Origin of the sequence: Thermogemmatispora tikiterensis (assembly GCF_003268475.1) — a bacterium.
Lineage (GTDB): Bacteria > Chloroflexota > Ktedonobacteria > Ktedonobacterales > Ktedonobacteraceae > Thermogemmatispora > Thermogemmatispora tikiterensis.
Genome location: NZ_MCIF01000002.1, coordinates 3,860,371 through 3,918,041, shown reverse-complemented (window position 1 = coordinate 3,918,041; position 57,671 = coordinate 3,860,371). Strand labels below are relative to the sequence as shown.

Genomic DNA, 57,671 nt, shown 5'->3' with positions numbered 1-57,671 from the left:
TGCAGCCAGTGAAGATGAGCGGCGTAAAGATCAGGGCGAACATCAGACCGATTTGCTCAGGCTTCACCAGCGTGCCGATGGTCAGTCCAAGGGTAGCCCCAGCCAGAGCCGTCAGCACCATAATGCCGATGATGACCCCGATGGCATCGGTGCGCACACTATAATTGCTGCCCAGTACCCAATAGGCTAAGGGGAAGATGATGGCCCCGGCGATCAGCCCGCGCAGGGCCGCAAACAGGATCTTTTCGAGCGCCACCAGGCTCACCGGCAGCGGCGCCAACAGGCGATCATCGATCTCACGTCCAAAGCCCAGATCCAGGACCAGGGGCAGGGTCACACCCTGCAGGGCCGTCGTGACTACTGTGAGGCCGACGATGCCGGGCAGCAGGAGCGAGGCATAGCTCTGCTGGGCGGCACCAATCGAGGGCAGCACCTTGCCAAAGATGAAGAGAAAGAAGAGAGGCTGAAGCAGCACCTGGATCAGGAAGGGGATGAACTCCCGTCCCGTCACCACCAGGTCGCGGCGTAAGATGGCAAGAAAAGCCACCAGGATCATCGCCAGCCGGTTGCGAGGTCGTCTCTCTCTCGCTCCTTTTTCAATAAAAATTGCATCTATCGATGTTTCAACGCTCATGAACGGAGATTCCTTCCTGTCAGAAAAATGAAGACATCTTCGAGGCTGGGGCGAGCCACATGGAGATCGCGCAGCTCGGCACCGCTGGCGCTCACAACGCGCATGGCTTCGACTGCCAGTTCGCCCGCTTCTTCGCCATAGAGGCGGAAGGAGCGGGTGCCATGATTCTCCTGCCCGTCATCGGCGGGCAACTCTTCGACGCGCGGGCGCCCCGGTAACTGCTCTAGCAGAGCGCGCAGGTCACCGGATGAGGCGGCCCCGTCTCCTCTGGAGGCCTCAACCTTCTGAGGAAGACGCAGACGCAGCTCCAGGCGCGTCCCGCCAGGCACCAGCTTCTTCAGGTTATCGGGCGTATCAAGCACCAGGATACGGCCATGATCCATAATAGCAATGCGCTCGCAGAGCTGTTCGGCCTCCTCCATATCGTGCGTTGTCAGGAGAATGGTCACGCCGCGTTCGTGCATGGCGCGAATACGGTCCCACAAGAAGAGCCGAGACTGCGGATCAAGGCTGTTCGTCGGCTCATCGAGGAAGAGCACATCGGGTGAATGCATGAGGGCACGCGCCAGCATCAACCGCTGCGCCATACCGCCCGAGTAGCGTCTGATCTTTTCGTGGCCACGTCCCTCCAGGCCCAGCTCTTTGAGCAGGGCCTCGGCCCGTGCCTCGCGCTCGGCGCGTGGTACGCCATGATAGGCGGCGTGAAAGGTCAGAATCTCGCGCGCACGCAGGCTCTGGTCGAGGTTGCTGCGTTGGGGCACTACCGAGATGTGCTGCTTGACCCCGATCGGGTCGCCTACCACATCAACCCCCATGATCCGCACCGTGCCGCTGGTGGGCAAGACGCTAGTTGTAAGGATGCCGATTGTCGTGGTCTTACCCGCCCCATTGGGGCCGAGCAGGCCAAAAATCTCGCCGCGTCGCACGCTGAAGGAAATGCCATCAACGGCGTTGACCTTGCTCCGCGGATAACGCTTGACCAGATCGCGCACCTCAATGGCCAGCTCTTCCGTCGTCTCTGTCTGCATCGATGTTCTTCTCTCCAGGTCTGTTTGAGTCATCTTCTACTCTCTTTGCTCACTTTCTACAGCTTCAGCAGCTGTGATAGACCTGCAAGCAGACGCAGCCCGGTAACAGTGAGACCGCCGCTCAAGCTGGCGTGTTCACCTGGACTGGAGACCGCCCCACTCCCATCCACAGCATCTGGTTACCCACACCGTTGCCGATCATGAGCAGGTCTACTCATGACTAATCTCCCCCGGTCCTGACAGCGCACCAGCGATCCTTGCAGCGAGGCTCTCACGCTCACGGGCTACTTCCGTAAGGAAGTCAGCGCAGCCAGCAGCATGCTGGTGGCGCTGACTGTCCCTGCGGTGCGTCTCGGCTTAGCATAATTCTACATCAAGGTAGCTATTTATGCCATAGTCTTTGTCATTTTATCACAAGACTGTCAAAAAATCAACATCTCCTGATTCTGAATACCATGACAGTGGAGAGATACGCTACTGCCCTGCCATGCTGCCTGCTAGATATCCAGAAACTCCACGCCGTCTTCCTGCTGGTCGGCTTTCATGACCTGACAGACTGCCTCATAGAGTTCCACTGGTAGATGAGCGCGCAGCTCCTCCAGAGAATCGTAGATCTCCAGCCGATAGTCGTAGTCCTGGGGCCAGCAGGCCCACTCACGACGCCGCCAGGTCTGTTGTGACCAATACCGCCAGTCGCTCCAATCCGGCCCTTCCCGAAGGTGGACAGCAAACTTGCCTTTAGGCGTCTGATAGATGCGGTAGAGTATTTCGCGGCCCTCCTCTCGCTGGCGACTCAGACCGCGGGCCAGCAGGCGCCCTAAAAAGCGCTTATAGACGTGGGCTATCCTGCCTACCCTGACCGTCACTTCCTCAAAACCTGCGCGTCGTGCCTCCTCTCGCTCCACAAAACGGCGGAGGGCCGCCGCAATGGTAGCCGAAAGGTTGCCGCCTGCTAGTTGCTGAGCCTTCTCAAAGATTGGCAGATCAGCCTCTGCTACATAGATGGTGCGATTTGGCAAAGTCGGTACCTCCTGTACACGCTTCGCTGCGCTTTGCCCTTCAGCCAGGCGCAAAGAGCGCTCCGCTTCAGCCTTGTCACACAGTCCCGCCTCGCCCCCCTGCCTGGTTTCGGCGAGACAGGCTATCCGTCTATGTCTACGTATATGTAGCCCAGATATGGGCAAGGGTAATATATGTATACGTATATTGTCAAGGGAGAGAAAAAGAGGCAGCTATCGCAGCACTAGAGCGCTTCGCCGTGGCAGTGGAGTGACGGCCTGCCACGGCGCCAAGTCAAAGCCAGCTAGGAGCAACCCCAGAGCACATCGACGTAGTTCGCCGGTCCACTGAAGCGCAGGAGGTAGCTGCTGGGGCAACCTGTTCCCTGAGAGAAATCCCGCACGATCACGCGCACCTGCTGTACTCCCTGGGGGTGAATCTGCCCGCTTGCCGGGAGTAGATAGATATCGCTGCGGCCACCTTCGCCTGCAGGGACCGGCCAGAGGCTGCTATTGCCGCCAGGGCCGGCGATGCTCGTGGACCAGGAGAGGTTTTGCTGAGCTGCGCCCCGGCTGCTCAGGGTCAGGTTGCAGGACCAGCCCGGGTAGCCGCTGTTATCAACCGCCGGCAATGTGTAGACGCAGTCGCTGCTGCTGGCGCCGGGGTGAGCCTGCAGGCTGGTTTTATCGGCCAACAGCAGAGGCTGAGCTGCCTGGGCTGTGGCGGTAGCAGCGAGCTGAGCCTGAACCTGGGCTTGAGCAGCGGCAGTAGCCTGAAGCTGGGCACGTTGCTGTGCCTGGACGGTAGCGGTGACCTCTTGTTGAGCGCGTGCCGTGGCGGTGGCTTCTTGTAGAGCGCTTGTCGGCGCCGCGCTGACCCGTGTCTCGGCCCGGCTCTCTCCGTCGGGCCCCTGTGGCGCCCTGGCTGTGGTCACACTCTGCGCGGGGCTCTCATTCTGGCTTCCTCCTCGTAGGGCAGCAGGCTGACTGGTGATCAGGAAGTAGGCCAGGAGGCCGCTGCTGACAAAGAGCAGGGCCAGGACCAGGAGCACGGTCACAATCTGAGCGGCGCTGCGTCGCGGCGGGCGGACCAGCCGGCGCAGTTCGGTCGTGCTCTGGCTCCTCGGAGGAGGCGCCGCCATCGGACTCGATGCTGCCGGCGTTGGTACGGCTTCAAAGGTGGCCCGGCACTCGCCCGTTGCCCCCGAGCGGCCTGATAGAGGATGAGGCTGTGTGACACTGAAAGCTGGCGTCGGAGCTGGGGAAGTCATCGCGGGGAAGGTCCCGCTCAGGGTCGTTCCCTGTCCCTGTCCCAGCTCGCTTCGGCCCGGCCAGTCCACCCAAGGCTCACCCTGGAGCAGCGGTGAGGGCGGGGGAAAGGGTAACTGCGGTACCTCGAAGGCGCCAGACGACAGCGGAGTGCTTGCTGCTACTGTGACAGGCATAGCCGCCCCAGAGCCGCCACCCTCCACCGCGCCGGTCAGCAGCTCGTCGGGCACCACATCAAGCTTGAGCAAGAGGTCCGGCAAGGCTTCCTCCGCCGACATTGACCAGTCTGCCCCGTGACGGCGCCAGCCGGCGACCCGCAGTGTCTGCCCATCGACCACGCCCGGCCCGATCTCTACCTCGACTTCTTCGCCCGCCACGTTCAAACGCCGGCGCGTTCCGTGCCGCGCTTCGCTCCGGCTAATGGCCAGTCGCACCTCAATCAGTCCATCCTCTCCCGGCCAGCCAGATTCCTGCTCCGCCTGTTCAGAGTCTGGCAGCAGGGCATTGCCGGTCACAGCCTGCTCCAGGGCTTTGGCAAAAGCGGCCACTGAGCCAAAACGCTCCTCGGGACGTTTGGCGAGAGCCTGCAGCAGCACCTGATCAATGGCCGGCGAGAGAGCCGGATTCTGGCCGCTGGGTGGCGGCGGCGCCTTTTGCAGATGCTGGAACATCAGCGGCCCCGGTCCACCTTGAAAGGGAGGCTGGCCGACAAGCATTTCATAGGCCATGATTGCCAGGGCGTACTGGTCAGTGGCGCAGGTCGGCTGGCCTTCCCATTGCTCGGGCGCCATGTAGATCGGTGTCCCACGAATAATCTGACCCGTGGTCAGGCTGGCCTCGGCAATACGAGCAATGCTGAAGTCGCCCAGCAAGAGATGCAGGCGCCGCGGTTGCCGCGGATGGAGCTGTATCAGCAGGTTGGAGGGTTTGACATTGCGATGAATGATCTGATGATCATGAGCATGCTGCAGAGCATCCGCGGCCTGACTGACGAGATCACAGACCTCTTGGGGACTTAACGGCCCGAACTGCGAGCGCAGACGTAGCCAGCCCGCCAGCGAGCCTTCGGGCCGATAGGGCATGACCATGTAGAGGAGCAGCAAGCGCTGCCAGGACTCCTCACCGTAGTCGTACAGGTCCAGAATGTGAGGATGATCTAGCCGGGCAATGGCCTTCAGCTCACGCTCAATATATCGTCTCGCCTGCGAGGCGGCGCTGGCTTCAACGCAGGTCGTAGCTTCGGCGGTGATGATTTTGATGGCTACCCGGCGCCGCATATGGAGATCATCGGCCAGGTAGACCTCGCCCAGGCTTCCGCTGCCTAGTGAGCGCACTAGACGATAGCGACCCTGAGCTAGCTGTGTACCCTCACGTAGCATTACCTTCCCCGCTTTCTCCAGCCCAGTATTTCTTCTGCTATTGCAAATATATATGGACATACACTACAAAAATGTACTATGTCGGCTATGCTTAACTATAGCATATTCTTGCAGCAAGAAGAAACAGCTGGGATATTGCTCCCGGGGGAATAGGGGAGAAGAAGATCAGCAATGAGCGTTCCACTCTGTCCCCTACTCAGGTCAGGGGGAAGAAGAGAATGGAATCTTCCTGGTTTGGCGACTGAACCGGGACAGCCACTAGCCTGGCAAGTAAGAAAGAGACACCCGTTAGGCCGCCGCTGCTTCAAGGCAACTGGAGAGAACCGCGCTCGCGGCGCGGTGGAGAGTGAGCGCGGAAGCAGACGCAGCACGGGCGCTCTGCATGTAGAAACGCCACGCCTTTCGACTTCTAGCGCATCTTTTTGCTGTCCTGCTTGCAGAGAGGGGCTGGGCCGCCTCTCTCCAGCCTCAGCGCTGCCTGCCGGCTCGCAGAGTTGTGCGGCAGGAGCGTCTTTCATACTGACGATCGCCTCAGTGTCGCTAGAATATGCTATGATAGCAATAGTCAACCAGAGAGGCCAGGTCGGCCCGCCCAGCTTTTTACCTGTGCCATTGAGCGCATGGATAAGTGGGCAAGGGATGCCTGGCCTGACCTCGACCCTGGTTCACTTGCTTTACAGAGTAGCTCGGCTATTCATGTTTCATCTAATCTATGGCAAGGCCCCCCTGGAGGCCACCAGGCTGAGATTGACCATCAAACCGCCCGGTCGCTACAATAGGGCTGGACGCCAGGAGCAGGTAGACCGGAGCGCTTTCTTGCCAAGAATCAAGGAGGGTTAATGCGTATTCGCAAAGCCGTATTGCCAGTGGCGGGACTGGGCACGCGCATCCTGCCCGCAACGAAAGTTATCCCGAAAGAGATGTTGCCGCTGGTCGACAAGCCAACCTTGCAATATATCGTCGAAGAGGCCGTGGCCTGCGGCATCGAGGAGATCATTTTCGTCACCAGCAGGAGCAAGCGCAGCATTGAGGATCATTTCGATGCCTTTCCCGAGCTGGAGCAGCTGTTGGAGCAGCGTGGCAAGTTGCAGGAATTGGAGGAGCTGCGGCGTGTGCAGCAGATGGCGCATTACAGCGCTGTGCGTCAGCCCGAGCCACTGGGGCTAGGGCATGCCATTCTCTGTGCACGGACCCTGGTAGGCGATGAGCCGTTTGTGGTCATGCTAGGCGATGTGCTGGTCGCTGAGGAAACGCCTTGTTTACCCCAACTGATGGCGATCCATGAGCGCTACGGTGGCTCGGTGGTCGCGCTTGCCCCCGTGCCAGATGAACTGATTCCTAGCTACGGCATTGCTGCGGTGGAGGAGCTAGGAGAGCAAGCGTTGCGGATCACCCACCTGGTGGAGAAACCGCCACGGGAGCAAGCGCCCTCCAATCTGGCGGTTATGGGGCGCTATCTGTTGACTCCCGATATCTTTCCGCTGCTGGAAGAGACACCGCCTGGCTCCGGTGGAGAAATCCAGGTGACCGATGCTCTTGAGCACCAGGCACGTGAGGGGCGCTGCTACGGTCTGCGTTTCACTGGCACCTACTATGATACTGGTACGCGTTTGGGTCTGCTGACCACAACGATCACCTATGCGCTCAAGCGCCCCGACCTGGCGCCTGATCTGCGCGTCTTTCTGCGGCAGGCCCTTCAGGAAGCGGAGGGCTAGCCTCGCCTCGCTCGCAGCGGTCGCCCTCCAGCCAGCCAGCCGGCCAGCAAGAGAGGCAGAGAGCCGGGAATGAGGAAGAGCACCACAGGTCATCCAACACTGTGTTTGCCTCTCTCCTCTCCCCGGCTCCTTGTTGATCACATCGCTGCCTTGTGCCAGAAGAGCAGCTTTATAATGAGATGAATTATTCCTGTGCCTCCGCTTTCTTCCGACGCCGGGCTGCCCCTCCCAACTTACCGATCCGGCTGTAAAAGTCAGGGTCTTGTCGCGCCTTGGTCGCATTGCCACCCTTCTTCCCCATCTCAGAAAAGTGGGCCGGACCATACTTCGTGACGTTGGCCTGGCCACCTTTCTGGGCAATCTGGCGGTAGTACTCGCTCCCGCGCTTCTCTTTGAGAGCTGTACCCCCCTTCTTGCCTATCTGGCGATAATACTCCCCACCATATTTGTCGCGGACAACACTCCCCCCTTTACGACCGGCCTCGACCGTTGACATCGGCGCCGGCTTCTCCTCTTCTCTGGTAGCCATCACCATTCCCTTTGCTCGGGCAAGCTCCCAAGCCAAAACAAAATATACAGGCTCCTCGCCTGTGGCGAAGAGTATACTGAAATCCCCCATTCTTGTCAATGAAACGGGCATCCTTAGTCATTTCGGTACCGGGCCGGTACGATCCCCCACTCCTCCGCCTTTCATACCCATTCCTGATGATCCTGGCTTGCTGGCAGCCTGGCCGCTCCCGGCCTCAAGCTGGCTAACCCAAGGTGTTCACAGCGCCTGCCATTCCCTGGACAAATCCTTTTCCAGACACTATACTCTTCCTCAGAGTCTCTTAGTCTGGTTACGAGTCTCCCTGGTACCTACCTGTAAATATCGCAGTGCTTTGGTCTTGTCCATTTTGCCACATGCCTGCTGGAGGGACACGTCAAGGAGCTACAGACCGCATGGAAGAGCGAAGGTTTGAGAAGCGCCCGCGATCTTTGATACTGGCTCCGGTTTTTGTCCGCGTAGATGAGCGGTGCCGTGTGCCATCCCCTCTCTCTCGTCCGAGCTGGCAGGAGCTTGTTGTTGGCTGGTTACGCTACCAGGCGACTCAGCTCCGCTGGGACATCGAGCGTAGCCTTGCTCGTCTGTTCCACCGCTCCTGGATCGATCTGCGACGAGAGCAAGGGGAGCGCCGTGGGGGCGAGAGTAATCGCTAGGAAGGTAGCGATGGACGTCTGAGACGCAAGGCTCGTCGAGCCTGCTCCCGCAGCTGACGCGCTAACGCAAACTCTGAGGCCAGACGTTGATAGAGCGCTTCCCATTGGCCAAGGACGCGCTCACGGTCGTGTTGTGCAATAATCTCCAGGCTCTTGTTCCCCATCTGCCTGCGCAGCTCAGGACGCTCCAGCAGATAGTCGATGGTCTGCGCCAATTCTGTGCTATTCCCCGGCTCAAATAGCAGGCCATTCTCGCCATGATGGACCAGCTCGGGAAGGGCATAGGCATTGGCCGCCACAACGGGTAAGCCACAGGCCATCGCCTCCATTGTGGCCAGGCTCTGCAGATCCGCCTCCGACGGGATGACAAAAAGGTCGGCCATGCGACGAATCGCCAGGAGATCGCGATCGGCCACGAATCCAAGAAAAGCCACGCGCTCCTCAATCTGCAGACGTGTGGCCTGCGCTCGCAGCTCAGCCTCCGCCGGCCCTGTTCCCGCTAGCACAATGTAAGCCTGACTCCTGAGTTGGGCCACGGCATCTAAGAGGACATTGACTCGCTTTTCCTCGCTGAGGCGATTGACGTGCAACACCAGCGGGCGATCAGTCGGCAGATGATAGCGCTGACGCACTTCCTCATCGGCAGGCCCCGGCCTGAATTTCTTGAGATCCACCCCATTGGAGATGACCCCCGCTGGCGCGCGCAGCCCATGCTCATAAAGGAGGCGCAGAGCTGTATGGGTCGGGGTTGTCACATATTCACAGCGGTTGTAGAAGTGGATCAGATAGCTATAGCTGAGCGTATCGAAATGTCTGCTGAAGCGCTGATCACTGGCCAGGGTGCGGCTAATGTTGATCGGCAGATAGTGGTTAGTGGCAATGACCGGTTTGCGCAGCCCTCCGGCCAGCAGCTGGGCAATGTTCCCCAAGACGATCGGCGAGTGGATATGGATAATGTCAGGATTGCCTTGCTTCAGCAGGCGCCGAATAGGCAGGATGGGCAGGAAGGGAATGCGCATGTCACGATAAGTGGGCCACTCGAAGGATGTAAAGCGATAGACATGTACTCCTTCTTCGATACGGTGGACGTCGCGCGCACCCTGGCAAGGAGCGACCACCCAGACCTGATGGCCACGGGCAGCCAGGCCGACGGCCAGATCGTGGGTGACAACAGGCACGCCCCCTACCATCGGCGGATACTGGTCAGTCACAATCATAATACGCATGTCTATCGCTCGCTTCTTGGCATAGTATTTGTGCAGGCGGCCAGGTACAGGAGATAGCGACCGGCCGGCCCCGATGCCGGGGCAGCAAGCCGCCACCACGCGGCCAGCGCGTGCGCGATCTGCCGATCTGCCTTCCTGGACAGGCAGACAGGCAGGAGTAGCGGGGCTCTCTGAGCGAGCCTTACCCCTGCCTGCGCTATCAGCACGCAGCTTAGCCTTCTCTTGCAGCACTCTCGCCAGCTTGCGACTGGGCAGACGCAGCAGCAGAAGCAGGTTGAGCCACGGGAGCGGCCTCTTCGGCCTCCTCGGCCTCGACGGCGGGCAGCTCCACCTTCACCACCGGCTCGTGTGGATCGGTCAGAAGGCGCACATTGGGCGGTAGCTTGATCTCGCCGGCATGGAGAATCTGGTCTACCTCAACCAGCGGCGAGACGTCGACCTCGATCATTTCGGGGATCTCGGTGGCACGGCAGGCCACTTCAAGCGCATCGAGGAGACGCAGCAAGGTGCCACCGCTCTCCTTCACCGCCGGCGACTCGCCGACCAGATGCAGCGGCACCTTCACCTCGACCTCCTCCTCCTGACTCACGCGGTAGAAATCCACATGGAGAATCTTACCGGTGCAGGGATCGCGCTGAATGCTGTGGACCAGGGCCGTCTCCGTTAATGAGTCTCCCGGAATACGCAGGGTGACCAGGCTGGCGGCCTTATGCTGGCGGCGAAAGCGCTCGAAAGCCGCGGCCTCCAGCTGGATGGCCAGAGAGGGTTCCTTGTGGCCGAAGATATTGGCGGGGATGATCCCCTGGCGGCGTAGCCGCCGGGTCGCTTTGCCCAGGACCTGGCGGCGCTGAACCTCCAGTTCTGCCATTGGTGCCATAGCAGGATACCTCCTTTAGCGTGATGCTTTCCTGCGTTGCAAGAGGGCTACCAGCTCCTCCAACGGGCGCGTGTTAAGCACATCGGCGGCGGCGAGCCAGCCCTTGCGGGCTATGCCGACGCCATAGTGCATGTCAGCGAGGCCCGCAATGGAGTGAGCATCGGGATCGATCGGGATCAGAATGCCTCGATCGCGCGCCTTGCGCACATAGCGCCAGTCGAGATCAAGGCGCTGCGGGCTGGCGTTGATCTCAATAAAGACGCCATGCCGCGCAGCGGCCTCGATCACCGCCTCTATATCCAGAGTATAGCCCGGGCGTTCAAGCAAGAGACGCCCTGTCGGATGCCCGATGATGGTGACATACGGGTTGGCAATGGCGCGCAGCATACGCTCGGTCTGCTCCTGTGGAGAGAGCGTAAAATGGCTGTGAATGGAGGCTATGACAAAGTCGAAGCGCGCCAGGACCTCATCGGGATAGTCGAGCGAGCCATCTTTGAGAATGTCGCACTCGGTCCCCTTTAAGATGACGAGGCGACCAGCGAACTCGGCATTGAGGCGGTCGATCTCTTCCCACTGGCGCTGCAGGTTCTCAACGCTGAGGCCGTTGGCGTAGCCGACACTCTGGCTGTGATCGGTAATGCCCAGATAGCTGAGGCCACGCTCACAGCAAGCCTCGGCCAGCTCACGAATGGTATTTTTTCCATCGCTCCAGGTAGAATGGACGTGCAGGACCCCACGCAGGTCACGCTCTTCGACCAGGGTTGGCAGCTCACCACGCTCCGCAGCCTCGATCTCGCCCATGTCTTCGCGCAGCTCAGGCTCGATATAGGCCAGGCCCAGGGCGGCGTAGAACTCAACCTCGTCTTTACAGGGCACCAGCTCTAGATCAGGCTCTTTTCCCCGGAAGAGACCATACTCGTTGATGGTCATGTTCATACTCAGAGCCCGCCGCCGTAGGGGAATATGGTGCTCTTTGGCCCCAGTGAAGTGATGAAGGGCATAGGGGAACTGGCGATCGGTCACGAGGCGCAGGTCCATCTGGATGCCGCTCGCTAGAATGATGCTGGAGCGTGTTTCACCTTTGCTGATGATCTGCCGGACGCCCGGCTGACCGGTGAAGAAGTTCATGACGCGCTGACGAGTGGCGCTGTCAGCGTTGTCGGCAACGCTGGCCACAATATCGATGTCTTTGACGGTCTCGCGCCGCCGACGCAGACTACCCGCTACCTGGACGCGCACAATTTCGGGCAGGGAGGCCAGTGCATCGCGCATGCGCAGCCCTTCAGCCTCCGCAACGGGGTAGAGGTAGCGGTGACCGTGCTCGGCCAGAAAGGCCAGCCCCTGCAAGATTTTCTCCTGTGTCTTCTTGCCAAAGCCGGGCAGGGCGGCAACGCGATCTTCTTTGCAGGCCCGTTCCAGGTCTTCGAGGCTGGCGATGTGCAGCTGGTCCACAATGGCATTGATACGCCGCGGGCCGAGACCTTGAATACGCAGCAGCTCTAGCTTGATGGAGGGTGTGGCCGCGCGCAGCTCCTCTAAGAAGGAGAGGCGCCCGGTGGTCACCAGCTCCTCGATGCGCCGCGTAATGGTCGGCCCAAGGCCAGGAATGCCTTTGAGCCGTCCCTCCTTGACCAGCCGCTCAATGTCGTCATCGAGCGCGCTGATGGTGCGCGCGGCATTCTCGTAGGCCCGCACCTCAAACGGGCTGGCATCTTTCTTGAGCTGCAGTAAGGTGGCAACTTCTTCCAGGGCCTGAGCCACTTGATTCTTATCCATCGGCGCTGCCTCCCCTCTACTGACCTTCGCTCTCCGTCAGGCGGAGGTCGAACATTTCCGGCTCGCGTAATTCGACTTCGAAGGGGTTGCGCCCCTTGAGGTCGCGCCCCAGATAGCGCTTACAGTCGAAGTGGACCACAAGCCAGCAGTGCCAATCAGCACTAACGAAAACGGCATCCCAGGGATGGCCTGACGTGTTGTCCAGCACTTTGTTACAGACGAAACAGCGCGCGCGCCCGGCAGCCACGGCCCCCTCGAACCAGCGCAGAATAAACCAGTGAAAATCGTCCAGCGTCATGAGTTCCAGACATGACTCTGGATAGCCAAAGGCGACCGGATCAGGGCATTCGCGAAAGTCTTCGCGCCCATGCCCCAGGGCGACAATGGGCGCACGCACGATGACTTTGACTTCGTCGTGTTCAGGATCTTCTGAACCAGTTGTAATATTTTGCAACAGTAGCCCTTCTTGTGCAAACCAGGCGAGTAATTCCTGTCTCATGATGCCTGCCGGCAGCACTGCATCGTCTCACGCGTCGGGCACAGCGTCAGTCTGCTCTTTGGCACGGCGCCAGAGGGCGCGCAGCTCCTCCCGGCTGCGCTCCTCTAGAGGTCGCCCTTCGCTGCGCGCGAGTTCTTCCATACGGCGGAAGCGGCGGCGGAACTTGCGGTTAGCCTGCCGTAGGGCGGCCTCAGCATCGATGTTGAGTTCACTGGCGGCTCGCACAACCATAAAGAGCAGATCACCCAGTTCTTCGCGACGCTCTTCGTCGCTGCGGGCCTGAGCCAGCTCGCGCAGCTCTTCAGCCAATTTATCAAGCACACCGTTCATATCGGCGTAGGTGAAGCCTACCCTGGCGGCTCGCCTCTGATACTCCTGGGCCACGGTGAGGGCCGGCGAGGCCAGCGGCACGCGATCAAGGACGCTTTCTTCGTGCACCGGCTGACCCGCCGCCTGGCGCTCGGCTCGCTTGATAGCCTCCCAGTTCTGGACAACCTGCCCCGCGCCGCTCACTTTGACGTCACCAAAGACATGGGGATGACGCCGGATGAGCTTGGCGTTGATCTGCTCAAAGACGTCGCCAAGGGCAAAATGCCCCTCTTGACGGGCAATCTCAGCATGCAGATAGACCTGGAGGAGGAGATCACCCAGTTCTTCGGCCAGCTTAGCCATGTCGTTCTCCTCCAGGGCCTCCACTACTTCGTACGTTTCTTCCAGGACAAAAGGGACGAGCGTCTGATGAGTCTGCTGGCGATCCCAGGGGCAGCCATCGGGATCGCGCCGCAGGCGTTTGGTAATATAGCGAAGGGTGTCAGGATGGCGCAGGGCGGTCAGGGCTTCTACCGGCGGTACGTAGAGGGTCGTCAGATGGTCCACCAGCGACTGGCGGTCCAGCTCGTAGAGGGCCAGGCGCTGCAACCGGGCCGCTTCCTGGGCCTGATCGCTGAGGCGAACCAGCGTTACCTGCCATTCGTCGGGATAGCATTCGCCAAGGGCCAGTTTAACGGCACTGGCCAGACGACGGTTATAGAGATGAGGCACCAGCAGGGGCGTGGTCGGTACGACTCTTCCGGCCACTTCGTCGCCGGGTAAGGCCGCCAGGGAAACGGCATCGATGATCTGGAGACCAGCCTCTAGCGGATCTAGCCCCAGAGCCGTGCAGATCGGCTCGATGAAGGAGAGGCCAGCGACGAGGCGCAGCTCCAGGCCGCGCTCCCTGGCCAGGTGGAGCAGCAGCTGCACGCTGGTGTCTCCGACCAGAGGATGACCCGGCACGGCGTAGAGTACAGGACCGCCCCCAGCAGTGGCAGCCGCACAGATGGTCTCCGCCATGCGCTGATAGAGGGTCTCCCAGTCCTGGGCAGCATCATAGAGCGCGTCAAACGATTGCAGCGCCAGACCAGGAAAAGCCTGACGCAGGGGTTCTACAATGGGATGAATCAGGGTACGGAAGTAGATCGGCTGCCCGCGCTCCACTGCCTTAGCCAGCACCTCGTAGGCTTCGCGCGTCAGCAGCTCCCACGGTCCTGGCCCCAACCCCAGGATCGTAATTTGCGGCTCCGACATACTCTTTCTATCCTCTCTGCGGCGCTTTCGCTGTTCTTGGAACAGTGTAGCGCCTGACAGAAGCGCTGTCAAAGGGGGAGCAAGGGACCCCGAGGCCAGGCTGGGCCGGCTGGCTTGTTTGCCTGTTGCTCCACAGCAGGGATTGTCGCCGAGGACTGGAAAATGTTATGCTTTTCTGTAGTACTATTCAGGCTAGCTCTTCAGAGAATCGAGCGCTATCCAACAATGAGGAGGTTATAGACTCACAATGGCGTCCGATCAATCCCGGCAGCAGCAGGGACAGACCGCGAAACCGCTCTGCCCACGCTGCCATAAGGAAGATCTGGTCAAGACCTCGCTGGAGGCTTACCGCAGCGGCATTAGCCGATTGGCGCCTCCCCCAATGCCTGGTCGGCAGACTCGCATGATTAATCTGGTGGGGCCTGCCGTGGTCCTGGTTGGACTGGCAATCTTCTTTATCTTTGTGGTGCTCGGAGAGGGCGTCTCCGGCTTGGGCGGCCCGGGCCTGGTTGCTCAGGTGATTATTACGTTGCTCATCATTGTCGCAGCCCTGGTCGTTTCCTTTATTGCTTTCCAACGCGTGGTCAAAAGCGATGCGGAGGCGACACTGCGTTACCCCGCCTGGGACCGCGCCCTGGAGAATTGGCGCCACCTGTATTATTGCGCGCGCGATGACTTGATCTTCGATGGCCAACAGGGCAAGGTGGTTTCGGAGGAGGCCCTCAAGGCCCTTCTGCGCGTCGAGGCTGAGCCTCCGCAGGTCGCCCAGCAGTCGCGCTCGGCGGCCGCCCCTTCCCACTCGTAAGCGAGCCAACGCGTGAGCGATGGCGAGGTCCGGCCTCCACCGTCCCGGAGTCAGCAAGTTGATCTGCGGCACGGCACGATCCGCCTGCGACGCGCGCGGGGATGTATTCTGTGCATCAGCCCTCTCCGCCTTGCCTGCCAGCCGCTGCCACATGTCGATCAGCGCCTGATTCCGTTTTGCTCTTCTTCACTATTTTTCGGTTCGTGCGCTTTCTTTGTTGGCCAGAAGGGACATCGGGTGCTCTTCAGGGTGAGCGGCGAGAGCGGTGAGCCAGCTTGAGGGGCCTCGCCACCCTCTTGCCTGCCCTGATTCCTGCCCTCCCTGAGAAGAGCACCTGTCTGCCTCCCCTCGTTATCCCTCTCGATCTATTTTTGTTTCCTAATCCTTATTTTCGTATTGTCATTCTTTGTCTATTGTACCTCCTATTGGGCGCTCACCCATAATCCTCTTGCGACTGGGAAAGATTGCCGTTATCATAGGGCAAGAAGGTAGTGGACCAACCAATTAACCTGGCTAGCAGGGATCTGTCCGATTCCGCTCTTCCGGCGCGGCCTCAGTTGCCTCGCGCAGGGTCAGCCTATTCTACCCCTACCATGCGGCTGGTTCAGGCGTTCCAACCAGGCGCCAGTCAGGAGGAGAGAGTGAGCGGTGGCAGTTCCTTGCGAGCGCAAGGAGAAGGAAGGGCAATGGGAAGTATCTGGCCCACGGTCGTGGCCGATCTGATCAATTGGGGCTGGCTGCGCATTGGTCCGCCCTATATCTATATCAATATCGATCCGGTCATTGTGCACCTTGGCCCGCTGGCGCTCCACTGGTATGGCCTGATGTATGTAGTGGCCATCGTGGTGGCTCTCTGGGGTATCCAGGGCTACATCCGGCGCAAGGGCCTCAACGAGGAGATCGTCTATCGCCTGCTCTGGTGGTGTATTATCGCCGGCTTAATCGGTGGCCGATTGTACTTTGTGATTCAGCAGCCGGATCTGGTCCAGGACTACTTGCTCCAGCCCTGGCGCATTCTGGCGACCTGGGAGGGCGGAATGGCCTTCTACGGGGCGATCTTCCTGGTGGTGCCAGTGCTCTTTTGGCGCTCGCGTGTCGAGGGGATCAATCCCTTCGTAGCCCTCGATGGCGGGGTGCTCTTCGCCTCGATCGGCCAGATCTTTGGCCGCATCGGCAATCTGATCAATGGCGATATTATCGGCTACCCCAGCACTTTACCTTGGTCGACGGTCTACCAGCATCCCGCCAGCTTCGCCTGCCTGCAGGGGTATTGCAACGTACCAGTGCAGCCCGCCGCGGCCTACGAGATGCTCTGCAACCTCGTGCTGCTGGCAGTGCTCTACCTCCTGTCACGGCGTCTGCGCCGCCCTGGTGTGCTGACACTTGTTTATCTCTACGGCTACGCGATTACGCAGTTTGTTGTCTTCTTCTGGCGTGCCAATGTCGTGGTCAGCTTTCTGGGCCTGAACTGGGGCTTGAAGCAGGCACAGTGGACCTCGCTGGTGGTGCTGATTCTGCTACTGCCCGTGACCTACCTGGTACTGCGCTCGCGCTATGCGCGCCCGGTACCGCCCGGGGAGGCAGCGGCTTTCTATGGTATGCCACCGCGTCCAGGAAGCCAGGCCACCGTGGCTGCCACGAATCCTTCGGAGGAGACATCTGCGGAGCAGGAGGAGCAGGCAGTCGCCGCCTCTACACCACCTGCCAATGCTGAGCGACGGGTAGATGAGGAGCCAGCTGCCAGCCGCCGTGAGCCTCCTGCAGAGGGCCAGTCAGAATCGTCCTGAGAACGCTCGCTCCCACTCAGCAGAGGAAGGCTCTACCTGGCTGCCCGCTATTGCCGGATAGTACTAATGATCAGGTCAGGACGGCGCAACCGGCAGGACGGTGCGGTGGCCCAGAGTAGTCTCTCTCTGGTACCTATGGGAACCTATGGGCAGCCGCAGCGGGCCCAAGGTGCGCTCAGGAGAGGGAGATTCTGCCCTCTGCCGGGGCTTTATCTCAGCCAGGCCAGTCAGCCGCCCCAGGTCTGGCAATGTGCTATAATAAAGCAAATCTTTCCCCGCACTGTGGTGGAAACGAAGCGAAGTTCTTTGCTGGACGTGGGAGCCTCCCTGTTATGAGTGAACGAGCTGACGCCAGGCCACTGGTTGCAACGGTCGTCGTCGGATTCCTCGAAGAGAATTGCTATCTCTATGCCTGCCCGCAGACCCGCGAGGCAGTGATTATCGATCCTGGCGATGAGCCGGAGCGCATTCTGAAGCGCATCGAAGAGCTGGCGCTGATCCCTCGCTATATCATCAATACGCACGGCCATTTCGACCACATCTGCGCCATCGATGCGGTTAGCGCCGTCTATCCTGTGCCGCTGGCGATTCACCCCGCCGATCTTCCTTACTATACCGACGCCAGCGCAGCCCGCGCCGCTGGACGCGAGCCACCCCTGGTGCGGCGCAAGCCCGATATCTTGCTCCAGGATGGACAGGTGATCACCTTCGGTACGCTGTCGCTGGAGGTACGGCATACGCCCGGACATACGCCCGGCGGCGTTTGCCTGGTGAGCCGTCCATACTGCGTCTTCAGCGGCGATACGCTCTTTCAGCGCGGCATTGGACGTACTGACCTGCCCGGCGGCAATTATGAGCAGCTGGTGCGCTCGATTCGCGAGAAGCTCTATACCCTGGAGGATGATCTGGCCGTCTTTCCCGGGCACGGCGCGCCCACAACCATCGGCGAAGAAAAATATGAAAATCCCTTCGTGAGCCTGGCCTGAGCAGAGCCAGCCAGCAGCAGCAGCAGCAAGAAGAAGAGACGTGTAGAGGAGCAGGAAAGAGCAATGTCGAAGATCTGCGTTATCGGCACGGGCTATGTCGGGCTGGTAACCGGCACCTGTTTCGCCGATATGGGGAACGATGTTACCTGCGTGGATATCGTCGAGGAGAAAATCGCCCGGCTGAAGCGTGGCGAGGTTCCGATTTATGAGCCGGGCCTGGCGGAAATGATCGCGCGCAACGTCCGCGCTGGACGTCTCCATTTCACAACCAGCTACCGTGAGGGCCTCGCTGACAGCGAGTTTATTTTCATTGCGGTCAATACTCCCACCGGCAGCACTCAGGGCAGCGCCGATATGCGCTATGTTGAGATGGCGGCGCGCATGATCGCTGAGGAGCTGGACCACTACGCCGTCATTATCAATAAGAGCACCGTGCCCGTCGGCAGCGGCGATGTGGTGACGCGCATCATTCGCACCCACCTGGCGCGTCCCGATGTTTCTTTCGCGGTGGTCTCGAACCCCGAGTTTCTGCGCGAAGGGGCCGCGATCCAGGACTTCTTGAACCCCGATCGCGTCGTACTCGGCTCGTCCGATATGGAGGCGGCCCACCGTGTGGCTGCTCTCTATCTGCCGCTGCGCGCCCCCATCATTATGACCGATATCTATACGGCGGAAATGATTAAGTACGCTTCTAACGCCTTCCTGGCAACGAAGATCTCTTTCATTAATGAGATCGCCCAGATCTGCGAGCGCCTGGGGGCCGATGTGAAAGAGGTGGCTGTCGGGATGGGCTACGATAAACGGATCGGGCGCGCCTTCCTCGATGCTGGCCTCGGCTACGGCGGTTCCTGCTTCCCCAAGGATGTGCGCGCCCTGGCCCACATGGCCGACGAGGCCGGACTGCATCCGCAGCTGCTGCATGCGGTCATGGAGATCAATCAGGACCAGCGGCGTCTGGTGGTGGATAAGCTGGTTTCAATTCTAGGCTCGCTGCGCAATGCCACTATTGGTATCCTGGGCCTGGCTTTCAAGGCCAATACCGATGATATGCGCGAGGCCCCCTCTCTCGACATCATTCGCTGGGTCACCGGTCAGGGAGCACTGGTCCGCGCCTATGACCCGGTCGCCCGCGAGACAGCGCGCCAGGCAATGGAGCGCGAAGGCATCCGACTCGACCTGGTAACCTTCTGCTCCAACGCCTATGAAGCGGCCGAGCAGGCCGATGCCATCATTATTGTCACCGATTGGAATGAGTTTAAGTCGCTTGATATGGTCCAGATTCGCAATTTGATGCGCCGTCCCGTGCTGATCGATGGACGCAATATTTACGAACCGCGCGAGATGGTGAGCCTGGGCTTCACCTACCGCGGCATTGGACGGGGCACAGGGCCAGCTGCGACGGTCTTGCCGGCCAGCGATAGTACAACGCCGCCGCCAGCCCCAACCCGCGAGCGGACCTTGATTGGTGAGGGCGATGAGTATCGCTGACGATGAGGCCAAGAGAGGTTTGCCCTCCGCCTCCTCCGACTCGCCTGTGGATGGGGCGGAGGCGCCCCCGCTGCTGTTCACGCCCCTGGTGAGTCGACCAGATACACAGCCACCCGCCTGGCTCTTTGGTCCGGGGGGCCTTGGCGCACTTCCGGCTCCGCTCCTGCCAATCCAAGGGGTCAATGTGGCGGTGGGCATCGATATCATTGAGGTGGCGCGTGTGGCTCATGCCTATGCCCGCTATGGCGAGCGCTTCCTGCAGCGTGTCTTTACAGAGGCAGAGGTGCTGCAGTGCCGTGGTCGGCGCGCGCTCAGCGGCGTATCGCCTCTGCCAGAGCCAAAACCGGCCCGTTTGGCGGGGCGCTTCGCCGCCAAGGAAGCGATCAGTAAAGCTCTGGGTACGGGTCTGCGCGGCGTGGCCTGGCGTGAGATGGAAATTGTTCAGCTGCGCAGTGGCCGCCCTTCGGTGCGCCTGTACGGTCGCGCCCGCCGGCGAGCTGAGGAGCTGGGTCTCAGTGCCCTTGACGTCAGCATCGCCGATCTGCAGGGTTTCGCCATCGCTGTGGCCGTCGCAGTCCAAACAACCGGCCAGAGCGAGAATTCCCTCCAGAACCGCTGAGGGCCTGATCCGCTATTGCTACACCAGAGGGCTTTGCCCGGCTCCGCTCGTCTGCCCAGACCGGAGTGGCTGGCCGGTCGGCTGACCGGCTGGCCGGCTCTTTACCAGTCGTCAGTCATGCGGCTACAACGATCGTCCGCTAGCCAGATGGCCCGAGGCCGAAATCGGGAGAGAGTCGGCTGGCAGGACTATCCGCTGCGATGGTGGAGGAAGGTGCCGTCTGTCTGTCGTGATGTTGTCTTGCTCCTTGCTTGCAGCCCCGGCGGGCTAGAAAGGCTTTTCCCTCATGGAGACTGCTAACCCTGATCGTCTCTGCCCCATCTGTGGCAGGCACCTCGGGCCTTATGAGCTTTTCTGCAGCAATTGCGGCACATATGTGGCTTCTGCCCCTGTATCAGCAGCTTCGCTGCTCTCTCCCAGACCAGAGAGCAGCGGGGTCCCCACGGCTGCTTCTGTCTCTGAGCAGCCTGACCAGCAGCCTGTCTGGCCCGCCAGCTCCTGGTCAGCAGCGACCCTGTCCTCGCCCCCTCCCTGGACAACCTCCTCCAGTGACGTTGGCGAAAGGGCAGGCCCTTTCCCCCCTTCTCCCCCGCCCTGGACCGCTGCGGCCCCGCCGACCAGGCAGCCAGCTGCGCCGGGACAGCGACTTCCCATGCTCGTGGTGGTCATCGGTAGCATACTCGCGCTGGTGCTGGTCGGCAGCGTGCTGGTTCTCATCCTCAGCCTCTACAGTCAGCCTGCCACCAGTCGCAGCCATGTGGCGGCCAGCGCCAGTCCCAGCCCTTCGCCCGACGTGCTGATACAGGCACACCCCGCAGTGACACCGCTATTCAGCGATAATTTTGCCAACAATAGCAAGGGCTGGGATACCACTGGTGGCCCCGGCTTCAGTAAGACGATCGCTAACCATGCTCTGACAATGACCGATCGCAATCACCGTATTCTGGTGGCTCCTCTACCCGTACGACAAACGTTCAGCGATTTCCAGATTACGGTAGATATGACCCTGGAGAGCGGCGATAGCAACGACAGTATGGGCATTTACATGCGCGGCGATGATCAGCTGGCCAACGATTATCGCGTGGACATCTTCGGCGACGCCACGTACGCAATCTCCAAGGAGGTGACTGGCCTCGACGGCAATACCCAGGTACGTATCCTGTCGGGGATACTTGCGAATAAGGCCATTAAGCCCCTGGGACAGCAGAACGAGGTGACAGTAATTATTAAGGGCGACCACATTGTTTTGGGAGTGAACGGCCACCTGATTGCGAGCGTGACCGATAGCTCCTATACCAGCGGCATGATCGCGCTCTTTGTGAGCAATGGCACCTCGTCACCCGCGGCCACAGCGGCTATCACCAGCGTGACAGTTTATCCAGCCCCCTCCCAACTCCCTTAAGTAAGTAAGAGAGAAAAACCATCGGCAGAAGACAAAAAAGTGCGCAAGGCAGAGAGAAGGAAAACTTCAGGAGGCTTATGAGAGCACTACTGCAACGTGTCAGCTACGCCCGGGTTCGGGTAGCGCATGAAATAGTAGCGGAAATCGGGCCTGGCCTGCTGGTCTTGTTGGGAGTGACTCAGGGAGACGGCGAGGCCGAGGTCAAAACGCTGGTTGAGAAGATTGTCCACTTACGGATCTTTGAGGATGAGGCCGGTAAGATGAACCGCTCATTGCTGGAATGCGGTGGGGAGATGCTGGTTGTTTCCCAGTTTACGCTCTATGCGGATGCTCGCAAAGGACGGCGCCCGAGCTTTACAGAGGCGGCCCCGCCAGCCCAGGCCGAGCCACTGATTCACTCTTTTCAGGAGCTTGTGCGCAGCTATGGAGTGCGCGTTAGCAGCGGGGTCTTTGGCGCCCACATGGTGGTCGAGCTGGCTAACGATGGCCCGGTCACGATCTGGCTGGACAGCGCTGATCTGCCACGCCGCTAGCCCCCAGCGCCTGAAGCCTGGCCAGGGCCGGCTCAGGAAGAGGGGCAGAAGCCGCCAGGCTGGCACTGCGGAGCGGTCGATCGCTCCTGCGCGCTCAACTGTTCGGCAAGGCGTTGATAATGACTGTCTGATTGTCAGAGACGGTCACCGCCGCTGAACCGCTGTATTGCTTGCCCTGACTATCGCTACCAGTGGCTGTCAGGGTATAGCTGCCCAGTGGCACATTGTCAAAGCGGTAGTTACCCATGCTATCGCAGGTAGTACTGGCAATCTGTGCTGCGCCAGCATAGAGCGTTACACTGGCCCCCGCCAGCGGCACGGCGCTGCTACAGCTGCTATCGGTGCAGGCCTGGACGCTGCCACTGATAGTGTAGCCAGTGACGGTGAGACGCACGGGTACGACCTGTACGTTATTCTGAATACCCCCGCTGCTGCTGGCCGTGATGGTGATCTGACTGTTGTAGACACCGGGGGCCAGACCTGCCGGATTAACTGCGACCTGCAGGCTGCCACCGCCGCCATTATCGCTGCCGCTGCTGACGGTCAGCCAGGCACTGCCCGCGCCCGGCGAGGCGGAGACTGCGATGGGATAGCGGCAGGTACCAGTACTGCTGAAGGTAATGGCCTGCGCGGGTGGAGGCCCCTGGCCCTGAACAGCGCTGAAGAAGAGGCCAGAGGTGCCTACCTGGAAGACGCAGGGGGGCAGCACGGTCAGCGTTACAGTGAAGAGCTGCGGGCTGCCCGCAATAGGAGCACCGCTACTGTCAAGGACTTTGACGATGACCTGGGTGCTGTAGCTGCCAACAGTCAGGCCTGCACTGCTGACAGCCAGCCTGATACTGGCAGTCTGACCGTTGACCAGGCTGGTACTGGAGTCGCTTAGCCTGAGCCAGGAAGCGGCGCTGGTCAGGCTCGTGCTCCAACTCAGGGGCCAACTGCAGGTTCCAGAGACCTCCAGCGTCACCGTCTGAGGACCAGGGTCTGCTCCTCCCGCGATGGTGCTGAAGGCCACAGAGTGCATCGACGGCTGGTCGAGAGTACAGGGCGGCAGCACCTGAAGTGTAATCTGCAGCGTCTGCGGCGTACCAGCGGCCCCAGCGCCATCGCTCCCCCGGCCCAAGAGGAGAATCTGGCCGCTGTAGGTACCCGCAGTCAGGCCCCTGGTATTAACCCCAACAAGGATCTGACTACTGCTGCCCGGGGCCAGGCTGCCGCCTGTCGGGCTAACCGCGAGCCAGTCACTGGTGAGGGCTGTAGCCTGCGTCTGCCAGTAGAGGGTACTACCGCCGGTATTGGTGATCACGACCGTTTGCGGCGGCGTGCCCTGCCCCTGGATAGCGCTGAAGTTGAGGCTGAGCGGTGTGATGCTCATCACCGGCTGCCGGGGCGAAGGTGCAGGTTGCACGACCAGAAGCACAGGCAGGGTCTGCGAGCCGTGCCCGGCGGTAAAGGTGATCAGGCTTGTATAGCGTCCTGGGGGCAGGCCCAGAGCATTGACCCCAATGGCGATGACGCTGCTGCCCGCGCCATGTAGCTCGCCGCTGCTCGGCGTTATGCTCACCCAGGAGGCATCACTGCTGGCCTGCCAGGTCAGATCATCCAGGCAGCCGGCGCGCTCGCTGAGAGTGACGGCCTGATTCGGCGGGTTGCTGCGTCCAGCCACCGTCATAAAGCTCAGGCTGGAGGCGTTGACCATGATGCCGCAACGTGGGAGCACAGTCAATGACACAACCACGCTCTGCGGGGCATCGATGACGCTCTGCGGCGAGGCAAAGCTCAGCAGGGCGGTATAGACACCCGGCAACAGGCTGCGGCTCTGGACGGCCACGGTCACGCTTTGGGCGCCGCCGGGGACGACGGTGCTACCGCGCTGGTTGATCGAGAGCCAATCGGCCAGCGGTCCAAGGGAATGCGCGTAGGGCGTCTGATCAGGAGCCGTCAGCGATGTGCTGCCATTAAGCTGCCAGGCCAATGGCTTGTTGCCAGGATTACTGATCGTCAGGGTCTGGGGCACCGGGGTTGTCCCCCCATCGGTGGCAATAAAGGAGAGGGCCGCCGGCGTCACCTGCAGAACAGGCCCGGGATTCGCCGGTAGCGGGCGTACCACCATCTTGACCTGTACGCTTTGCTGGCCTCCTACATCGGAGGTAAAGGTCAGGAGGCCGCTATACTCGCCAGGCTTCAGATGGGCGCGCTGAACGGCCACCCAGACCGTCTGGCTGCCGCTAAAGAGGCCCTGCGAGGGCGAAAGGAGCAGCCAGGGCTGATTGCTGCTGCCCTGCCAATTGATGATACCCCCGCCCGAGTTCCGCAGCGTCAAGGGCATAATCGTATTGGCTCCCTGGTAATCCTCGCCCATGAGCAGGGGGCCGCTGCTATCGATGACCAGATGGGGAGGGCTGGTCAGACCCTGGCCGGCCACCTGTAGCGTGGCGCTGGCTGTATAGCGTGTCGTCACATCCTCGGCTTCGACCAGATGCAGGCCCGGCCCCCAGCTGGCGTCAATCTGGACGGTGAGCACAAGACTGCCAGAGGCACTGACCTGTACGAGCGAGGAGCCATCGCGGCCTACCGGCACCGGCTCCTGCAGATCGTGACTGAGCAGCACCTGAGTCGAAGGAGAGAAGCGCTCTAAGGCCAGCTTGACACGCTGACCAACCTCGGTCACATTTGGCGTCAGCGTCAGGCGCGGCGGACCGGCAGCCGTCGTGGCCGGTGGCTGCTGGCGCGTGAGCACCAGGAGCACCAGCAGACTGTCGCCAAGCAGCGCCAATAGGGCTACGATCAACAAGGCGAGGAAGAGCAGTCGCAGACGCCTGGGATAGAGCGCTAGCCAGGAGAGCAGGCGGCCTCGTGGCCGGCTCCAGGGCTGCGCCGGCAAAGGACTGGTTGCCCAGGCTGCCGCTTGAGCGCGTCTGATATCTTCAGCCTCGATGGCCGCCGCCTCAGCGCTTGTAGGAAGACGGCGCGAGAGGAGAGGATCGGTACGCTGCAGCCAGATAGCATCTCCCTCATCCTCATCGGCATCCTGAATCCAGGGCCAGAGATCGGGCAGACGCTGCTGCAGGTCATCCAAAGCACCAGGCTCATTGTGGACTGCCGGCCCTCCCCCGGCCAGGGGTGAGATCTGACCGTGGCCCGACTGCGGCCCCACAAGGGGGGTGTTCTGACGCTGGATCTCAAGGGAAGAGAGATCTGGCTCCACCAACGGGGTCAGACGTGAAGGGCGGGGGAGTCTGAGTGCGCCTGGATCGCTCTCGCTGATGAACTCCGCTGCCTCGCTCATCTCCAGCGCCGGATCGCCCACGACCTCGTTACGGCTGGCTGGGGGCACCAGCTGGGAGAGCCAGAAATCGGGCGGCACCTCCGGGGGCGGGGTCACCGGCCCTTGCTGGCTGGGCACTTGCGCCTCGGGATCAGTCTGGCGCTCTCGATGCGGCGGCTCTCCGTCTGCCTCATCTTGGCCGGCAGCAGCATCTCTCCCGGCAGCAGAAGCTAGCGACGTAGCGCTCCGCTCGCACCCTTCGCCCCGGGCAGTGGGCTGTCCCGCCTGCTGCAGGCGCGCCCGGCATTCTTCACACAAGCCCGTATCTGCTGTGCATGGCTTGCCGCAACGCAAACACTGACTCATAGACGTACTCTGTTTTCCCCAGCCTTGCCGGTACTCAACGCACGGATGCGCCACCAACAAAAGCCACCACGTTTCACGACCCTCAGCACAAGACCTGCTCCCCACCACCTCAGCCGCAAAGTTACCGCCCTCGCTCCATGCTCATCCAGGAAGCGCTTTGTAAGCTTCCTTCAGCCCCCAGGTCGGTCGACACTCCTTCCTCCACCCGCTGGCTTCACACTCTAAACCCTCACCTCGCTCGGCCTGCTCGCTCACTGCTCTGACCAGGCGGTACGCGCCAGGAAATGGTCAGGGTTTCAGAGCAAGCGGAGACAGCAGTTCTCTACCTGACCTGATGCCGGCAAGCCCCTTTCAGTGAGTCAGGTGCAGCCGGAAAAATGATCAGCCACGTTTACCTACTATATCACCTTTAAAGAAGGATTGCCAGAGGGAAGCGATCGGTACCAGAGAGCGCCTGACCGAGCGCCTGCCGCGGCAGCCAGAAAGCAAGAGACGGGCAAGAGCCACCGACTTTCAGACTGATGACTGCTTACCCGCCTCCTCTCTGCTAAAAGCAGGAAGAACGCGCTTCTTTGAGGTTGGCCGAGCAGAGGCCAGGCAACGGCGCTCTGCCCCGCGCTAGCTCCGCAGGACAGCCCCGAATTCCTCACCCAGGGCCGCCACAATGCGCTCCTGGAGAGCATTGGCCTCGGCATCAGTGAGGGTACGATCCTGAGCCTGGTAAAGCAATGTATAGGTCAGGCTTTTCTTGCCCGGCGGGATCGGTGTCCCAGTATAGACATCAAAGAGAGCCACCGTACGCAGCAGCTCACCGCCGTGGCGCTCGATCGCCTCTTGCACCGCACGCGCTGGTACCTGCTGATCAACTACCACAGCCAGGTCGCGGGTCAGCTCCTGGTGACGTGAAATGGGAGCATAGTTCAGGCGCTCGGGAACCGCGGCATAGAGGGTCTCCAGGTCCAGCTCGCATAGATAGGCGCGGTGAGGCAGATCGTAGCGCTGCTGCACCAGCGGGTGAACCTCGCCCAGGAAGCCAACCGGTGTGAAACGCTCGCCGCCGTCCATGCCTGGCCGCCCGACCTCCAGCACAGCGCAGCGCCCAGGGTGAAAGGTCGGATGCTGGGCCGCCGAGAAGCGATAGCGCCGGATGTGCAGGCGCTCCAGCAGCGTTTCGACAATCCCCTTCAGATCGTAGAAGTCTGCCGGGCGCGCCAGCTCGGGCACCCAGGAAATGGCCGCCGGCCCACAGAGAGCAATGCCTGCACAGCGTCGCTCCTCGGGCAGCTCACCCGCTCCACGCGGCAAGTAGCGCCGCCCAATCTCGAAGAGGCGCAGGCCCGCCCGATTGCGCTTGCTATTCTCCTGCAGTGTCTCCATCAAGCCGCTCAGCAGCGTCAGGCGCATGCACTCTAGTTCGTTGCTCAGCGGGTTGGCAATGGTGACTGCAGGCAGGGAGCGAGCATCGAAAGGTTCCCTGCCGTCTGAGGCCAGGCCATCCTCAGAGCCGGCCCTTTCCTGCGCGCTGGCAATGATCCAGCCCGCTTGACCATCATCCGCTGGCTTCTGGAGGAGGACCTGCGCCGTCTGGGCGTTGACCTCGGCGAGCAGATTGAGCATGCGCTGGCGGCTGGTCATCGCATAGGTAAGAATCTCATGCAGGCCAAGCCCGATGAGGATCTCGCGTATCTCATACTCGCGCTCAAACCAGTGGTCGCCGTGCGGCTCCGGCAGCGGTCCCTCGGGCACGGTCGCCGGCAATTGATCGTAGCCGATCATACGCAGGACTTCCTCGACCAGGTCGGCCCCTTCCTCGATATCGCCGCGGAACGTTGGTATGGTGACACGCAGCAACTGCTCACCGCCAGCAGCATCAGCAGCAGCTGAGACCTCCTCGACCTTGAATTCGAGGGCACTGAGGGCCTCGTGCACCTGACGCGAGGTCACCTTCAGGCCCGTCAGCCACTCCACTTCGGCAGGTGAGAAGAGAATGGAGCGCGCTTCTACGGGCTTCGGGTAGACATCGACGATGCCGGGATGCACCTGGCCACCAGCCAGCTCGGCCATGAGCTGGGCTGCGCGGTTAGCCCCGAAGATGGTCAGCTCGGGATCAAGGCCCTTCTCAAAGCGGCTGGATGACTCCGTACGCAGACCCAGGGCCACCGCCGTCCGTCGGATGCTGGCTGGCTTGAAGTTCGCCGACTCCAGCAGGATGCGCGTGGTCCCTTCGTTGACCTCGCTAATGGCCGAACCCATCACGCCAGCGATGGCCGTCGGCCCCTGGGGATCAGTGATGAGCAGCATATCGTTGCGCAGACGCCGCTGGACGCCGTCGAGCGTGGTCATTTCTTCACCGTCACGGGCGCGGCGGACAATAATATGATGCTCACGCACCAGGTCGTAGTCGAAGGCATGCAGCGGCTGGCCTACCTCTAGCATGACATAGTTGGTGATATCGACGATGAGATTGATCGGACGCATACCGGCCATCAGCAGGCGCCGTGCCATCCAGCCGGGCGAGGGGCCAATTTTAACGCCGCTGATGACCCGCGCACTGTAGCGTGGGCACAGCTCCCTATCCTCGACCGTCACTTTGACCAGCTCCGCCGCAGGCTGCCCCTGCTCGTTGAAGCGCGGCTCCGGCAGGCGCAGGGGCTTGTGGGTCAGGGCCGCTACTTCGCGCGCAATGCCGATGATCGAAGAGAGATCGCCACGATGGGCTTTGATGGCGAACTCCAGCACCACATCGGAGAGCAGGTCAGCAAGCTTGACTCCCAGCGGCGTCTCCGGGTCGAGAATGTAGATGCCCGAGTGATCGCTGCCCAGACCCAGCTCGCGCGGAGAGCACAGCATACCTTCTGAGACATAGCCCATCTTGCGCGCTACCCCGATGGTGAGGTCGCCGATGCGCGCTCCCGGCAGGGCCAGCGGCACCTTGTCCCCCTCTTTGATGTTAGGAGCACCGCAGATAACCCCGATCTCGCCGCTCCCAGTGTTGATACGCGTGTAGCTCAGGTGATCAGAGCCGGGCACCTTCTCAAGATGCGTAATTTGAGCAGTGATAATCTGATCTCCCCAGTCGGCCCCGATGTAGTCCAGCGTCTCAACCTCTAGCCCTGCCATTGTCAAAGTGTGAGCCAGCTCTTGTGGCGACTGGGTAATCTCGACATATTCCTTCAACCAGCTTAGTGGCACTCTCATCGCTGGTAACTCCTCACAGATTTCCTTCCTTCCTACTGACCTCTCGCCTCGCCCGCCCATCGTCTTGGCTCGCGTCCCAACCGTTATACGCTACTTTTGCTCTATGAGGCTATGAATCTGCGGAATCAGTGACGTGTATCATTAGAACTGACGCAAAAAGCGCAGGTCATTGCCTGAAAAGAGGCGGATCTCGCCAATGGCGTACTTGAGCATGGCGATGCGCTCAACGCCCATGCCGAAGGCATAGCCCCGATATTTGCGGGGATCGTAGCCAACCTCGCGCAGGACGCGTGGATGCACCATGCCGGAGCCGAGGATCTCCAGCCAGCCACTGTACTTGCAGAGGCGGCAACCGCTGCCTTTGCACAGAATGCAGTCGATATCAACCTCTGCGCTGGGCTCGGTGAATGGAAAGTAACTACCGCGAAAGCGAACACGGCGATCTTCTCCGAACATCTCACGCGCAAAGCGGGCCAGACTTCCTTTGAGGTCGGCCATCGTGCAGCGCTCATCGACGAGCAGACCCTCGATCTGGTGAAACATGGCCTCATGGGAGGCGTCAATGGCCTCGTGACGGAAGACCTTGCCAGGCACGATGACGCGCACGGGTGGACGTGTTGCCTGCATGACGCGAATCTGCATCGGCGAGGTCTGCGTGCGCAGCAAGATCTCGCCGGGCACGACCCAAAAGGTATCTTGCATATCGCGGGCCGGATGATCCACCGGGATATTGAGCGCCTGGAAGTTGTAGTAGTCGGTTTCGACCTCGGGTCCCTGCACAACCTGGAAGCCCATACGGGTGAAGATGCGCGCCACCTCCAGAATTGTGCGCGAAATGGGATGCATATGGCCAGCAGGCAAGGCTCGACCCGGCAGAGTTACATCGAGGCGCTCGCGCTCCAGTGCCTCGCGCAGCTCTCGGTCGCGCAGCTCCTGACGGCGAGTCTCCAGTGCGCTTTCAAGTTTCTCTTTGACTGCGTTAATCTTTTGCCCAATGACCGGGCGCTCGGCCTTGCCCAGCTTCGGAATGAGGGTTGAGAAGTTTTTTAGCTCGCCGCGATGGCGCCCCAGATAGCGAACATCCCAGTCTTCCAGCTCCGCCAGGCTATTGATCGCCTCTAGCTCACGGAGCGCCCGCTCCTGTAAAGCATCGAGCTGAGCCAACAATGCATCAAGCTGTTCAATCATTGCCGTCCATCCTTCTCTCAGCAGCACACACAAGGTCAGCGAGAGGAGGGCGAGCACCCTCCCTTGCGACAGACCAGCAGCTGGACCGCGCCCTGGCAGGCTGACAGGCCGGCGTGCCTGGCCAGGCCTGGGAAGCAGGCAGAGTCAGCCCAGCCAGAGCAGACACGCCGGCCCTCGCCTCTCCTCCTTCCGGTAGAGGGTCCAGGCAGACAGATGGCCGAATCAAAAAAACCGGCACATTCGTCAACTGGGACGAAGCTTGCCGGTCTTGCCAGTCCTGCTGGTCTACCACGACAAGACCATGCTCTCATCTTCCGCTGCGCTGTAGCGCTTCTTCTGCTCTCTCTGCGAGAGGCGTTGCGGCGTGACAGTCACAGCCGAGAGGAACAGGCCTGCCGTGTTGCATGACTCCGCGGTACCACCCGTTTTGGATTGCCTTACTCCACTCCACCCGCTCGCTGACACCAGGCAACAGGCCCAGGTGCTTGCCTGGCGCACTAGGCCGGGGCTGAGCGTTCAGCAATCCCACTCGGTTCGTCCATTAACGGGGACGAGCCGGGACTGCCTACTGGGGCCGGGCTTGACCTGCTTGCTCTCCTCTGTAACAGTGCCAGACCCCTTCAGCAGCCAGCTCCGGGGTGAACTTCCGCGCAGCGGATCGGCGAAAAGGCTCGCAGCCAGTGGCCTTTTCTCTCTGCCGCATCTCCACCGCCTGTTTACCGCGGCGGAGCGCTTTCCCTACCTTCCAGTGTGCGCGTACTCTCCCCTTCAACGCCTTTCTCTCTGACCTCGTCGCCTTTGTACAGGCTGATGCCTCCCGAACTGAAGGCAAGCTCACCCGGCTTCCCCTAGGCACGATCTCGCCATGCCCGGCAGCCAGAGCGAACCTTCCCTTGCAGTTCTTCTGCCTGTAAATGCTCAAGCTATAGTATGCCAGATCTGGCGTCGAAAGTCTAGCCGGTAGTCTCGTCCTGCTCCCGGCTCCGCCTGTACTATATATACTGTCAGCCGAGCCAGCTCGGCGGCCCCTCCTCATGGAGCGCGAGAGTTCAGGCAAGTCGGAGACGAGGAACACAGTATCCCCTACCCCTGAGTAGATTGCCTCACGCGCAGACGCCAACTTTCCAAAAGAAACCCCGCCGATGACCAGGATATCAGCCATCGGCGGGTTCAGGAACAGCCAGCAGCTGCGATAGCTGAAGCTATAACTGGCAACTGAGCCGGGTCCCCTCTGACTGCCTCTCAGGTACCGTCAGCCGAGCAAGAGGCCTGGCCAGCTGAGCTGCGGCGGTAGATAAGATTAAGAGAGAGACAGCGAGCGGTGCACCTCCTAGAGCGAGCCGCCGCCGGTGACCTCCAGGACGTGACCAGAGACATAGTTGGAGAGCGGAGACGCCAGGAACAGTAAGGCTCCCGCCGCCTCCTCGGGCGTTCCTGCACGGCCCAGCGGGATCAGCATCGTGGCCATCTGGCGCAACTGACCGGGAATACCCAGCTCAACTTCATCCCCCTCACGCTGAATCTTCTCACCACTCTCCTTGGGCGCCGTCAATCGCGTCTCAATGAAACCGAAGCAGGCGCAATTGACCTGCACATTGTAGCGCCCCCACTCTTTGGCCAGCGTCTTCGTCAGACCGACAATGCCCGCCTTGGCCGTCGCATAATTCACTTGACCAGCGTTGCCATGCAGTCCCGAGACCGAGCAGACATTGACGACCTTGCGCGGATTGGCACGCCCGTTGGCCTCCTGCTCACGCTTGGCCGCTTCACGAATAAAATGGGAAGCTTCCCGCAGGATGCGGAAGGGAGCAGTATTGTGCACCTCAAGCATGGCGTACCACTGCTTATCGGTCATCTTGTGAATGACGCCATCCCAGGTGTAGCCGGCGTTGTTGACGATAATATCGAGGCCGCCGAAGGTGTCGAGAGTGGTTTTAATCAGCTGAGCCGGAAAGGCCGGATCAGTCACATCGCCGGCCACAGCGATGGCCTTGCCGCCGGCATTGCGAATAGCCGCCACCGTCTCGTCAGCAGGACCCTGATCGAGATCGCTCACCACAACAGCGGCGCCCTCCGCCGCAAAGAGCTTCGCAGCAGCTGCCCCGATGCCGCGTCCAGAGCCGGTGATAATGGCGATTTTACCGTCAAGCAAACCCATTGCGCTGACTCTTCCTTTCTTCACTCACATCGTTATGGATAGACAGCCGAGCAGCGCCCACCTTACGAGCGTCGCTGCTCGCCTTGATACCTGCGTTCGCTGTGCTCATTCCTGCTCTCAAATGCGCTTCTCGGCGGAGGGACAGGAACAGACAGGATGGAAGCAGCAGGTGAAGAGCAGGGCGAGTCTGCCCCGCCTACTCGCCACCGCGCTTGGGCAGGGCCGCTACAAAGGTCCCGCTGGCCTTGACATCGCCGTTCTGATCCACCGCCTGGATCCTGCCAGCAATGCGTGCCTCGCCGTCTGCCTCGTATTTCTCAGTGATTGTTCCGCTGCAGGTAATCACGTCGTCAAGACGGGTCATGCTCTTGAAGCGCACACCAAACTTGCGCAGGGCCGTCGGCCCCACATAGTTGCTGAGCAGTTGCCCGAGAAAGCCCATGATCAGCATGCCATGCGCAATAATGCCACCAATGCCGAGCATTTCCCCGATTTTGGGATCGGTATGGAGCGGATTGAAGTCTCCTGAAGCGCCAGCGTAGCGCACAAGCTGCAGATGCGTGACTGGAGCCTTGACCAGCCGGGGAAGCTCATCGCCGACCTGGACATCTTCGAAATAGCGCTTCGTGGGAAGTTTGGCTTCCGTTGTCATCAATGAACTCCTTTGGTCGCTCTCTCGACTCTCGTCTCGCTAGCGAACGATCAGAACCTGACGCTCCTTAAGTACTTCTTGCCCGTTCTGATTGGTATAGCGAGTCTCCAGCGTCAGAATATCCATCGAAGAGCCATCCTTGCCCTGACGTGATTTGCCATCGACAAGCGTGGTCACACCGGTCAGGACATCTCCAGCGTAGATCGGCGCCAGATACTCGTATTCCTCTTCTCCGTGGATGATACGCATCACATTGACACCGATCGCCACCAGATGCTTGACGAAGTCGGGATTACCCCAGAACTGGAAGGTCGTCGGCGTCGTCGGTGAGGCCGGGACATCAGGGTAGCCCGCTGCTTGTGCCGCCTCTTTGCTATGATAGATCGGGTTTTCATCACCGATCGCCAGATTCAGCTCATGAATCTTGCAGCGCTCCACCTGATAGGTGAATGAGGGGAAACTCTGCCCGATCTTGCTCTGGTCAAACATCAGACACCTCTTTTTCGGCAGTACGGCAGGTAGCCAGAAATAGTATATAATGATGGACGAAACGACGGCAACTGAGCTGCGGCCTCGCAGCACGTTGCCGAGGAGCAGATCGCAGCCGCTCCCGGGAAGCGGCTCCCTCTTCATGCCACTTCACCGGCGGCACGGCGCGCTTTGCTGCTGACCTGCGGTTCTGGCCAATGCTGGCATCGCCTGCTTTGCAGGGTATTGTAATTGTACCCGCACCAGAGCTGCAAAAACAACGCACGTACAGAGGAAAGCCATAGATGGAACTGTCGAGCCAGGAAATCGTTGAGCGCCTCAATGGCACTCGGGCCGGCACCCTGTGGGAGGCCCTGGATATCTCGCTGGTCAGCGCCGACAAGGAGCGTGTCGTCCTGAGCATGCCGATTGGGCCGCGCCATAAGCAGCAGGCCGGTTACTTGCACGGCGGCATCTCGGTGCTGCTGGCCGAGACAGCCGCCTCCATCGGCACAGCCCTCAACATCAACATGGAGGAGCAGATGGCGCTGGGCCTGGAAATCAATGCCAATCACCTGCGTCCCAAGCGCGAAGGCCGTCTCACCGCTATCGCGACCCCCATTCACCGCGGACGCAGCACCCAGGTCTGGGACATTCGCATTCAGGACGAACAGGAGAAGCTGGTCTGTGTCTCGCGCTGTACCCTCGCCGTGGTACCGCGCCCTCCCGAGGCCATCAACCCACTCATGACCTCATCCCAGACGTCTGAGTGATTCATCTACATACAGGTCTTGACAGCCTCTGCGCCAGCAGGTACCCTACCTACCAGTAAGGATACTGGCGTCTTTTATTCAGCATAGTGGGCCATCTGGCCCTACTTCACAGGTATTGACAGGCAGGAAGGCTTGCTTGCATCGGCTGCGGGAACAGGAGAGCGGGCGGGCGCGAGGTGGACCGACAATCAGAGAGGCAGAGAGGTTCTCTTCACGTCCCCGCCCCAGTTCTGTTCCTGCTAGTGTCCCCTAGGAGCAGACGCTATGGGCCTGACCACCGCTGGTCTCTCCCACTGGCAGGGCGAGCCTGCCGAAATTCCCCTCCTGAACATGACCGTCGGCGACCTTCTGGATCATCGCGCCGAGGAGCTGCCCTCAAGCGAGGCCGTCGTCTATAGTGGCTATCCCGAGTACGGTGGAGCACTCGATCTGCGTTGGACCTATCGTGACCTGCGCGAGCGCGCCGAGACGGTGGCGCGCGGCCTTCTGGCCCTGGGCTTACAAAAGGGTGAGCATATCGCGGTCTGGGCGGCGAATCTCCCCGAGTGGCTGCTGCTGGAGATGGCGGCGGCCAAGGCCGGGCTGGTGCTGGTAACTGTGAATCCCGTTCTGCGCGCGCGTGAGTTGGAGTACGTGCTCCGCCAGGGCGACGTCGCAGCCCTCTTCTTTATGGCTCGCATGCGCGATCACGACTGTCTGGAGACAGTGCGACGGCTGACAACTCCCGCTGGCCCGCCGGGTACGGTACGTAGCGAGGTCTTGCCCCGCCTGCGCTACGTTTGTCTGATCGGTCCGCAGCCCGCCGCGCTGGCTCAGCAGCGCGACTGGCGGCCCGCCTTCTTTCACGAGCTGGTGGCTGCAGGGACAGCGATTCCCCCAGAGGCGCTACGTGAGCGCCAGCGCAGTATTTCACCCGATGATGTCGTCCAGATTCAGTACACCTCCGGCACAACTGGCTTCCCCAAAGGGGCCATGCTCACCCACCGTAATGTCCTCAACAACGCTATGCTCTTCGTGCGCCGCTCCAACGGCACACCCGCGGACCGCGTGTGTAACCCGATGCCCTTCTTCCATACCGCAGGTTGCGTGTTGGCAGTGCTGGGCTGCCTCTATATGGGCACTACGCTGGTGCCTATGCTAGCCTTCGATCCGCTCAAGACCTTGCAGATCGTCAGCCGTGAGCGCTGCACGCTGCTAGGAGCCGTGCCGACCATGCTGCTGGCCCTGCTCCAGCACCCCGATTTTGGCCGCTACGACCTCTCGACGCTGCGGGCAGTGACCTCTGGAGGGGCACCGGTACCACTTACACTCATGCAGCAGGTCAAAGAGCAGATCGGGGCCGATATCACCATCGTCTATGGATTGACGGAATCGTCACCGGTGATCACCCAGACCCTGCCGGAGGACAGCTTCGAGCTGAAGGCCAGTACGGTCGGGGTACCGCTACCCTACACGGATGTCAAAATTGTGGACCCGGCCAGCGGCGCGGTGGTACCCTGCGGCACGCCCGGCGAACTCTGCTGTCGCGGCTACCTGGTGATGAAGGGCTACTACAAGATGCCCGAAAAGACGGCGGAGACGATCGACGGTGAGGGCTGGCTCCATACCGGCGACCTGGCAACGATGGACGACCAGGGCTATGTACGCATTGTGGGCCGCTTGAAGGAAATGATCATTCGCGGCGGAGAGAACATCTATCCAGCAGAAATTGAGGATTTCCTGCTGCAACATCCGCACGTGGCCGAAGCCCAGGTGATCGGCGTGCCGGACCCCTTTTTCGGCGAGGAGATCGCCGCCGTGATCCGCCCGCGTGAGGGTGCCCAGGTCAGCGCTGAGGAGCTGCGTGCTTTCTGTCAGGGCCAGATCAGCCACCAGAAGATACCGCGTTATTTCCTGTTCACAGAGAGCTTCCCCATGACGGCCAGCGGCAAGGTTCAGAAGTTCTTGCTCCGCGAGCAAGCCGTCAAAGAGCTGGGGCTACAGGAAGCCAGGCCCTAGTCAGTCAGCCAGAACAGCCGGAGGAGTGCACCCTCAATGACCGCCAGCGGATGGCTGCCGCCACCGCGGGGGGTGCACCCCTCTCGTCCCCAAGCCTGGCGCTCCCCGGTCAAGGTCAAGACCCGTGATCGGGTCGGGTCCCCAGGCTCAAGCGGGGCTCTCCCTCTTTGAGGTCCCTCTCTCCGAGCGACAGGAAAAAAGTACCAGCCCGGGTGCGTGCCCGGCGCTCGCTCGTTCCCGCAGCCAGAAGAGGTATAGAAGGCGGGTCTCAGGACCGCGCTCGCGCACAAAGGCCAGGCCACATGAGAAAAAGTCAATACTATTACGTGCTTGTACTGCTTTTCTTCCTGCTAAGCAGCAATGCCTGCAGCGCTGGTACTGGCACCAGCTCGCCTGGTAGCGGGCAGATCACTCCCACAGCCAGGGTTACGGAGAGAGTCCGGCCCGGTCAGGCTCTGCCCACCGTGGTCCCATCCACGGCCACCCCCACGCTCGATGAGCTTGCTCGCGGTATCGTGCGCAACCTGACCCTCGATCAAAAGCTCGGCCAGATGATCATCGTCGAATTCTACGGCGCCACCTACAACGCCGACCTGCAGCAGATGATCGAGAAGAGCCAGATCTCAGGCGTGCTCGTCGAGAACAACAACGGCAACGTCGAAAGCAGTACCCAACTCACCACCCTCAACACCACCCTGCAAGCACACGCGCATATTCCCCTCTTCATCAGCACCGACTTTGAGGGTGGCTACGTCAACGAACTGCGCCGCATCACTGGCGAGCGTCCCTCAGAGGCCGCCATCGGCGCCAGCGGCAGCACCCAATACGCCTACGATCAAGGGCTGGCCGCCGCCCACACCCTCACAGCCCTCGGCCTCAATGTCAACTTCATGCCGATCGTTGACGTTCTCACCAACCCTAACAATCCTGGTCTTCCCCAGCGGACCTTCGGCTCCGACCCAACGCTGGTCACCAACATGGGACGCGCCTATCTCAAAGGCTTAACCGACGGTGGCGTCATTGGCTGCCTCAAGCACTTTCCGGGACTCGGCGCAGCCAGTGTCGACCCTCACCGTTCGCTGCCCACCGATAACCGCAGCCTGTCCCAACTGGCCAGCATCGACCTTGTTCCCTATCGCACCCTCATCAACGAAGGGATTGTCCCGATGGTCATGACCACCCATATTCTCAATCCCCAGCTTGACCCTCGCCTGCCTACCTCGCTCTCTCCAGCGGTGGTGACCGACCTCTTGCGCAATCGCCTCCACTTCGAGGGCGTGACCATCAGCGACACCCTCTGGATGGGCGGCATCAGCAATACCTACAGCCTCGCCCAGGCGGCGGTGCTGGCTGTCAAAGCCGGCGAGGACCTCCTGCTCGGTCCCCGTGGGCTGAGCGAGACACGCAGCACGCTGGCCGCGCTGAAACAGGCTGTCCTCACAGGAGAGCTGCCCGCCAGCCAGATCAATGCTGCCGTCGAGCGCATCCTGACCCTCAAGCTACGCTACGGCATCCTCAGCCAGACGCGCGCCTTGCAACTGCTGGCACCTCCTGGCAATGACCAGGCCCCCACAGCTCGGGCCCCCTTCTACGCCGGCGAGGTCATTGCTGACCTGCGCCGCCCGCTCTGGCAGAGAGCTGCCTGACTGATGGATGCTCCTGGCAGCGCTGCCAGGGCAACCAGCCAGCCTCTACGTCTTGTCGTCATCCTCCTCCAGGCTTGTCTCCCGCTACCTCGGGACCCTCCAAAGGAGCTTTGCCCGCCTCGGCTTTGAGACGCCGCAGCTCAGCCACAATCTCAGCACTCTTCATGATCGAGACGCCGATGGAGCGCAGCTCCTGCTTGCCTTGTTCATACAGGCCGGAGACGGCATCTTCCACCAGGACCAGGCGGAAATCGCGCTCGCTTGCCTCGTAGAGAGTCGCCCGTGGACAGTTGGGAAAGTTGCAGCCACAGATGATCAGCGTCGAAACATGGGCACGATGCAGATAGTCCTCCAGCGGCGTGCGATAGAAGGCTCCCCAGCGCGGCTTGTAGATGACCACCTCATGGGGCCAGAGATACTGAATCTGACCAGCCAGCAGGCGAGCCGTTTCCAGGCGCGAGAAGCGATCAGGCAGCAGCTCTGGTACGATTTCGCAGCCCAGGGAATCAGCCAGGACCCAGCTAGCTCCACGCTCCACCGCTGCCCGGCGGCAGAGATCGACGTTTGAGCCATCAGCCAGGTAGATGCGCACAACATGGATAATCGGACGTTCTGCCTCCCGAAAAGCCTGCAGGAGGCGCACAATGCGCGGCACAATTGCCACGGTTCCTGCCACCCCCGCCGGCTGGCCATCGAGAAAGTCTCTTTGCATGTCAATTACAATGAGAGCAACAGCAGCAAAATCAGGAGCGATGTAGTGATCCATAAAGCTCACCAGAGACAGCTCTTGACTCATACCAATCAGCACTTTGTGACCATTGTATCACCATTGAGCCGCTGGAGTCGCAGAAAGCGAAGGAGAGAGATGGTGAGCAAACACTGGTTCTGGCACTTTCTTACCAGGGAAAATCAAACCAGAGCCATCAAACGTTGTGAGATTTTTTTCCCTGGAGACGTAGTATTGAAGGGGTCAATGAGGAGAGAATCGCACCCGTGACAGGGTGCTGCTGGTGCCAGGGTTCTCTTTCTTGCTCGTTGCTACCCCTAGTGCAGCATTACCAGCAAGTGTCACTGATCAACTATCCGCCGAGGACGCTTCTCCTTCAGCCATCAGGCAGCGAACTGTGGGAATGACATATTCGAATGGTGCGGGAAGGAGTTTCAGAGACATGAGGAAGCAGAAGGTAACCACAGGCGTTTTTCACTTGCTGCTTCTGGTGGGATTGGCCCTCTTTGTCGTCGCCTGCGGTGGCGGTGGACAGAGCGGGACCACCACTAAGGCCAAAGCGCCGGCCAGTCAGCAGAAGTTTATCTTCACCAACGCCGGTGTACAGGACATTGAGACCTTCGACCCGGCGATGGTGACCGACCTACCCTCGTCGACCGCCATTAACCTGGTCTTCACCGGATTAGTGACGCTGGACGAGAACCTCAACGTACAGCCGGAGATTGCCTCTTCGTGGGACATCTCTTCGGACGGTCTCACCTATACTTTCCATCTGAAGCCAAATGTCAAGTTCAGCGATGGCACACCTGTCACCTCGGCAGATGTGGCCTACAGTATTGACCGGGCCCTGCAGCCGGCCACGAAGTCGCCGGTCGCTGGCAGCTATTTGAACTTGATCAAGGACTCCGACCAGCTGGGCGCCGGTAAGATCAAGACCATCATCGGCGACAGCCTGAAGACCCCTGATCCACAGACGATCAGCATCACGCTCAACAAGAAAGCCGCTTACTTCCTGGATGCTCTGGCTTACCCCACTTCCTACGTGGTGGAGAAGAGCCTCATTGAGAAGTACGGCAAGAGCTGGACCGACCACCTTGAGGAGGGCGGCGGTACCGGTCCCTTCAAGGTGCAGTCCTACCAGCACAACAAGCAGATCGTCTTTGTGCCCAACCCCTACTATTATGGGCCAAAGCCGCAGCTGCAGCAGATTATCATGCCCTTCTACCAGGACGTGAAGACGGCTTACCAGGTCTACCAGACTGGCCAGGTCGATATCACGCCGATCCCCATCACCAACATCCAGCAGGCGCGTGCTAAGACCGCCGAGTACAGCGAGACGCCGCAGCTCTCGATCGATTATCTGGGCATGAACTATCTGGTCAAGCCCTATGATAACATCCACTTCCGCCAGGCGCTCTCGCTGGCCATCAACCGTGACCAGATTATGTCAGCGATCTGGAAGAACACTCGCCTGCCGACATACCACATCGTGCCGAAGGGCATGCCGGGCTATAACGCCAGCCTGACCGGCCCGGCGGGCGTCACCTCGACAGCGGGTGACAAGACCAAGGCCAAGCAGCTCCTGCAGCAGGCCCTCCAGGAAATGGGCCTCTCCAGCCCATCCCAGTTGCCCCCTCTGCAGCTCTACTACCCCACTGGCTCACAGGACGTGACCAACGAGATCACCACACTGACCAGCCAGTGGCAGAGCGTGCTCGGGATCACTGTGAAACCTGTGGCCACCGACTTCAACAAGCTGCTGGAGGACTTGAACGCGGCTCCGGGGAACTCCAAAGGTATCGGCTTCTGGTCGATCGCCTGGATCGCCGACTACCCCGATCCGCAGGACTGGCTGACTCTCCAGTTCGACAAGGGTTCTCCCAACAACCAGGTCAACTACGGCCAGAACAATTCCAGCGACGCTGCTCAGCAGCAGCAGGTTCAGCAGAACCTGGAGCAGGCTGACGCGATGGACAACGGCCCGGCCCGCTACCAGGCTTACAACCAGGCAGAGCAGCAGCTGGTTAACGATGTTGCCTGGCTCTCGCTTGATCAGCGCATCGGCGTGCGTCTGCTCAAGCCTTATGTGATCGGCATGAAGTTTAACGCTCAGGGTCTCTTCCCGCCTGAGCTATGGGCTGACGTCTACATCGCTCAGCACTAGTCTGACCAGTCCCTGAGCGCAGCACAGAAGCCCCCGGAGGAGGTCCAGGCAGACACGCGCTGGTAAAGCAACAAGCCGGCTGCCAGCCGCCGCGATCCCGCTCGAGCGGATCGCTCACTCAGCGGCTGCGCACGCCGGCTTTTTTTGCCTATTTCATTCGCTTCAGCAGGCGCGGCTGTGGCTCGGCAAATGGCCCTACGCCGTAGAAAGCATCGCGATTCCACAGTGCCTGAAAGATCGCCGCCGTGGAGGCCAGTAACAGCCAGAGAAAGAGCGTGGCGAGCGAAAGCGCGACGAGCGTATCGCGTAGACGGAGCAGGGCCACAAGCACGCTCGCCACCGTCAGGCCCAGCATGCAGAGCGTCAACAAGAGCGCGTTCAATGGTGAGCGCAGGCCAAAATAGGCGGCGCTGAAGATGATGTAATCGAGCCATGAGGCGGCCTGCAGGGCCAGATAGGCTGTGCGCCCCTCGCTGTTGACCGGTTTGTTGAGAACGCGTAGCAGCCCCCAGATGGCCGACAGGTTGTTGATCGTCCAGGCGGGACCAAAGACCCAGGCCGGGGGCGCAAAGATCGACTGCCTCAATGCTTCGAAATAGGAGACATCTCCGAGGAGCTGCCCCGGACCGCTGATTCTCCGCCCCTGCCAGCGATTGACCAGACCGCTCAGGGCAAAGGTCAGTCCCTGGACGAGCAAATAGAAGAGCAATCCATGATACCAGCGCCAGGGCCGGCCTGCTTCGCGCACCCATAGCGCTCTTGCCAGGCTCCACCAGCCTCCGCCTCTCTCCAGCCTGTCTTCACCCCGTTTGAGCGCCCGCGCCATATGCGTCTCCTCCTTCCTGGTCTGGGCAGGGGTGAGCTTGCCCTGCACCTTTGTATACCTGCCTCTGCCTGCTATTGTACCCCTCCAAGCAAGCGAACTGTCATCCAGGGAAGCTCCGCCCCCGCTTGCAGGGCAGCAGGCCCGGCAGGGGAGGCAGAGGCCTGTCCCTGGCAAGGCATGCGGAAGGAGGGGAGAGAGAGAGGCAGACAGGCGGCAGCGGTGGGCAGCCCAGCCGGCCAGGCCAGGTGGAACAGCTCCAACGCTCGCGCATCTCCACCCCGGTTAGTGAGAAAGGGGGCCGAGGCTCGCACCAGGGAGAGGAGCGAGCACAGCGAAGCGGCAGGTGAGGGGCAGGCGGTAAGCGGGCGGGGAAACGGCCTGCGTCCTGACCGAAGATGGCAGGCAGACAGGCAGGCAGACGAGCAGACCATCACCCGGCTGTCACAACGTCTGAACGAAGCTGGCAATGATTGTCTGCACTTCATCCAGCCGTCCCTGGAAGAAGTGGTCCGCACCCTCGACCGCGATCATCGTCTTGGGAGCCGGCAACTGCTCAAACCAGCGAACGGTCAGAGCATAGGGTGCAACTTCGTCCCGCGTCCCGTGGATGATCAGCTTGGGCTTGGTACAGCCCTGCAATGTATCGCCATCGAAGCTGCGCGCAGGCACACCCAGGCCGATGAGTGCCCGCACCCTGCCATCGATGGCCCCCACCCGCAGGCCCACATAGGCGCCAAATGAGAAACCAGCCAGAATGACGGGGAGGCCCGGATAGCGATGGCTGAGGAAATCCAGCGCATAGCGCACATCGTCCATTTCCCCCCTCCCTTCATCATAGCTACCCGAACTTCTCCCTACCCCCCGAAAGTTGAAGCGCAGCGCCGGTATCTGCAAGGCCTGAAGAATCTGGGCCACCTTGAAGACGACCTTGTTGTCCATCGTCCCCCCATACAGCGGATGTGGGTGACAGACCAGGGAGACATAGTGCGGTTTGACACCCGCTTCCTCGGGCTTCAGGATGCCCTCAAGACGGCCCAGAGGTGACGGTATATCAACGTGCAAGATCTGTGCGATAACATCCCCCGCCTTTCTAGTCGGAAAATAAAGAGCCACCCATAGCAAGAGTCGTCACTCTCATAGTATAGCACGAATCTTCTGTCCGCTACAGATATGCTACTTTATGCACTGTGCAGATTGATAGTGCCAGTGCCGACATCGAGGCGCAAGAGCGCCGTTGGCATTGGCCCACTCCCTGGTACTAGAGGTCCATAGTAGGTAGCTGAGCCGGCATTAGTACTGACCTGAATTGGGAAGGTGCTCACGATCCTGCCGCTGTTTACATAGGCATCCACCACGACAGCGGTAGAGGCAGGCAGGGTAACATTCAGTTGGCCAACCTCACTATGAATCTGAAAAAGCGGTCGCCCGCCGGCAATGGGATGGGTATCGAGCGTTCCATTGAAGGTTACCTGGCCATTGACCGTGCGCAGGCTACTGCCATTGGTCAAGGTCGTCCCCTCAACGGTGATGTTGCCCGCCTCATTCTCGACCACCAGCATGCCATTGAGGCCCTGGATATGGACATCGCCCACAGCCAGCTCGACATTCAGCTCGAAAGGGGTTGCTCCCTGATTGACCTGGGTCGGCAGCTTGAAGCGCAAATTGACGGTGTCGTTGGAGCCATTCAAGCCCTCACTCTGCGGCAACGTTGTCGTGACCTGCAAGCTGGTCAGTCCCGGCTGTATCTGCACGCTGATGCGCTTGAACTCTTCATCGGCCTCAGCCTGGCCCCCCACTCTCACCTGTTTGATGATCGTCAGCTCCGGGGTAGACAGGCTGGAATCGACAGCGACGTCCACGCTGCCGATCTGGCTGCTCACCTTGAGCTGTTGCAAGTTGTTAATAGGGATCGTCTGCTGACTTGTCTGAGTATAGGTGTTGACAGCTGGCCCCAGGATCGGCAAAGGACTGTTGCCGGTGACGCTGCGCAGGGCAGCAAAGACGGCCACGATGATCCCGAGCAGTAGCAGAAGGATGGCCGCGCTGCATCCGCCGAGAAACCAGAGCCAGGGGGGGCCGCGGCGCTTACGCCGTTGACGGTAGTCTGCCTGGTGTCTTCTCCGATAGCTCGAAGGCTCCTCTTCCTCATCGACAAACAGGAGATTCTCCCGTCCTCCTCCCATTGCAACCTCTTCCACCACCTCCTCAGCGTCCTCCCCCTCCCACCGAGGTGCCCTTCTGCGCCTCAGCGGCTCCTCCGCCGGCTGCCAGCGAGTGGCCTCGGAGCCGCTGGGACGGGAGCGACGCTGCGCTCGGCGGCCCGGAGGAAGGAATTCTCCATAGGCAGACCAACTCTCTTCTCCCGGCTCCTCGGACCAGCGAGGTCCTTTGCTCTCTCTGCTCATAGCTGCTCCCCTTCTCTTGGCTCTGGTGCTGGAACGGCTTCGCCCTCGGTCTGGCTTGGCCGAACCACGCCAGTCATTACTGGGGCAGATTCCTGCTCCTCTTTTGGAATACGCTTGAAGAAGGTCACAGGTTGGCTCTCGCGAAAGGCTAAAGCTGGAATAACGGCCAGCAGACAGAGTACACCAGCTACCAGGAAGATCGTGGTATAGACGGTATGGGCAGCGGCGACCAGATAGGCTGTATAGGCGTCCAGGTAAGCAGAGCTGAAGGGAGTGATCCCAGGCGGCGGGACAAAAGCAGCAGCCAGAGCACGAAAATAGCCCAGGCCCCAGGAAGTGAGCGCCGCCAGGCCGAGAATCATCCCTACCATGCGCAGCATCGTGACGAGAGCCGCCGCCAGGCCACCCCGCCGCTCACGTGCCGCATCCAGGGCAATCACCCCAATAGGGGCAATGACCAGACCAAAGCCCCAGCCTCCCAGGATGGTGCTCAGCGTGATCTGGTTCCAGTCCACTCGCAGCGGCCACCAATGCATCAACCAGAAAGCCGCCGCCGCGCACAGGAGCCCTGCAATGGCCACCGGACGGCTTCCCAGGCGCTCGCAGAGCCAACCACCGGCCAGCGCCCCAAGGGGGATCATGGCCGTCAGCCGCAGCAAGGCGAGGCCACTGGAGATGGCCGTCTCGCCCAGCACAGTGGCGACGAAGATCGGAATGTCTACCATCGCAATGATCAGGGCCGCTCCCACGAGCAGGCTGACCACAGCCGCCGCTACAAAGGAGAGGCGGCGAAAGAGGCGCAGGTCGAGCACGGGCGCGCCGCGACCGGGCAAGCTCAGTCGAGACCAGCGCCCTCGTCCACCAGGGCTGGCCTCGCCTTCTTCTGGTGGCTCTTCTCGCTGTAGGCGCCGCTCCACGAAGACTAGCAGGACGAGCAGGAGCAGTGCCAAGCCGAGCAAGAGGGGATTGCCGCGCGCGCCGGCACTCTCCAGCGCACCCCGGGCCTGTAGACCAGGCTGCCCTGCTGTCAAGAGCGCAGCCTCCTGCGCCAGACCGAGGCTGAGGCAGAGCAGGACAGCCCCCAGCAGAGCAGCACCAACCAGATCAACGCCAGGTCGCTTCTCCTTCCCTGGCGTGGGAACCTGCGCTGACTCGCGCAGCCAGAAGGCCAGCGGCACCATGAGAGCGGCCACGAGGGGCAGGTTGAGCAGGAAGATGGCGCTCCAGCCCAGCGTCTGCGTAATCCAGGCTCCGTAGAGGGGACCAAGTACGCCCCCTGCCTCGGTGACCATCCCGATCAAGCCAAGGGCCGGGCCTAAACCGCGCGCTCCATAGTAGTCGCCAACAATCGCCATCGCGATCGGTACAACAGCGCCTCCGCCCGCCGCCTGCAGCACACGCGCCCCCACTAACCAGACCAGACAGGGCGACTGCACATCCACGCCAAGCATCTGCAAGAAACTTAAATCATTCTGCGACCCAAGCCAGGGAGCCAGTCCGCAAACCAGCGAGGCGCAGGCAAATAAGGCCAGACACAAAAGCAACAGGCGCCGTCGCCCATAGCGATCAGCCAACTGACCCAGCAGCGGCATGGCAATCACATACCCCAGCAAGTAGCCGCTGATAATCCAGGAGGCGCGGTCGAGCTGCAAGATCGGTATCTGCAGATCGGCAACGATCTGGGGGAGCGCCGTGACCACCACCGTTTGATCAAGGGCCGTTAAGAAGACTGCCGCACAGACAAAGATCAGGGCCAGGAGGGGTCGCTGCCCACGTATCTTAGTCTGGCGACGCCCCGTGGCATGAGCAAGAGAGCGCACCTCTCACCTCCAGCGGCAGAGAGACCAGCAGCTCTGGCAGGCGTCAGACAGCTGGCGCACTGATCGTAATCGTCTCGTTGAACTTCGAGAGCTTCAACGTGCGGACCGTCTGGCTCGTATCGCCATCGGCAGCCACCCCCGTCAGGCGTATCTGGTGGGGCAGCTGATCGTTCTTGCCGATCCAGACAGCGGCATCGAGCAGCGAACCAGCCCGCGTCTGATCGCCCAGCAAACCGCGTAGATACGCGGCATCGAGCTTGCCGGTGATGTTCCAACAGGCGACACCATCGATGCTGCTCTCGCTGGGTGTAGACGGATTGCGAATCTGCCCCAAAAGAGCGGCGATCCCAGTACGCGAGTCAGAGAGCACGCGGGGATCAGGCAGTCCGTTGATGGTCTGCCAGCGCCCCGTAATGGGATCGGTCATGTACTGCTGTCCGCCCACCACAATGATCTTGACCTGCACCAGCGAGCCAAGGACCAGGGCCCCAGCATTGGCTTGCAAGCGATCGGGAACCAGCAGATCACCATCGGCGCTTTGGATGACCAGAGTGGCGCCGCTGCCAGGGTGTTCAACCTTGAGATTGAAATGATAGGAGTGAACCTTTTGCATGGCCGCCTGGGACGCGGCGAGCAATTGCCGCGCATCAGGGGCTGAGCTGCCGCCGCAGGCCGCCAGCATGAGCAGGGCGCTCAGGGCCACCACCACCGCTAACCATCCGCCTCGGCCCGGCCCGGCATCCCTTGCTCTCCTTTCATAAGACACGCTTCTTGCTGTATTCATATGTTTCAACACCTGCGTCTTCTGACGGTGCATGCTCCGCCTCGTCCTATGCATCTGCTAAGGATTGTACCAGTTATGAGGGCTGAAGGTAAGGCAGCGGTCTCTCTCCTTTCCCGGGGTCCAGGCGCGATCGATAACTCCGGCCTGCTATCGCTGGCCTCGCTGGTCAAGCTGCCCTGCCGCTCGAGAAGAGCAGCCCTTTTCAAGGAGAGCAGCGCAAGCTATAATTACCATGCAACGACAGGCAATACGTCAGCAGGCACGAAGGAGCAACTGATGGCTGAGAAGCCGCGTTTCCGTGTTCGCTTCTGGGGCGTGCGCGGCAGCTACCCGGTACCAGGAACACAGACGCTGCGCTACGGTGGCAATACCGCCTGCGTCGAGGTGGACGCCAGCGGGCGTACGCTGGTGCTGGACGCCGGCAGCGGCATTATCGCCCTGGGCGATTCGCTGCTGCGGCGCAGCAACGGCAATGCGCTCCACATCGCGCTGCTGATCACTCACGCGCATGGCGACCACCTGCTCGGACTGCCTTTCTTTGCTCCTCTCTATGAACCAACGGTCAGCATCGACTTCTTTGGTCCCCGCCTTGCTGGACGTGATGTCGAAGGGCTTGTTGTACCCATCATGTCGCCACCCTACTTTCCCGTCGATATTCGTCAGCTACCATCGCAGCGAGCCTTCTACACGCTGGAAGATAACATGTGGATCATCTGGAAACCAGGTTACAAGCAGCCGCTCTTGCTGCAAGAACATCAGGCTGCCTGGGAGCCGCCACCTTTACCGACGGAGGTCCGCGTTCATGCCCGGTTTACGACCCTCCATCCACAGAACGGCTCGCTGCTTTACGCTATCGAACACGCCGGGCGGCGCTTGATCTACGCCACTGATCTAGAGTGGGGAGAGGAGTACCAGAGCGAGATGCTGGCTTTCCTGGAACGGGCCGATCTCCTCATCCACGATGCTCAGTATACTCCCGAAGATTATCAGCATGCGCGGCGCGGCTTCGGCCATAGTACTTACGAGATGGCGGCGACAGTGGCGCAATTGGCCAGGGTACGCGAGCTGGTTCTCTTTCACCACGAGCCAACCTACGATGACCAGAAGCTGGAACGCATCGAGTCCGCTACTCGCCGGCAGTTCAGTCGGTCGCGCCTGGCCCGAGAAGCGATGGAGATCGACCTGCTGGTCAGCCCATAAAAGCCATGTCAGTCCGTCACCCGAGAGAGGCTGAGCACCGGAAGCAGATGCACCAGGCCGGCCACTCATCAGCTCACAGGAGGATCTCCCTGGCCAGAAGCGCCTGCCTGGAGTCAAACGCCAGCCTCTACGGAGCCTGCACAGAGATCCGATATCGACAACGAGGAAAGCGATGGAGACGAAAATCAATGTGGTTTTGGCGTTGATGATCGTCGTTTCATTTTTGATCGCCATTCTGCTGCACGAGTTCGCTCATGCCCAAATGGCGATCTGGCTCGGCGATCCAACGCCCCGGGTCGAGGGACGCTATACATTGAGCCTGCGCCGCCATCTCGATCCGCTTGGGACGCTGCTGTGCCTGATTCTGGCCTTTATGCCCATCGCCTTTGGGCCAGTTGGCCTGGGCTGGGGCCAGCCAGTGAAGACCGATCCCTGGAAGCTGCGCGGCGGACGTACCAGCGGTCCCTTGTTGGTTGCTCTGGCTGGCCCGATTTTTAGTCTGCTAGTGGGCCTGGTCTTTGCTGTGATCGCGCGCCTCGTCTACCCGCTGGTCTCGGAGAATGCAGTACTGCTGCGCATACCGCAATTCCTGATGGTCTTCAGCTGCACTAATCTGGCCTTGACCATCCTGAATCTCCTGCCAGTCTACCCGCTTGATGGCTACCAGATTGTCTATATTCTGCTGCCAACACGCCAGGCCCTGCAGTTTGCACGCTCTGGCCCCTGGGGTCCCCTGATCATCCTGGCGCTATTCTTCATCGTCCCCTTCATCGCCGAGCTTGCCCAGATGCCCGGCTTTTTCCTGGCCCATATTCCCGACTATATCCGTGAAGGGGCCTTTTTCCTGGCTGGCCTGGTGACCAACCTGAGCGCAACCAATGTTGCGCAAATCTACAGCTTCTGAGCAGGGAGATGGGTGTAGCTCCGATAGAGAAAGAAGAGCGCCAGGAGAGCGCGAGAGTCAGGCCACAGCGACCATATGGTCTGTCGCTATTTGGACGTATCGGCTATCGCCTCAAGCAGGTTTGGGCCCAGCTTGCTCCCAGTCGTCCTCTGAGCAGCGCCGAGCGTGCCGAGCTAGCAGCCATCCTGCCCCCTGCCGCGCTTGCTCTTTTTGAGAGTATGTCGCTCGCAGACCAGGCCCATTGCCTGCGCGTCTACCGCGGCCTGCTGGCGAGCGGCTGCCATGACCAGGAGCTGCTGATCGCCGCGCTCCTGCACGATGTGGGCAAGGGCAATGGGCGCGTGCCTTTCTGGACACGGCCCGTGATTGTGCTCGGTAAACACTTCGCTCCCCATCTGCTGGCACGTATGGCAGCCTATCCGCGGCCAGAGCTGCCTCGTTGGCGGCAGGCGCTCGGCTACGCCTGGTGGCATGCAGACATTGGGGCCACTCTTGCAGCTCAGGCTGGCCTCTCCGAACGCACGGTACTCTATATCCGTACGCACCACCAGCCCGATGGACCCGCCGCCGAGCTGCATCGGGTTGATGAGCAATCTTAGCCAGCCGGGTGAGATAGCATGCTGGCTAACTGGCCAGGAGAAGGATTTGACCGCTCTTCTCTCTCCTTTTATACTGACCTTACCCAGGTCCATGCGGGCCAGCCAGCACAGTTCGACTCACGTCCGTCCCACTGTGATCAGCCCTGGCGCTGCCCGGCGCTGGACACGAGCAGCCAGCTATAGGCCACCCATCACAGACGAGGTTTGTCGGCATGACACAGGACAAGGAGCGCAACAGCCAGGCCCAGGCGACGGCCACTTCCTCTCTCCCTCTCTCCCACCCAGTGCCCAGGCCCCGCCATGCTCAGACCCACAGCCAAGGGGAGGAGTCAGAGCAGGCGAGGGAGCGCGAAGAGAGGGCTACCCAGTTTCCTCTACAGGGAGCCTCCGAACTCTGGGGATTGCCCCAGACCGGCTACATCGTGCGCCTGCCAGTTTTTGAGGGGCCTCTGGAGCTTCTGCTCTACCTGATCGAGAAACGCCAGATGGAGATCACCACCATCTCCCTGGTAGCCGTCACAGATCAATACCTGGCCTATCTGCGCCGCTGGCACGAGGAAGAGCTGCCCCTGGCGAACATGGCCGCCTTCGTCGCTATCGCCGCTCGTTTGCTCTTTATCAAATCGCAAAGCCTCTTGCCGCGTAACCCGCGCCAGGAGATCTCGGAGGAGACCCGCCAGGCCGAGGAAATGGCTGCCGAGCTGGAACGCCATCTGAAGGAATATAAGATCGCTAAAGAGATCGCTTCAGTCCTGCGCCAGCGAGCGGAGGCGGGCCTCCAGACCTACGGACGCTCCAGCCTGCTGGCTGGTATCGAAGCCCAACTGGCCTGGACTCCTCCAACCTTAGTCGGTCTGGAGGTCGAGGCGCTCGCTCGCAGTTTCCGTCGTCTGCTTGAGACTCGCAGCCGCGCCGAGGCAGAGGCCAACGGGAGCCTGGTGCTCCCCGCGGCACGCGTGCGCGTAAGCGAGCGCATAGCGGTCATCACCACTCGTCTGCGCACGACCCCGCGCCTCTGGCTGAGTGATTTGCTAGAACCGGGCGCTTCGCGCCTGGTGATCGTGGTGACTTTTCTGGCCATGCTCGACCTGTGGAAACACGAGCGTATCAGTGTTCGCCAGGAAACCCTTTTTGGGCCGATTCTGCTCGAACGCGGACCACGCTGGCAGGAGAACGAAACAGAGCAGGAGGAATCGACCCAGATGCTGGCAGAGAGCGACTAGCCGCTCGTCCGACCTCAGACTCGCCCCTGCCTTTGCTTTTGCTCGCCTCTCTCTGCCCCTTAGCGGCCAGGTGACAATGGGGCTGGTTGCTGGCTCGCTCTCGCCATAACTTGACAAGAGCAGGCTCAAAATTTATACTAGAACAATAGTAAATCTCCTGGAGAGAGCGCTTGCTCCAGAGCAAGCGTGCAAAAACGAGAGAGGACCGCTGGCGGGGTGCGGCTTAGAGCTGCGCCCTGTGCCATTCTAGATAGACTCAAGACGTATGCACGAGGGGAGTGTTGTTATGACGGACGAACCCAGGGAAACTACTGAGAGGCCGCAGCCTGAGCAAACGCCCCAAGGTCAGGAACTGGCGGCTGAGACGCCCCAAAAGGAGCAGCCGGAAGCCACTGCCGCCGCAGCGCCAGCCGAGTCTACAGAGACGCCCGCTGCCACCGCAGAGGAGCAGCCCAGCCCCACGCCAGAGGAGCGCATTGCTCAACTGGAGGCCCAGCTTGCTGATCTGGCGGCCCAGCTCGCCCAGGCTCGCCAGGAAGCTCGTGAGAACTGGGACAAGTTTGTCCGCGAGCGCGCTGATCTGGAAAACTTCCGCAAGCGGCGTGAGCGCGAGATTGCCGATCGCGTTCTGCAGCAGAAGAAGGCTCTACTGAACAAGTTGCTTGAGGTGATGGATAACCTGGATCGCGCGCTGGCCTATCAGGATAGCCTGGATCGCCAGGGCCTGCAGCAAACGTTGCGCCTGGTGGCCTGGCAGATGAATGAGCTGATTCGCAGTGAGGGCCTGACCCCAGTGCCTACCGTGGGCGAGCAGTTCAACCCCTATATCCATGAGGCGGTCGAGGCCGTCGAGGACAGCGAGAAGCCGGAGGGCATCGTCGTGGAGGAGGTCCGTAAGGGCTATAAGTTGAGCGATGAAACGCTGCGCCCTGCCCGCGTTAAAGTGACGGTGGCCGCTAGCAATAAGGAGCGCGAACAACAGGGAGAGGCCTGAGTCGGCGACCGCCAGGGGAAGGCCCAATCCCAAGCCAGGCAACTCACGCCAGCCGCGCCGCGCCGCGCCGAGCCTGACTATCAGGGTCCTCGGGACATGATGCAGGCAGGCAGGCAGCCAGGCAGCCAGCAGGCGAGCTGTCTCAGCGCATATCGCTCCTTCTCGCCCAGGACGGCAGGCAGGAGGCCTTTCCCTGCACTTCGGTTTCGACTCCAGGCCGGAGATGGTCACAGGCCGGTGGTAAGGTGGTAGGGTTCCCCAAAGCTGATAGACTCGTAGTGGCTCCGCAAGCAGGCGCGCTGGCAGAAGCTGGCAAGCTAGCCATCAGAGCCAGCAGCTCTCAACGTACAAACAAAGGGGCGGGCAGATGGAATATAAAGACTACTACAAGATCCTCGGCGTTGCTCGCGGGGCCAGCGCCGATGAGATTAAGAAGGCCTTTCGCAAGCTGGCCCGCAAATATCACCCCGATGTGAACCCGGGTGACCGCTTCGCCGAGGAGAAGTTTAAGGAGATTAATGAGGCGTACGAGGTGCTCTCTGACCCGGAGAAGCGGCGCAAGTACGATGCGCTCGGCCCCAATTGGCAGGATCAGTTCGCCGGTTTCTCGGGCTTTCGGCGTTCCTATCCTTATGGCAGTGGCCGCTCCTCAACGCTCGATTTCGAGAGCAACAGTGGCTTCTCCGATTTCTTCGAGGCGCTTTTCGGGCGTAGCGCCCGCACGCCACGCCAGGAGTTCCGGCGACGCGCCGGGGACAATATCGAGCAGCCGGTCGAGGTGACATTGCGTGAAGCCTATACCGGTGGCACGCGCACCTTCAACATCCAGTCGACCGAGATTTGCCCCGTCTGCCAGGGCATCGGCGAGGTGCATGGACGGGCCTGCGCGACCTGTGGCGCCCAGGGCACGGTCGTGCGCAGCAAGAAAATCCAGGTCAAGATCCCTGCTGGCGTAGACAATGGCTCGCGCATCCGCGTTGCTGGTGAGGGCCAGCCCGGCATCGGCGGCGGGCCGCGCGGCGATCTCTACCTGATCATTAGCGTCAAACCCGATCCGGTCTTTGAACGCCGCGGTGACGATCTCTATCTGGATATCGATGTGGATCTCTATAAGGCCCTGCTGGGCGGAGAGGCGCTCGTTCCTCTCCCCGACGGACGGAAGCTGATGCTAACCATCCCACCGGAAACCCAGAACGGGCGGCTGTTCCGCCTGGCGGGCAAAGGCATGCCCCGTCTGCGGAGCGAGGGCCAGGGCAATCTCTACGCGCGGGTGCGGGTGGTGCTGCCCATGCACCTCACTGATGAGGAGCGTCAGCTCTTCGAACAGCTGGCCCGCACGCGCAACGTCGAGGTTCGTTCGGCTACCTGAGCAGCCGGTGCTCGCCCTGACTCATCTCGCCCGATCGCTCCAACCTATCAACCGGCAGTCAGCCAGCAGCTCTATAGATCGCTGGCTTAGGGCGGGCCTGCTGGCCCGGGGCGGGGCGACGTCTATCCGCCCGGTCTGATCGCTGGTCCTATAGGCTGACGATGACTTGATGATCGTTCTGATCGTCTGCAGTGATCGCTCGCTGGCTCGCGCGATCACCCGTCTGCACCGAGCAAGTTGACTGACACGCTCATGCGTTCACGTAGCATGGCAGGCTGGCCAGACAGCTTTGCTCGCCCGCCGCTCTCCTGTCTGCTCGGCTCATGCTCAAGTAGGCTGAGAGAGAGCAGGCCGGGCAGCGGCCAGGCACGGCCTGAGCACTAGGAAGGAAGGAGGGAGGTACCGTGCCGGAGCGTGAGGATGGTGCCTGGTATATCATTAGCGTCGCCGCCGAGAAGGCCCAGGTGCATGAACAAACTCTACGCCACTATGAGCGCCTCGGGCTGATCTCTCCTGCCCGGAAAGGCAATAGCCCCCATAGCCCACGCCTCTATTCCGATAAGGACATCGAGCGCGTGATCCACATCCGCCGGCTCATGCGTGATCTGGGGGTGAACCTGGCTGGCGTAGAGGCGATCCTCCATATGAAAGATCGCATGGAGCAAATGCAGCAGGAGATGGAACAGGAGATCGCCCGGCTGCGTGAGCAGCACGAGGCAGAGACGCGTCGCCTCAAGGAGATTATTCAGCGTCTGCAGCAGGGGCTGTCTTCTCCTTCTTCGCCGTCGTCCTCGTCTTCTTCATGAGGCGAGGCAGGCGCCCCTGCCAGAGCCGCTCTCTTCCACGCAGGCCTGTGAGGCTTCCAGGGGTGGAACAGGAACAGGCCAAGCCTGTCTGTCCGCCTGCCTCGCTGTGAGACTGCCGTGCCTCCCTTGTTCGCGGAGTGTCTCCCACGGCCTTCTCCCACTCCTTCCTCCTGTCAGGCAGTGGGCGGCGTAGGCTGGGTCGGCTTCTTCATGAAGAGGTCCGCCAGGCGCTCCGCGTAATCGCCGACCACTGGCAACTTGAAGGAGGAGCCACGATAGGCCATCAGCATCAGAAAGAGCCAGGAGAGTCCTCCAACCACCAGGATCACGCCAGTGGCACAGCTGATGGGCAGGGCGAGAATGAACGTGCCCAGTACCGGGATAAGCCCGATAGCCTTCACCAGGGCAAAGAGGAGGGTTAGCCCCCCAAACCAGAGGATCGATTGCGCGGCGTGAAGACGCACAAAACGATTCTTGCGCTCCACCAGAAAGATGATGATGCCAGTGAAAAACCAGAACAGGTAGCTCAGAAGCGCCTCGCTTTTAGCATCCATCTTCAGCGTGGTGGGATCAAAGACACTGGCAGCACGCGTGACGCTGGAGGGCGGTTGATAGGTGTAATATTGTTGTTGTTGTTGTTGTTGTTGTTGCTGCTGCTGCTGCTGACCGTAGGGATTGTAGCTATAGGGAGGGCTGCCCGAGCCAGGCTGGTAACTACCGTATCCCCGATATCCCCCATAGCCGGGGCCTGGCTGCTGTGGTTGCGGTGATTCTGGCCCCTGCGCCGGCTGCTGGTTTGGATTCCAACTCATAGTCAATCACTACTCCTGCTCTCTGGCCTGCTCTGCATTCAGGGAAGCGGCTACATTCCTGGAGAGGGAAGACGGCAGATCCGCGCCCCTCCCCAGGAGGGCACCGCACTCGATAGCGATAGAGAGAGGACGCCACGACCAGGCCAGGTGAGGTCTCTCTTTCCTCAGTCAAGCCCATCAACTCAGAGTCCTCTGCCTGTCTTCCATATTACGTGGGACTGCAGAGAAGGGTTGTACCCCCGGCTGGGCTGAGCTGGCGTGGCGCTCGACCGTCACGCCGCGGGCAGCTCCGCCGCCAGTCGGCAGATCGCGAAGAGGACTGGCTGGTCATTGCTGGCCGCGAGCCGTTTCTGCCTCCACGCTCATCTCTCAAAAGCCAGGGCCAGCCGGACCGCTGTAACGCTCGGCATAGTCTCCAATGACGGGCAAGCGTATATGGCGTCCCAGAAAGGTCAGGACGATTAACGCAGCCCAGCCAAGGGTAGCCAGCAGCTGAATCAGCGCGCTCAGAAAACCAGCCAGAGCGCCAATCACAGGAATGAAGCCTATAAACCGTAAGGCTAAGACAACAACAGTGACCAGTCCAAAGAGGATCAATGACTGCATGGCATGGAAGCGCACAAAGCGATTGCGCTTCTCGGTCGCAAAGACGATCAGCCCGCTCAGCCAGAAGAGCAGGTAGCTCAGAGCCGCTGCTACATTGGCAGGCAAGCCAGAGGAAGTCGGTGCATTGGCCTCGGCGGCAATGGCAGCGTTCTCGGCGAACGAGTAACCCGCTCCGCCCCACTGGCCAGAGCGGTACTGCTGCTGTTGCTGCTGACCATACTGACTATATTGACCGTAGCCGCCACTATAGTGCTGACCATACTGGTAGCCCTGATAGGGCTGCTGAGGGTCTTCATAGGGCGGCGGTGTCGGTTCTTGTGGATTTGGGTTCCAGCTCATCCCTCTGCACTCACTCTTTGAGAATGACAATGCCTCTGTGTATTACTCTCCTTATGTTATTACGCACAGGGAACGGCCAGAGTTGTAGGGGACTTAGAGCGGGCTGGATCAGAGAGCGAGCGAGCGGCATCTGGCAGGAGGGCAGCCGCACAGGAGGGACAAAGCCAGTCAGCCAGCATCTTTTGAGAAGAGAGAGATCGCTGCCATGCAGAGAAGGAAAGCGCCTGGGCGCTCTCCTTCTCCCTTGAAGGATTCATCAGTGTAGCACTGAGCAGACTGGCTTAGAGGCTGCTCCCAACGGGCGTCGCATTAGCATAGCGCTCAGCGTAGTCGCCGACAATGGGCAACTTGAAGTACTTCCCCTGGAAGGCCATAATCAACAGAACAATCCAGGAAACAAGACCGAGCAGACCCACCAGCCCACTCAAGCAGAAGGTCAACAGTCCTACGAAGGGGATCATCCCCAAGACGTCCAGGGCCACTATAAGGATGGTTAACGCTGCGAACCAGATGATCGACTGCATGGCGTGGAAGCGCACAAAGCGATTCTGCTTTTCTGAGAGGTAGAAGATCAACCCAGTGATCCAACCCACCAGATAGCTGAGGCCGGCAGCCACGTTGGCCTCCATTCCCATTGAGGTGGGACCGAGAGTGCCTGCTGCTCCACTCATTCCATAGGGCTGCTGACCGTACTGGGCCTGCCCATAGCCGGCACCAGAGGGCGAACCGCCATAGGAAGGATTATTGGGGGGGGGACCGATAGGCCCCGCCCGGTTGCGGGGAGTACCCTTCGTACTGACCACTAGCCGGCTGATTGGGGTCCTGCCCAGGAGTAGGATTCCAGCTCATTGTCAATGCCCCTCTTTCTTCTCTCTTCAAGAGAGAACTGTAATCTCAGGAAACTCTGCGCTATCACCATAGGAGCGAGTGTGCAATTACAGGATCTACGGATCACCGGGAGATCAGGCAGCCCAGTCCAATGCAGCTCTGGCTGGTTGCTCGACCCTAGACGACTTCTTCACCTGTTTACTGGCCGGTTATCCTCCCTTCTGTTACTCTTCTCCTTCTGCTCTCCCTTTACGGCACTTCACTCCTCACCTTGACAGGATGAGAGGTGAAGTTGCTCGCTAAACAGGCGAAGCAGAGTAATCAGGCTAACGTGCTGCATCTCAGTACAATCATCAGGACACGGGCGCAATAGGAACACTATGGGCAGCCATCCTTCTTTGCTCAGACGACTCAGCGTCGCACAGAGATCCCCTATAGAGTAAACGTCCTAGAGAGCGATTCCTAAAGGATCAAGATAAGGGCTTATGGTCAGGAAGCAGGGCGGGAAGAAGGGGGAGCAGCGCTCAAGCCTCCCCTTCAGGCCTTTCATCCAAAGCACGGGCTCCAAGCTGGGCCTGTGGCACATCGGCGGCCTGATCCTCCTGCACGGGGAGAATCAGCGCTGGCTGCTCCTGGGTCTCTTCTCCCTGATGGACCTGCTCTTCACCGCGCCGATTCTCAATCGCCGCATGACGCGAGCGTGAGCGTCCACGTGGCGCAGGTAGCCGCTCATCGACATGTAAAGGACGCGGCTGCGGTTCGGCCAGCGTATGGCTGTCATTGTCGGCTTCAGCCTCACCAGTGGAAGACTCGGCCAGAGCTGTGGCAATCACCTGGTCCATCGTCTCCACCAGCGTAAAGCGCATCTGCTGCCGGATACGGGCCGGGATCTCCATCAGGTCCTTTTTATTCTCCACAGGCGCCACAATATGGCGCAGGCCGGCCTGGTGGGCAGCCAGGATCTTCTCTTTCAGGCCACCAACGCCGAGCACCCGGCCCCGGAGGGTGATCTCGCCGGTCATGGCCACATCGCCGCGTACTGGGCGGCGAGTCAGGGCCGAAATCAGGGCTGTGGCGATGGTGATCCCTGCCGATGGGCCATCCTTGGGGATAGCGTTCTCCGGCAGGTGGATATGCAAATCCGTGACGTCCTGGAAATTGGGATCGATGTTCAGCTCAGTGGCTCGGGAGCGGATGTACGACAGGGCCGCAATGGCCGATTCGCGCATCACATCGCCGAGCTGGCCCGTAATCAGCAGGTCGCCCTTGCCTGCCATCGTCACCACCTCCACTGGCAGGAGAATGCCCCCATTCTCGGTCACAGCCAGGCCCATCGCCGCGCCAACCTGCATGCGCATACTCAGCGGCGGCGTCGAATAGCGGGGCATACCCAGGTAGTGCTCTAGCGAGGAAGTGGTCAGGCGCAGGTGGGTGGAGGGGCGAGCAATGATACGGCGCGCAGCTTTGCGACAGATAGTAGCCAGCTGACGCTCCAGATTGCGCACACCAGCCTCGCGCGTATAGTCCGTCACGATGCGCTCCATTACTGAGCGCGGAATCTTGAGCTGCTCCGGCGTCAGGCCATGCTCGGCCAGGACTTTCGGCAGCAGGTGGCGCAGGCCGATATTGACTTTCTCCTCCAGCATGTAGCCGGGAACGTCAATGATATCCATGCGATCAGCCAGCGGGCGCGGGATCTGGTACTTGACGTTGCCGGTACAGATAAAAAAGACTTCAGAGAGATCGTACGGGACCTCCAGATAATG

46 protein-coding genes (2 of these 46 only partly in view) are annotated in these 57,671 nt (G+C 60.7%); 20 read left to right on the top strand and 26 right to left on the bottom strand.

Annotation, left to right across the window (positions count from 1 at the left end):
- The 4 genes from A4R35_RS15725 to A4R35_RS15710 all read right to left on the bottom strand — a co-directional run.
- Positions 1 to 634, bottom strand: the 5' portion of a protein-coding gene (locus A4R35_RS15725; RefSeq protein ID WP_223258359.1) for an ABC transporter permease. It extends 230 nt beyond the left edge of the window; the window shows 634 of its 864 coding nt (coding positions 1–634); the start codon lies at positions 632 to 634; its stop codon lies beyond the left edge, outside the window.
- Positions 631 to 1,695: an ABC transporter ATP-binding protein gene (locus A4R35_RS15720; RefSeq protein WP_223258358.1), complete on the bottom strand. Its 1,065-nt coding sequence runs from the start codon at positions 1,693 to 1,695 to the stop codon at positions 631 to 633. The genes A4R35_RS15725 and A4R35_RS15720 overlap by 4 nt, the downstream gene beginning before the upstream one ends.
- Before the next feature lie 464 nt (positions 1,696 to 2,159).
- Complete coding sequence (locus A4R35_RS15715) at positions 2,160 to 2,681, bottom strand: EXLDI protein (RefSeq protein ID WP_112430968.1); 522 nt, start codon at positions 2,679 to 2,681, stop codon at positions 2,160 to 2,162.
- A 284-nt stretch (positions 2,682 to 2,965) separates the two neighbouring features.
- Positions 2,966 to 5,308, bottom strand: coding sequence for a serine/threonine-protein kinase (locus A4R35_RS15710; protein ID WP_189361896.1), 2,343 nt, complete (start codon positions 5,306 to 5,308; stop codon positions 2,966 to 2,968).
- An 839-nt stretch (positions 5,309 to 6,147) separates the two neighbouring features.
- Here A4R35_RS15710 and galU point away from each other — a divergent pair.
- Positions 6,148 to 7,023 (top strand): UTP--glucose-1-phosphate uridylyltransferase GalU, encoded by an 876-nt coding sequence (galU, locus tag A4R35_RS15700; protein ID WP_112430962.1) that lies wholly within the window; start codon positions 6,148 to 6,150, stop codon positions 7,021 to 7,023.
- Positions 7,024 to 7,207: 184 nt separating this feature from the next.
- Here the strand turns inward: galU and A4R35_RS15695 are convergent, their stop codons facing one another.
- On the bottom strand, positions 7,208 to 7,552 hold the full coding sequence (locus A4R35_RS15695) for a hypothetical protein (protein WP_069804776.1): 345 nt from the start codon (positions 7,550 to 7,552) through the stop codon (positions 7,208 to 7,210).
- A 413-nt stretch (positions 7,553 to 7,965) separates the two neighbouring features.
- Between A4R35_RS15695 and A4R35_RS15690 the strand changes: the two genes are divergently transcribed.
- Entirely contained in the window at positions 7,966 to 8,223 is a 258-nt protein-coding gene (locus tag A4R35_RS15690; protein WP_112430960.1) for a hypothetical protein, read from the top strand.
- On the opposite strand, the gene A4R35_RS15685 is transcribed toward A4R35_RS15690, so the two are convergent.
- From A4R35_RS15685 to mazG, 5 genes are all read right to left on the bottom strand, one after another.
- Positions 8,220 to 9,449 carry a glycosyltransferase gene (locus A4R35_RS15685; RefSeq protein ID WP_112430958.1) on the bottom strand — a complete coding sequence of 410 codons (1,230 nt, stop codon included), beginning with the start codon at positions 9,447 to 9,449 and terminating at the stop codon, positions 8,220 to 8,222. The two genes, A4R35_RS15690 and A4R35_RS15685, sit on opposite strands and share 4 nt — an antisense overlap.
- 211 nt (positions 9,450 to 9,660) lie before the next feature.
- Positions 9,661 to 10,326 carry a 50S ribosomal protein L25 gene (locus A4R35_RS15680; protein ID WP_112430956.1) on the bottom strand — a complete coding sequence of 222 codons (666 nt, stop codon included), beginning with the start codon at positions 10,324 to 10,326 and terminating at the stop codon, positions 9,661 to 9,663.
- A 15-nt stretch (positions 10,327 to 10,341) separates the two neighbouring features.
- Positions 10,342 to 12,102, bottom strand: a complete 1,761-nt coding sequence (polX, locus tag A4R35_RS15675) for a DNA polymerase/3'-5' exonuclease PolX (RefSeq protein ID WP_112430954.1) — start codon at positions 12,100 to 12,102, stop codon at positions 10,342 to 10,344.
- Between the two features lie 16 nt (positions 12,103 to 12,118).
- Positions 12,119 to 12,601, bottom strand: coding sequence for a hypothetical protein (locus A4R35_RS15670; RefSeq protein WP_146747234.1), 483 nt, complete (start codon positions 12,599 to 12,601; stop codon positions 12,119 to 12,121).
- Between the two features lie 27 nt (positions 12,602 to 12,628).
- Positions 12,629 to 14,167, bottom strand: a complete 1,539-nt coding sequence (gene mazG / locus A4R35_RS15665; RefSeq protein WP_112430950.1) for a nucleoside triphosphate pyrophosphohydrolase — start codon at positions 14,165 to 14,167, stop codon at positions 12,629 to 12,631.
- A gap of 247 nt (positions 14,168 to 14,414) precedes the next feature.
- On the opposite strand from mazG, the gene A4R35_RS15660 reads away from it, so the two are divergent.
- The 7 genes from A4R35_RS15660 (at position 14,415) to dtd (ending at position 21,787) form a co-directional block, all read left to right on the top strand.
- Entirely contained in the window at positions 14,415 to 14,972 is a 558-nt protein-coding gene (locus A4R35_RS15660; protein WP_112430948.1) for a hypothetical protein, read from the top strand.
- A gap of 686 nt (positions 14,973 to 15,658) precedes the next feature.
- Complete coding sequence (gene lgt / locus A4R35_RS15655) at positions 15,659 to 16,759, top strand: prolipoprotein diacylglyceryl transferase (RefSeq protein ID WP_112430946.1); 1,101 nt, start codon at positions 15,659 to 15,661, stop codon at positions 16,757 to 16,759.
- A 332-nt stretch (positions 16,760 to 17,091) separates the two neighbouring features.
- Complete coding sequence (locus tag A4R35_RS15650) at positions 17,092 to 17,745, top strand: MBL fold metallo-hydrolase (RefSeq protein WP_112430944.1); 654 nt, start codon at positions 17,092 to 17,094, stop codon at positions 17,743 to 17,745.
- Positions 17,746 to 17,808: 63 nt separating this feature from the next.
- On the top strand, positions 17,809 to 19,233 hold the full coding sequence (locus A4R35_RS15645) for a UDP-glucose dehydrogenase family protein (protein ID WP_112430942.1): 1,425 nt from the start codon (positions 17,809 to 17,811) through the stop codon (positions 19,231 to 19,233).
- Positions 19,220 to 19,852 carry a holo-ACP synthase gene (gene acpS, locus A4R35_RS15640; RefSeq protein ID WP_112430939.1) on the top strand — a complete coding sequence of 211 codons (633 nt, stop codon included), beginning with the start codon at positions 19,220 to 19,222 and terminating at the stop codon, positions 19,850 to 19,852. Before A4R35_RS15645 ends, acpS begins: the two co-directional genes overlap by 14 nt.
- A 652-nt stretch (positions 19,853 to 20,504) precedes the next feature.
- A complete protein-coding gene (locus A4R35_RS15635; RefSeq protein ID WP_189361894.1) occupies positions 20,505 to 21,254 on the top strand; it encodes a family 16 glycoside hydrolase in 750 nt (249 codons plus the stop codon).
- 77 nt (positions 21,255 to 21,331) lie between these two features.
- Positions 21,332 to 21,787, top strand: coding sequence for a D-aminoacyl-tRNA deacylase (dtd, locus tag A4R35_RS15630; RefSeq protein ID WP_112430935.1), 456 nt, complete (start codon positions 21,332 to 21,334; stop codon positions 21,785 to 21,787).
- A 94-nt stretch (positions 21,788 to 21,881) separates the two neighbouring features.
- On the opposite strand, the gene A4R35_RS15625 is transcribed toward dtd, so the two are convergent.
- From A4R35_RS15625 to A4R35_RS15600, 6 genes are all read right to left on the bottom strand, one after another.
- Positions 21,882 to 25,418 (bottom strand): BACON domain-containing protein, encoded by a 3,537-nt coding sequence (locus tag A4R35_RS15625; RefSeq protein WP_112430933.1) that lies wholly within the window; start codon positions 25,416 to 25,418, stop codon positions 21,882 to 21,884.
- Positions 25,419 to 26,036: 618 nt separating this feature from the next.
- Positions 26,037 to 28,616, bottom strand: a complete 2,580-nt coding sequence (pheT, locus tag A4R35_RS15620) for a phenylalanine--tRNA ligase subunit beta (RefSeq protein WP_189361892.1) — start codon at positions 28,614 to 28,616, stop codon at positions 26,037 to 26,039.
- 141 nt (positions 28,617 to 28,757) lie between these two features.
- Entirely contained in the window at positions 28,758 to 29,804 is a 1,047-nt protein-coding gene (gene pheS / locus A4R35_RS15615; protein WP_112430929.1) for a phenylalanine--tRNA ligase subunit alpha, read from the bottom strand.
- A 1,330-nt stretch (positions 29,805 to 31,134) separates the two neighbouring features.
- Positions 31,135 to 31,962 (bottom strand): SDR family NAD(P)-dependent oxidoreductase, encoded by an 828-nt coding sequence (locus A4R35_RS15610; protein ID WP_112430927.1) that lies wholly within the window; start codon positions 31,960 to 31,962, stop codon positions 31,135 to 31,137.
- A gap of 196 nt (positions 31,963 to 32,158) precedes the next feature.
- The gene (locus A4R35_RS15605; protein WP_112430925.1) at positions 32,159 to 32,614 is read right to left on the bottom strand and encodes a MaoC/PaaZ C-terminal domain-containing protein; all 456 of its coding nucleotides are present in this window, start codon (positions 32,612 to 32,614) and stop codon (positions 32,159 to 32,161) included.
- Positions 32,615 to 32,653: 39 nt separating this feature from the next.
- Positions 32,654 to 33,103 (bottom strand): FAS1-like dehydratase domain-containing protein, encoded by a 450-nt coding sequence (locus tag A4R35_RS15600; protein ID WP_112430923.1) that lies wholly within the window; start codon positions 33,101 to 33,103, stop codon positions 32,654 to 32,656.
- A 284-nt stretch (positions 33,104 to 33,387) separates the two neighbouring features.
- Here A4R35_RS15600 and A4R35_RS15595 point away from each other — a divergent pair, with 284 nt between their 5' ends.
- The 3 genes from A4R35_RS15595 (at position 33,388) to A4R35_RS15585 (ending at position 37,499) form a co-directional block, all read left to right on the top strand.
- Positions 33,388 to 33,855, top strand: coding sequence for a hotdog fold thioesterase (locus A4R35_RS15595; protein WP_112430921.1), 468 nt, complete (start codon positions 33,388 to 33,390; stop codon positions 33,853 to 33,855).
- A 264-nt stretch (positions 33,856 to 34,119) separates the two neighbouring features.
- Positions 34,120 to 35,853 (top strand): AMP-binding protein, encoded by a 1,734-nt coding sequence (locus A4R35_RS15590; protein ID WP_112430919.1) that lies wholly within the window; start codon positions 34,120 to 34,122, stop codon positions 35,851 to 35,853.
- 302 nt (positions 35,854 to 36,155) lie between these two features.
- A complete protein-coding gene (locus A4R35_RS15585) occupies positions 36,156 to 37,499 on the top strand; it encodes a glycoside hydrolase family 3 N-terminal domain-containing protein (protein WP_112430917.1) in 1,344 nt (447 codons plus the stop codon).
- 58 nt (positions 37,500 to 37,557) lie between these two features.
- Here the strand turns inward: A4R35_RS15585 and A4R35_RS15580 are convergent, their stop codons facing one another.
- Positions 37,558 to 38,295, bottom strand: a complete 738-nt coding sequence (locus A4R35_RS15580; protein WP_223258357.1) for a cysteine hydrolase family protein — start codon at positions 38,293 to 38,295, stop codon at positions 37,558 to 37,560.
- 373 nt (positions 38,296 to 38,668) lie between these two features.
- On the opposite strand from A4R35_RS15580, the gene A4R35_RS15575 reads away from it, so the two are divergent.
- Positions 38,669 to 40,390, top strand: a complete 1,722-nt coding sequence (locus A4R35_RS15575) for a peptide ABC transporter substrate-binding protein (protein WP_112430915.1) — start codon at positions 38,669 to 38,671, stop codon at positions 40,388 to 40,390.
- 148 nt (positions 40,391 to 40,538) lie between these two features.
- Here A4R35_RS15575 and A4R35_RS15570 read toward each other — a convergent pair whose 3' ends face one another.
- The 5 genes from A4R35_RS15570 to A4R35_RS15545 all read right to left on the bottom strand — a co-directional run bounded on the left by A4R35_RS15570 (position 40,539) and on the right by A4R35_RS15545 (position 46,225).
- The gene (locus A4R35_RS15570; protein ID WP_112430913.1) at positions 40,539 to 41,216 is read right to left on the bottom strand and encodes a tryptophan-rich sensory protein; all 678 of its coding nucleotides are present in this window, start codon (positions 41,214 to 41,216) and stop codon (positions 40,539 to 40,541) included.
- A 441-nt stretch (positions 41,217 to 41,657) separates the two neighbouring features.
- Positions 41,658 to 42,278: an alpha/beta hydrolase gene (locus tag A4R35_RS15560; RefSeq protein WP_223258356.1), complete on the bottom strand. Its 621-nt coding sequence runs from the start codon at positions 42,276 to 42,278 to the stop codon at positions 41,658 to 41,660.
- Between the two features lie 116 nt (positions 42,279 to 42,394).
- A complete protein-coding gene (locus tag A4R35_RS15555; RefSeq protein ID WP_112430909.1) occupies positions 42,395 to 43,621 on the bottom strand; it encodes a DUF4097 family beta strand repeat-containing protein in 1,227 nt (408 codons plus the stop codon).
- The gene (locus tag A4R35_RS15550) at positions 43,618 to 45,441 is read right to left on the bottom strand and encodes an MFS transporter (RefSeq protein ID WP_112430907.1); all 1,824 of its coding nucleotides are present in this window, start codon (positions 45,439 to 45,441) and stop codon (positions 43,618 to 43,620) included. The genes A4R35_RS15555 and A4R35_RS15550 overlap by 4 nt, the downstream gene beginning before the upstream one ends.
- A 43-nt stretch (positions 45,442 to 45,484) precedes the next feature.
- Positions 45,485 to 46,225, bottom strand: coding sequence for an LppX_LprAFG lipoprotein (locus A4R35_RS15545; protein ID WP_189361890.1), 741 nt, complete (start codon positions 46,223 to 46,225; stop codon positions 45,485 to 45,487).
- A 276-nt stretch (positions 46,226 to 46,501) separates the two neighbouring features.
- Here A4R35_RS15545 and A4R35_RS15540 point away from each other — a divergent pair, with 276 nt between their 5' ends.
- From A4R35_RS15540 to A4R35_RS15510, 7 genes are all read left to right on the top strand, one after another.
- A complete protein-coding gene (locus A4R35_RS15540; protein WP_189361880.1) occupies positions 46,502 to 47,425 on the top strand; it encodes an MBL fold metallo-hydrolase in 924 nt (307 codons plus the stop codon).
- A gap of 172 nt (positions 47,426 to 47,597) precedes the next feature.
- Positions 47,598 to 48,329 (top strand): site-2 protease family protein, encoded by a 732-nt coding sequence (locus A4R35_RS15535; RefSeq protein WP_112430903.1) that lies wholly within the window; start codon positions 47,598 to 47,600, stop codon positions 48,327 to 48,329.
- Between the two features lie 8 nt (positions 48,330 to 48,337).
- A complete protein-coding gene (locus A4R35_RS15530; RefSeq protein ID WP_112430901.1) occupies positions 48,338 to 48,928 on the top strand; it encodes a hypothetical protein in 591 nt (196 codons plus the stop codon).
- Between the two features lie 212 nt (positions 48,929 to 49,140).
- Positions 49,141 to 50,151: a segregation and condensation protein A gene (locus tag A4R35_RS15525; protein ID WP_112430899.1), complete on the top strand. Its 1,011-nt coding sequence runs from the start codon at positions 49,141 to 49,143 to the stop codon at positions 50,149 to 50,151.
- Positions 50,152 to 50,437: 286 nt separating this feature from the next.
- Positions 50,438 to 51,145: a nucleotide exchange factor GrpE gene (locus A4R35_RS15520; RefSeq protein WP_189361878.1), complete on the top strand. Its 708-nt coding sequence runs from the start codon at positions 50,438 to 50,440 to the stop codon at positions 51,143 to 51,145.
- Between the two features lie 367 nt (positions 51,146 to 51,512).
- On the top strand, positions 51,513 to 52,514 hold the full coding sequence (locus A4R35_RS15515) for a DnaJ C-terminal domain-containing protein (protein WP_112430895.1): 1,002 nt from the start codon (positions 51,513 to 51,515) through the stop codon (positions 52,512 to 52,514).
- Positions 52,515 to 52,918: 404 nt separating this feature from the next.
- Positions 52,919 to 53,320, top strand: coding sequence for a MerR family transcriptional regulator (locus A4R35_RS15510; RefSeq protein WP_112430893.1), 402 nt, complete (start codon positions 52,919 to 52,921; stop codon positions 53,318 to 53,320).
- Positions 53,321 to 53,493: 173 nt separating this feature from the next.
- Here A4R35_RS15510 and A4R35_RS15505 read toward each other — a convergent pair whose 3' ends face one another.
- The 4 genes from A4R35_RS15505 to lon all read right to left on the bottom strand — a co-directional run.
- Complete coding sequence (locus A4R35_RS15505; protein WP_112430891.1) at positions 53,494 to 54,132, bottom strand: DUF4870 domain-containing protein; 639 nt, start codon at positions 54,130 to 54,132, stop codon at positions 53,494 to 53,496.
- Positions 54,133 to 54,501: 369 nt separating this feature from the next.
- The gene (locus A4R35_RS15500; protein ID WP_112430889.1) at positions 54,502 to 55,077 is read right to left on the bottom strand and encodes a DUF4870 domain-containing protein; all 576 of its coding nucleotides are present in this window, start codon (positions 55,075 to 55,077) and stop codon (positions 54,502 to 54,504) included.
- A gap of 281 nt (positions 55,078 to 55,358) precedes the next feature.
- The gene (locus tag A4R35_RS15495; RefSeq protein WP_223258355.1) at positions 55,359 to 55,880 is read right to left on the bottom strand and encodes a DUF4870 domain-containing protein; all 522 of its coding nucleotides are present in this window, start codon (positions 55,878 to 55,880) and stop codon (positions 55,359 to 55,361) included.
- Positions 55,881 to 56,429: 549 nt separating this feature from the next.
- Positions 56,430 to 57,671: the 3' end of an endopeptidase La gene (gene lon / locus A4R35_RS15490; RefSeq protein ID WP_112430885.1), read on the bottom strand. Its footprint extends 1,410 nt past the window's final position; 1,242 of the gene's 2,652 nt are visible here — the last part of the coding sequence; the start codon falls outside the window, past its right edge; it ends in the stop codon at positions 56,430 to 56,432.

Excerpts from the sequence above, each read along its gene's own strand:
- A4R35_RS15720 (WP_223258358.1), bottom strand. The coding sequence starts at position 1,695 with ATGACTCAAACAGACCTGGAGAGAAGAACATCGATGCAGACAGAGACG.
- A4R35_RS15710 (WP_189361896.1), bottom strand. The coding sequence starts at position 5,308 with ATGCTACGTGAGGGTACACAGCTAGCTCAGGGTCGCTATCGTCTAGTG.
- galU (WP_112430962.1), top strand. The coding sequence starts at position 6,148 with ATGCGTATTCGCAAAGCCGTATTGCCAGTGGCGGGACTGGGCACGCGC.
- A4R35_RS15695 (WP_069804776.1), bottom strand. The coding sequence starts at position 7,552 with ATGGCTACCAGAGAAGAGGAGAAGCCGGCGCCGATGTCAACGGTCGAG.
- A4R35_RS15690 (WP_112430960.1), top strand. The coding sequence starts at position 7,966 with ATGGAAGAGCGAAGGTTTGAGAAGCGCCCGCGATCTTTGATACTGGCT.
- A4R35_RS15685 (WP_112430958.1), bottom strand. The coding sequence starts at position 9,449 with ATGCGTATTATGATTGTGACTGACCAGTATCCGCCGATGGTAGGGGGC.
- A4R35_RS15680 (WP_112430956.1), bottom strand. The coding sequence starts at position 10,326 with ATGGCACCAATGGCAGAACTGGAGGTTCAGCGCCGCCAGGTCCTGGGC.
- polX (WP_112430954.1), bottom strand. The coding sequence starts at position 12,102 with ATGGATAAGAATCAAGTGGCTCAGGCCCTGGAAGAAGTTGCCACCTTA.
- A4R35_RS15670 (WP_146747234.1), bottom strand. The coding sequence starts at position 12,601 with ATGAGACAGGAATTACTCGCCTGGTTTGCACAAGAAGGGCTACTGTTG.
- mazG (WP_112430950.1), bottom strand. The coding sequence starts at position 14,167 with ATGTCGGAGCCGCAAATTACGATCCTGGGGTTGGGGCCAGGACCGTGG.
- A4R35_RS15660 (WP_112430948.1), top strand. The coding sequence starts at position 14,415 with ATGGCGTCCGATCAATCCCGGCAGCAGCAGGGACAGACCGCGAAACCG.
- lgt (WP_112430946.1), top strand. The coding sequence starts at position 15,659 with ATGGGAAGTATCTGGCCCACGGTCGTGGCCGATCTGATCAATTGGGGC.
- A4R35_RS15650 (WP_112430944.1), top strand. The coding sequence starts at position 17,092 with ATGAGTGAACGAGCTGACGCCAGGCCACTGGTTGCAACGGTCGTCGTC.
- A4R35_RS15645 (WP_112430942.1), top strand. The coding sequence starts at position 17,809 with ATGTCGAAGATCTGCGTTATCGGCACGGGCTATGTCGGGCTGGTAACC.
- acpS (WP_112430939.1), top strand. The coding sequence starts at position 19,220 with ATGAGTATCGCTGACGATGAGGCCAAGAGAGGTTTGCCCTCCGCCTCC.
- A4R35_RS15635 (WP_189361894.1), top strand. The coding sequence starts at position 20,505 with ATGCTCGTGGTGGTCATCGGTAGCATACTCGCGCTGGTGCTGGTCGGC.
- dtd (WP_112430935.1), top strand. The coding sequence starts at position 21,332 with ATGAGAGCACTACTGCAACGTGTCAGCTACGCCCGGGTTCGGGTAGCG.
- A4R35_RS15625 (WP_112430933.1), bottom strand. The coding sequence starts at position 25,418 with ATGAGTCAGTGTTTGCGTTGCGGCAAGCCATGCACAGCAGATACGGGC.
- pheT (WP_189361892.1), bottom strand. The coding sequence starts at position 28,616 with ATGAGAGTGCCACTAAGCTGGTTGAAGGAATATGTCGAGATTACCCAG.
- pheS (WP_112430929.1), bottom strand. The coding sequence starts at position 29,804 with ATGATTGAACAGCTTGATGCATTGTTGGCTCAGCTCGATGCTTTACAG.
- A4R35_RS15610 (WP_112430927.1), bottom strand. The coding sequence starts at position 31,962 with ATGGGTTTGCTTGACGGTAAAATCGCCATTATCACCGGCTCTGGACGC.
- A4R35_RS15605 (WP_112430925.1), bottom strand. The coding sequence starts at position 32,614 with ATGACAACGGAAGCCAAACTTCCCACGAAGCGCTATTTCGAAGATGTC.
- A4R35_RS15600 (WP_112430923.1), bottom strand. The coding sequence starts at position 33,103 with ATGTTTGACCAGAGCAAGATCGGGCAGAGTTTCCCCTCATTCACCTAT.
- A4R35_RS15595 (WP_112430921.1), top strand. The coding sequence starts at position 33,388 with ATGGAACTGTCGAGCCAGGAAATCGTTGAGCGCCTCAATGGCACTCGG.
- A4R35_RS15590 (WP_112430919.1), top strand. The coding sequence starts at position 34,120 with ATGGGCCTGACCACCGCTGGTCTCTCCCACTGGCAGGGCGAGCCTGCC.
- A4R35_RS15585 (WP_112430917.1), top strand. The coding sequence starts at position 36,156 with ATGAGAAAAAGTCAATACTATTACGTGCTTGTACTGCTTTTCTTCCTG.
- A4R35_RS15580 (WP_223258357.1), bottom strand. The coding sequence starts at position 38,295 with ATGAGTCAAGAGCTGTCTCTGGTGAGCTTTATGGATCACTACATCGCT.
- A4R35_RS15575 (WP_112430915.1), top strand. The coding sequence starts at position 38,669 with ATGAGGAAGCAGAAGGTAACCACAGGCGTTTTTCACTTGCTGCTTCTG.
- A4R35_RS15570 (WP_112430913.1), bottom strand. The coding sequence starts at position 41,216 with ATGGCGCGGGCGCTCAAACGGGGTGAAGACAGGCTGGAGAGAGGCGGA.
- A4R35_RS15555 (WP_112430909.1), bottom strand. The coding sequence starts at position 43,621 with ATGAGCAGAGAGAGCAAAGGACCTCGCTGGTCCGAGGAGCCGGGAGAA.
- A4R35_RS15545 (WP_189361890.1), bottom strand. The coding sequence starts at position 46,225 with ATGAATACAGCAAGAAGCGTGTCTTATGAAAGGAGAGCAAGGGATGCC.
- A4R35_RS15540 (WP_189361880.1), top strand. The coding sequence starts at position 46,502 with ATGGCTGAGAAGCCGCGTTTCCGTGTTCGCTTCTGGGGCGTGCGCGGC.
- A4R35_RS15535 (WP_112430903.1), top strand. The coding sequence starts at position 47,598 with ATGGAGACGAAAATCAATGTGGTTTTGGCGTTGATGATCGTCGTTTCA.
- A4R35_RS15530 (WP_112430901.1), top strand. The coding sequence starts at position 48,338 with ATGGGTGTAGCTCCGATAGAGAAAGAAGAGCGCCAGGAGAGCGCGAGA.
- A4R35_RS15525 (WP_112430899.1), top strand. The coding sequence starts at position 49,141 with ATGACACAGGACAAGGAGCGCAACAGCCAGGCCCAGGCGACGGCCACT.
- A4R35_RS15520 (WP_189361878.1), top strand. The coding sequence starts at position 50,438 with ATGACGGACGAACCCAGGGAAACTACTGAGAGGCCGCAGCCTGAGCAA.
- A4R35_RS15515 (WP_112430895.1), top strand. The coding sequence starts at position 51,513 with ATGGAATATAAAGACTACTACAAGATCCTCGGCGTTGCTCGCGGGGCC.
- A4R35_RS15505 (WP_112430891.1), bottom strand. The coding sequence starts at position 54,132 with ATGAGTTGGAATCCAAACCAGCAGCCGGCGCAGGGGCCAGAATCACCG.
- A4R35_RS15500 (WP_112430889.1), bottom strand. The coding sequence starts at position 55,077 with ATGAGCTGGAACCCAAATCCACAAGAACCGACACCGCCGCCCTATGAA.